General features: G+C 63.5%; 50 protein-coding genes (2 of these 50 running past the window's edge). 28 read left to right on the top strand and 22 right to left on the bottom strand.

Annotation, left to right across the window (positions count from 1 at the left end):
- A protein-coding gene (locus PA27867_RS10560) for a hypothetical protein (protein WP_066596176.1) crosses the window boundary here: on the top strand, positions 1-28 show its 3' portion. Its footprint begins 1,295 nt before the window's first position; 28 of the gene's 1,323 nt are visible here — the last part of the coding sequence; its start codon lies off the left edge, out of view; the stop codon is at positions 26-28.
- A gap of 237 nt (positions 29-265) precedes the next feature.
- On the top strand, positions 266-937 hold the full coding sequence (locus tag PA27867_RS10555; protein WP_066596174.1) for a hypothetical protein: 672 nt from the start codon (positions 266-268) through the stop codon (positions 935-937).
- Positions 938-1,121: 184 nt separating this feature from the next.
- Here PA27867_RS10555 and PA27867_RS10550 read toward each other — a convergent pair whose 3' ends face one another.
- Positions 1,122-3,299, bottom strand: coding sequence for a KAP family P-loop NTPase fold protein (locus PA27867_RS10550; protein WP_084020984.1), 2,178 nt, complete (start codon positions 3,297-3,299; stop codon positions 1,122-1,124).
- A gap of 398 nt (positions 3,300-3,697) precedes the next feature.
- Between PA27867_RS10550 and PA27867_RS20645 the strand changes: the two genes are divergently transcribed.
- Entirely contained in the window at positions 3,698-5,335 is a 1,638-nt protein-coding gene (locus PA27867_RS20645) for a hypothetical protein (RefSeq protein WP_157109192.1), read from the top strand.
- A gap of 1,090 nt (positions 5,336-6,425) precedes the next feature.
- Here the strand turns inward: PA27867_RS20645 and PA27867_RS10540 are convergent.
- On the bottom strand, positions 6,426-7,616 hold the full coding sequence (locus tag PA27867_RS10540; RefSeq protein WP_066596168.1) for a hypothetical protein: 1,191 nt from the start codon (positions 7,614-7,616) through the stop codon (positions 6,426-6,428).
- A 351-nt stretch (positions 7,617-7,967) separates the two neighbouring features.
- Here PA27867_RS10540 and PA27867_RS20640 point away from each other — a divergent pair, with 351 nt between their 5' ends.
- From PA27867_RS20640 to PA27867_RS10510, 6 genes are all read left to right on the top strand, one after another.
- Entirely contained in the window at positions 7,968-8,834 is an 867-nt protein-coding gene (locus tag PA27867_RS20640) for a hypothetical protein (protein WP_157109191.1), read from the top strand.
- A gap of 548 nt (positions 8,835-9,382) precedes the next feature.
- Complete coding sequence (locus PA27867_RS10530; RefSeq protein WP_066596164.1) at positions 9,383-10,060, top strand: peptidyl-tRNA hydrolase; 678 nt, start codon at positions 9,383-9,385, stop codon at positions 10,058-10,060.
- 1,036 nt (positions 10,061-11,096) lie between these two features.
- The gene (locus tag PA27867_RS10525; RefSeq protein WP_066596162.1) at positions 11,097-11,453 is read left to right on the top strand and encodes a helix-turn-helix domain-containing protein; all 357 of its coding nucleotides are present in this window, start codon (positions 11,097-11,099) and stop codon (positions 11,451-11,453) included.
- A gap of 7 nt (positions 11,454-11,460) precedes the next feature.
- Positions 11,461-13,029: a type II toxin-antitoxin system HipA family toxin gene (locus PA27867_RS10520; RefSeq protein ID WP_066596159.1), complete on the top strand. Its 1,569-nt coding sequence runs from the start codon at positions 11,461-11,463 to the stop codon at positions 13,027-13,029.
- A 350-nt stretch (positions 13,030-13,379) separates the two neighbouring features.
- A complete protein-coding gene (locus tag PA27867_RS10515; RefSeq protein WP_066596158.1) occupies positions 13,380-14,045 on the top strand; it encodes an HNH endonuclease in 666 nt (221 codons plus the stop codon).
- 48 nt (positions 14,046-14,093) lie between these two features.
- Positions 14,094-14,582, top strand: coding sequence for a hypothetical protein (locus tag PA27867_RS10510; RefSeq protein WP_157109190.1), 489 nt, complete (start codon positions 14,094-14,096; stop codon positions 14,580-14,582).
- A 245-nt stretch (positions 14,583-14,827) separates the two neighbouring features.
- On the opposite strand, the gene PA27867_RS10505 is transcribed toward PA27867_RS10510, so the two are convergent.
- Both PA27867_RS10505 and PA27867_RS10500 read right to left on the bottom strand, forming a co-directional pair.
- On the bottom strand, positions 14,828-15,223 hold the full coding sequence (locus PA27867_RS10505) for a hypothetical protein (protein ID WP_066596156.1): 396 nt from the start codon (positions 15,221-15,223) through the stop codon (positions 14,828-14,830).
- Positions 15,224-15,637: 414 nt separating this feature from the next.
- Positions 15,638-16,399: a hypothetical protein gene (locus PA27867_RS10500; RefSeq protein WP_157109189.1), complete on the bottom strand. Its 762-nt coding sequence runs from the start codon at positions 16,397-16,399 to the stop codon at positions 15,638-15,640.
- Between the two features lie 610 nt (positions 16,400-17,009).
- Here PA27867_RS10500 and PA27867_RS10490 point away from each other — a divergent pair.
- On the top strand, positions 17,010-17,618 hold the full coding sequence (locus PA27867_RS10490; RefSeq protein ID WP_157109188.1) for a hypothetical protein: 609 nt from the start codon (positions 17,010-17,012) through the stop codon (positions 17,616-17,618).
- Between the two features lie 330 nt (positions 17,619-17,948).
- Here the strand turns inward: PA27867_RS10490 and PA27867_RS10485 are convergent, their stop codons facing one another.
- The 5 genes from PA27867_RS10485 to PA27867_RS10470 form a co-directional block, all read right to left on the bottom strand.
- On the bottom strand, positions 17,949-18,179 hold the full coding sequence (locus PA27867_RS10485; RefSeq protein ID WP_066596148.1) for a hypothetical protein: 231 nt from the start codon (positions 18,177-18,179) through the stop codon (positions 17,949-17,951).
- 65 nt (positions 18,180-18,244) lie between these two features.
- Complete coding sequence (locus tag PA27867_RS10480; protein WP_157109187.1) at positions 18,245-18,685, bottom strand: hypothetical protein; 441 nt, start codon at positions 18,683-18,685, stop codon at positions 18,245-18,247.
- Between the two features lie 318 nt (positions 18,686-19,003).
- A complete protein-coding gene (locus tag PA27867_RS20635) occupies positions 19,004-19,258 on the bottom strand; it encodes a hypothetical protein (protein WP_157109186.1) in 255 nt (84 codons plus the stop codon).
- A gap of 904 nt (positions 19,259-20,162) precedes the next feature.
- Complete coding sequence (locus PA27867_RS10475; RefSeq protein WP_066596143.1) at positions 20,163-20,771, bottom strand: hypothetical protein; 609 nt, start codon at positions 20,769-20,771, stop codon at positions 20,163-20,165.
- A 121-nt stretch (positions 20,772-20,892) separates the two neighbouring features.
- A complete protein-coding gene (locus PA27867_RS10470) occupies positions 20,893-21,771 on the bottom strand; it encodes a hypothetical protein (protein WP_066596141.1) in 879 nt (292 codons plus the stop codon).
- A gap of 157 nt (positions 21,772-21,928) precedes the next feature.
- Here PA27867_RS10470 and PA27867_RS20630 point away from each other — a divergent pair, with 157 nt between their 5' ends.
- A complete protein-coding gene (locus tag PA27867_RS20630) occupies positions 21,929-23,770 on the top strand; it encodes a hypothetical protein (RefSeq protein WP_157109185.1) in 1,842 nt (613 codons plus the stop codon).
- 238 nt (positions 23,771-24,008) lie between these two features.
- Here the strand turns inward: PA27867_RS20630 and PA27867_RS20625 are convergent, their stop codons facing one another.
- A complete protein-coding gene (locus PA27867_RS20625; RefSeq protein WP_157109184.1) occupies positions 24,009-25,118 on the bottom strand; it encodes a DUF4190 domain-containing protein in 1,110 nt (369 codons plus the stop codon).
- 510 nt (positions 25,119-25,628) lie between these two features.
- On the opposite strand from PA27867_RS20625, the gene PA27867_RS20960 reads away from it, so the two are divergent.
- Positions 25,629-26,084 carry a DUF4145 domain-containing protein gene (locus tag PA27867_RS20960; RefSeq protein ID WP_167550837.1) on the top strand — a complete coding sequence of 152 codons (456 nt, stop codon included), beginning with the start codon at positions 25,629-25,631 and terminating at the stop codon, positions 26,082-26,084.
- Between the two features lie 19 nt (positions 26,085-26,103).
- Here the strand turns inward: PA27867_RS20960 and PA27867_RS10455 are convergent, their stop codons facing one another.
- The 4 genes from PA27867_RS10455 to PA27867_RS10445 all read right to left on the bottom strand — a co-directional run bounded on the left by PA27867_RS10455 (position 26,104) and on the right by PA27867_RS10445 (position 28,649).
- Complete coding sequence (locus PA27867_RS10455; protein WP_167550836.1) at positions 26,104-26,982, bottom strand: metallophosphoesterase family protein; 879 nt, start codon at positions 26,980-26,982, stop codon at positions 26,104-26,106.
- A 29-nt stretch (positions 26,983-27,011) separates the two neighbouring features.
- A complete protein-coding gene (locus tag PA27867_RS10450; protein ID WP_066596135.1) occupies positions 27,012-27,242 on the bottom strand; it encodes a hypothetical protein in 231 nt (76 codons plus the stop codon).
- A gap of 85 nt (positions 27,243-27,327) precedes the next feature.
- Positions 27,328-27,861, bottom strand: a complete 534-nt coding sequence (locus tag PA27867_RS20620) for a hypothetical protein (RefSeq protein ID WP_157109183.1) — start codon at positions 27,859-27,861, stop codon at positions 27,328-27,330.
- Positions 27,862-28,001: 140 nt separating this feature from the next.
- On the bottom strand, positions 28,002-28,649 hold the full coding sequence (locus PA27867_RS10445; protein WP_066596133.1) for a hypothetical protein: 648 nt from the start codon (positions 28,647-28,649) through the stop codon (positions 28,002-28,004).
- 1,850 nt (positions 28,650-30,499) lie between these two features.
- Between PA27867_RS10445 and PA27867_RS10440 the strand changes: the two genes are divergently transcribed.
- Positions 30,500-31,354 carry a hypothetical protein gene (locus PA27867_RS10440; protein ID WP_157109182.1) on the top strand — a complete coding sequence of 285 codons (855 nt, stop codon included), beginning with the start codon at positions 30,500-30,502 and terminating at the stop codon, positions 31,352-31,354.
- On the opposite strand, the gene PA27867_RS10435 is transcribed toward PA27867_RS10440, so the two are convergent.
- The 3 genes from PA27867_RS10435 to PA27867_RS10425 all read right to left on the bottom strand — a co-directional run bounded on the left by PA27867_RS10435 (position 31,345) and on the right by PA27867_RS10425 (position 34,830).
- Positions 31,345-31,623, bottom strand: coding sequence for a hypothetical protein (locus PA27867_RS10435; RefSeq protein WP_157109181.1), 279 nt, complete (start codon positions 31,621-31,623; stop codon positions 31,345-31,347). The genes PA27867_RS10440 and PA27867_RS10435 overlap by 10 nt on opposite strands.
- A 921-nt stretch (positions 31,624-32,544) precedes the next feature.
- Positions 32,545-32,874 (bottom strand): hypothetical protein, encoded by a 330-nt coding sequence (locus PA27867_RS10430; RefSeq protein ID WP_157109180.1) that lies wholly within the window; start codon positions 32,872-32,874, stop codon positions 32,545-32,547.
- A 456-nt stretch (positions 32,875-33,330) separates the two neighbouring features.
- Complete coding sequence (locus PA27867_RS10425) at positions 33,331-34,830, bottom strand: recombinase family protein (RefSeq protein WP_084020972.1); 1,500 nt, start codon at positions 34,828-34,830, stop codon at positions 33,331-33,333.
- A 138-nt stretch (positions 34,831-34,968) separates the two neighbouring features.
- Between PA27867_RS10425 and PA27867_RS20950 the strand changes: the two genes are divergently transcribed.
- The 3 genes from PA27867_RS20950 to PA27867_RS10410 all read left to right on the top strand — a co-directional run bounded on the left by PA27867_RS20950 (position 34,969) and on the right by PA27867_RS10410 (position 37,532).
- Positions 34,969-35,250, top strand: coding sequence for a hypothetical protein (locus PA27867_RS20950; protein ID WP_066596120.1), 282 nt, complete (start codon positions 34,969-34,971; stop codon positions 35,248-35,250).
- Positions 35,251-35,509: 259 nt separating this feature from the next.
- Positions 35,510-36,535 carry a phosphodiesterase gene (locus PA27867_RS10415; RefSeq protein WP_236900685.1) on the top strand — a complete coding sequence of 342 codons (1,026 nt, stop codon included), beginning with the start codon at positions 35,510-35,512 and terminating at the stop codon, positions 36,533-36,535.
- Positions 36,536-36,608: 73 nt separating this feature from the next.
- Positions 36,609-37,532 carry a tyrosine recombinase XerC gene (locus PA27867_RS10410; RefSeq protein WP_066596116.1) on the top strand — a complete coding sequence of 308 codons (924 nt, stop codon included), beginning with the start codon at positions 36,609-36,611 and terminating at the stop codon, positions 37,530-37,532.
- 20 nt (positions 37,533-37,552) lie between these two features.
- Here PA27867_RS10410 and PA27867_RS10405 read toward each other — a convergent pair whose 3' ends face one another.
- Positions 37,553-38,203: a M23 family metallopeptidase gene (locus PA27867_RS10405; protein ID WP_084020971.1), complete on the bottom strand. Its 651-nt coding sequence runs from the start codon at positions 38,201-38,203 to the stop codon at positions 37,553-37,555.
- A 311-nt stretch (positions 38,204-38,514) separates the two neighbouring features.
- On the opposite strand from PA27867_RS10405, the gene rpsB reads away from it, so the two are divergent.
- From rpsB to PA27867_RS10360, 9 genes are all read left to right on the top strand, one after another.
- Positions 38,515-39,453, top strand: a complete 939-nt coding sequence (rpsB, locus tag PA27867_RS10400; RefSeq protein ID WP_066596114.1) for a 30S ribosomal protein S2 — start codon at positions 38,515-38,517, stop codon at positions 39,451-39,453.
- 11 nt (positions 39,454-39,464) lie between these two features.
- Positions 39,465-40,292: a translation elongation factor Ts gene (gene tsf, locus PA27867_RS10395; RefSeq protein WP_066596112.1), complete on the top strand. Its 828-nt coding sequence runs from the start codon at positions 39,465-39,467 to the stop codon at positions 40,290-40,292.
- A gap of 166 nt (positions 40,293-40,458) precedes the next feature.
- Positions 40,459-41,175 carry a UMP kinase gene (gene pyrH / locus PA27867_RS10390; RefSeq protein ID WP_066596110.1) on the top strand — a complete coding sequence of 239 codons (717 nt, stop codon included), beginning with the start codon at positions 40,459-40,461 and terminating at the stop codon, positions 41,173-41,175.
- A gap of 31 nt (positions 41,176-41,206) precedes the next feature.
- Entirely contained in the window at positions 41,207-41,761 is a 555-nt protein-coding gene (gene frr / locus PA27867_RS10385; RefSeq protein WP_066596109.1) for a ribosome recycling factor, read from the top strand.
- Between the two features lie 14 nt (positions 41,762-41,775).
- Positions 41,776-42,756 carry a phosphatidate cytidylyltransferase gene (locus PA27867_RS10380; RefSeq protein ID WP_084021410.1) on the top strand — a complete coding sequence of 327 codons (981 nt, stop codon included), beginning with the start codon at positions 41,776-41,778 and terminating at the stop codon, positions 42,754-42,756.
- 46 nt (positions 42,757-42,802) lie between these two features.
- A complete protein-coding gene (locus tag PA27867_RS10375; RefSeq protein ID WP_066596105.1) occupies positions 42,803-43,351 on the top strand; it encodes a DivIVA domain-containing protein in 549 nt (182 codons plus the stop codon).
- A gap of 189 nt (positions 43,352-43,540) precedes the next feature.
- Positions 43,541-44,164, top strand: a complete 624-nt coding sequence (locus PA27867_RS21190; RefSeq protein ID WP_236900684.1) for a lytic transglycosylase domain-containing protein — start codon at positions 43,541-43,543, stop codon at positions 44,162-44,164.
- 55 nt (positions 44,165-44,219) lie between these two features.
- Entirely contained in the window at positions 44,220-44,516 is a 297-nt protein-coding gene (locus tag PA27867_RS10365) for a hypothetical protein (RefSeq protein ID WP_066596102.1), read from the top strand.
- Positions 44,517-44,618: 102 nt separating this feature from the next.
- Entirely contained in the window at positions 44,619-45,347 is a 729-nt protein-coding gene (locus tag PA27867_RS10360; protein WP_066596101.1) for an alpha/beta hydrolase, read from the top strand.
- Between the two features lie 27 nt (positions 45,348-45,374).
- Here PA27867_RS10360 and PA27867_RS10355 read toward each other — a convergent pair whose 3' ends face one another.
- Together PA27867_RS10355 and PA27867_RS10350 are read right to left on the bottom strand one after the other, a co-directional pair.
- The gene (locus PA27867_RS10355) at positions 45,375-46,424 is read right to left on the bottom strand and encodes an AI-2E family transporter (protein WP_066596100.1); all 1,050 of its coding nucleotides are present in this window, start codon (positions 46,422-46,424) and stop codon (positions 45,375-45,377) included.
- 67 nt (positions 46,425-46,491) lie between these two features.
- Positions 46,492-48,108: a hypothetical protein gene (locus tag PA27867_RS10350; RefSeq protein WP_066596098.1), complete on the bottom strand. Its 1,617-nt coding sequence runs from the start codon at positions 48,106-48,108 to the stop codon at positions 46,492-46,494.
- Positions 48,109-48,402: 294 nt separating this feature from the next.
- Here PA27867_RS10350 and PA27867_RS10345 point away from each other — a divergent pair, with 294 nt between their 5' ends.
- Both PA27867_RS10345 and PA27867_RS10340 read left to right on the top strand, forming a co-directional pair.
- Positions 48,403-50,220, top strand: coding sequence for a hypothetical protein (locus PA27867_RS10345; RefSeq protein ID WP_066596097.1), 1,818 nt, complete (start codon positions 48,403-48,405; stop codon positions 50,218-50,220).
- Complete coding sequence (locus PA27867_RS10340; protein WP_066596095.1) at positions 50,217-51,182, top strand: tetratricopeptide repeat protein; 966 nt, start codon at positions 50,217-50,219, stop codon at positions 51,180-51,182. Before PA27867_RS10345 ends, PA27867_RS10340 begins: the two co-directional genes overlap by 4 nt.
- 89 nt (positions 51,183-51,271) lie before the next feature.
- Here the strand turns inward: PA27867_RS10340 and glgB are convergent, their stop codons facing one another.
- Together glgB and PA27867_RS10330 are read right to left on the bottom strand one after the other, a co-directional pair.
- Positions 51,272-53,488: a 1,4-alpha-glucan branching protein GlgB gene (gene glgB / locus PA27867_RS10335; RefSeq protein ID WP_066596093.1), complete on the bottom strand. Its 2,217-nt coding sequence runs from the start codon at positions 53,486-53,488 to the stop codon at positions 51,272-51,274.
- A complete protein-coding gene (locus tag PA27867_RS10330) occupies positions 53,485-55,566 on the bottom strand; it encodes an alpha-1,4-glucan--maltose-1-phosphate maltosyltransferase (RefSeq protein WP_208857251.1) in 2,082 nt (693 codons plus the stop codon). Before PA27867_RS10330 ends, glgB begins: the two co-directional genes overlap by 4 nt.
- A gap of 94 nt (positions 55,567-55,660) precedes the next feature.
- On the opposite strand from PA27867_RS10330, the gene glgP reads away from it, so the two are divergent.
- Positions 55,661-57,671: the 5' portion of an alpha-glucan family phosphorylase gene (glgP, locus tag PA27867_RS10325; RefSeq protein ID WP_066599631.1), read on the top strand. It continues 590 nt past the right edge of the window; the window shows 2,011 of its 2,601 coding nt (coding positions 1-2,011); its start codon is at positions 55,661-55,663; the stop codon falls past the right edge of the window.

The following is a 57,671-nucleotide window of genomic DNA, read 5'->3' as shown; positions in this document are numbered from 1 at the left end:
ACGATTTCCAGGGCAAGAGCTTACTTAGCTTCTCGCCTCTATAGAAACGACGGGTGTATTGACCGGGTAAGTCACCGCGCATGGTGGCCCTCCATGCACGGGCGATGCACCGGCCGAGGTTCATCACCTTCGAACTCGGCGCCACCGCGATACCCCGGCCACACGGCATCGGGGTCGTGCCAGTGTACAGAGCACCTAGCATCTTGCATGCTTTGGGTCCCGTTTGCGGTACCTGCCTCGGAGCATATTGTGTGAGACTTCGACCGTGATCGCAGACTCAGTGCCGTGGCGTGAAGAGCTCTTGAAGATAGCTACCGCGTTGGAACGACGCGCTGAGGTGAAACGATGGTCGACCAGGACGGGATTCCTCGTCGAACGCGACCTCATGGTCGGCATGTTCACCATCCGCCGTCTGGTCGAATCCGCTAAGACATCGTCCCTGCTACCGCGCGAGCGAGTGTCGTTCGGCATGCACCCACTGACCAGTCGTGTTCCCGGTATCTATGACCGATGGGAGTATTGGGAGTACTACGACATGGATTCGAAGCGACAGACTGAGCTCACCGTTCGCGAGCTAGTCAACCTATTTGTCCACTCCTTCGTGCTTGAGTTCTATCCTCAATCGGAGGAGGGGCCGGCGAAGATTTGGGTCGTATCCGAGCGCGACCGACACAAGTGGCTTTACTCGATATCGTTCGCGCGCATCGCGGCGCTTTTTCGCCGGATCGGCCACGAGGATGTTGTTCATATGGAGGGCCCATGGGACCAAGCGGCGACACGGTTGTCGCAACACGACTACGTGGATGCCGGGCTGGCGCGTTACGCCCCATACCCGTTCGTTGAAACCCCCACCGCCTCGCGCGACCGGCTCGTTGCTGCATTCCCACAGTTGTTGACGGACCGGATCAGTAGCGAGCAAGTCGGTCCCAAGATGTGAAGCGTTCACACGGCAGGCAGCCCGGGACTCTGGACTGACTACATCCGCGAGGCGAGTGGTTCGCCCACTGGTCTGTGCCGTTGAAACAGGTGTCGAATCAAACGTTGTTGTCAACACCCGGCTATTTCATGCTCGAAGTGTGACAGAAACTATCCTGACCGACACGGCACCTGGGCGGGATTCGCTATTGCTGGACGCTTCCCCTTCTCTCCCGTAGCAATTGAAGGGCGTACTGCCGACGACTTTCCGGTGTGGCCTCCACGGAATGATCTCTCCATGGCGGAGCTGATGCGACCTCGATCTCTTGATCAAGTGCCGCGTAAAGAAAGTCCAGTCCGACAATGTTGTCCAAGGCCTCAAAATCAAGGCCGCTAAGCATCAGCGGCGCATCGGGAACACCGTCCGTGACGCCCGTTATGACGAGACGCGCCACGACGTCTAGGGGCAGCCATTCACCGGTTAGGAAGAGTGCCGCGATCCAGGTGCGGACGCCCTCAACGTCGATGCGATACCAATCCCCAATCAGATTCCAGATGTGCTCGTCAATATCGATGGGGGAAGTAGCTCGTTGTGATTCGAAAAGTGCTCGAACGTGCACCAAGAAGCGCAAGTCGGCTTCTGCAAAAGAGGTTTTTTGCTCGTCCGAAAGGCGATAGTGAGCCCTTGGGTCGTTGGCGTACTGGAGCCAGTCCGACAGTATTGGGAGCCCGCCGGATTTTGCCGCAACCGTCTCCACCGCCACATGAACGTCCGATAGCGGCAGTCCAAGGAACACGCGCGCACCAAAGACTCGTAGCCGCCGATGGTCGTTGAAGGTGTCGGTGCTTTCGGGCACAGCGAGATCCTGGTCGGCTAGCCAACCCACGAGTGCCAGGCTCCCGGAGGGATCGGCTTCGTTCGCGGTCTCGAGCTTGGGGATGATTAGGCCAGCTTTGGCCGGAAATTGGGAATGGACCAAGTCGAGTTCGTGACCGGGTGTTCCATTTGAGATTTGTGCATACGCCGCGAAAACGAGTCCGTCCGCTAGGTCGTCACTCGGGACGCCGAAATGAAAGTAGCGGTCGAAGTAGTCGGGATTCCCGACCCTCGGTGCAGGTGCGTCGCTGTTGCCGTAAGTCCGGCTGCTCTCGTTCCATTCTTGATTGAACTTCGGAAATAGAGCAGAAAGCACATCGGCCACATCATCATGATGCTCAACGGCAATGTGCGCTTCGTTCAGCCGACGAACCCACGGTTCTTTCGAAATTTTCGAGTCCATCGCCCTCAACATTGCGCCCATGGACGCCGAGCGACCGCCGATGAGCGAGGCGCGCTCCACCCGAAGCATGGCGTAAAGCAGCGGTTCCGCCGTTCGAATCCAAGTGAGGATCAGGTAATCTTCCAGGTCGAAGTCTCTTGCGTCCTTCGGAAGAAATGCTTCCGCCTGAGACACGAAGCGGCCGATGGACCTGGGTGTATCGAGGCGACGCCGCATTAGCGAGTAGTACGCCTGGCTGAATCTTCTCAACGGCTGGGCGACGGTGTCGAGGCCGACTCGGGCGGCCAACTGGTCGATTGCGACATTCAACCAAGTCTCGATTTGCCGGTCCCGGAGAGGCGGGAGATCAAGTCTGATTTGCACCATTTTTTCCAGGTAATCCACCGCGCGCCTGGGGTCATTCGTCCCTACGAGCCCCGTGCGCGTGAGCGCGTCGAGAAGGGTGTCCTCGTCATAGGAGATGAGGTAGTGAACGTTATGCAGGCGGCCCGTCAGCCGAAGCAACTTGAATACCAGGAGCAGTTCGTCAGGAGACAGCCGATCCAGATCGTCCAGGACCATGAGTACGGGCCTGTTCATCAGCCTGAGAGCGTCGTCGGTCGATCGTTGGATAGCGGAAAGAGACTGGTCTCCGCCGATCATCTTGGAGACCGCAGACAGTGCTTGGCTGGGATCAAGCCCCAGGCCGGCAAAGACACTCGCCAACGGGGCCGTTGCCTGACCGATGCTGGATATCTTGCTGCGGATGCTCTTCCACGATCTCTCGCTTGGCAAGGCCGCGGTGAGTTCACGGAAGAATCCAACCTGGAGAGAAGCCAGATCTGAGTAATACCAAGGATTGAAATCGACCACGATCCAGGCCGCCCGATCAACAGTGGAATGAGTATCGAGTCGAGAGCGGATCATGTTCAGCATGCTTGACTTTCCCGATCCCCAGGCGCCGATTAGTGCCACCACTGACGAATTGCCGCTGACTCTCACATTGTTGAGGAGTCTGGCAGCCGAATCGGCAAAGTCTGCGCGGCCGAGGCGATCAGGCGAGTCTTCGGTGTCGAGAATGGGGTCATCCCCGAGCCAAGTTGGGCTTTCGGGATTGCGTTCCATGAGTCACAGCATGGCAGACGCGGCGGGTGTCTGGCATCGAGGCGGTATGCGGGGAAACGCGAGCGAATTTGCCAATTTGCTTAGGTACGCCGTAACCGAAAAGCACCACTTGTCTTTGATCTCTTTGCGCGCTGCATCTGCAGATCAGGCTTATTCAGTTCAGCGTCGGCAGCGCAAGAAGTGCGAGATTCCTCGCCTGGTTCTATCGGCGGGATCCAACAACGCAACCTGCAGAGACCCAAACCTGCCTCGCAAAGTTCCGCGTCCGCCTTCACTGAAGAAGCTGGACGAACTTCGGGCGCCGGCCAGCGCAATACGATTCGCATATGCGTTCAGATGCCCTAGGTGGAGGAGATACCAACCCCGACAAAGACGACCGTGGGGAAGGTGTATCCGCAATGAATGAAGTTGAGCGGGAGACTTCAAGACAGAGCGCACTTGTTCCGGAGATTGGTGAGAGTTGGGCTCGTTGGTACGACTATCCGTACCGCGCCATCGAGGGGCTCTATCGGCTCTGGTCATGGGGCCACATGCCACGACCCGTAAGGCTCCTGCTCAGTCAGTTTCAGAGCTATTTGCGCTTGTTCAATTCGTACGACCGCGAGAAGATATCGCACCCGGACGATCCGCGGCACAACGTTGTGGTTCCAGACGGGGAGCAAGTGGACCTCCCGGTGCTATTTGTCGTCGAGTTCTATAGCCCCGCCTACTCCAGGGAACTAAGACGCTCGATAACTAGTAGATCTTGGCCGCGGGATCGTCACGGCAGCGTCCCAGGCGACGATCTTCGAGACCAACTCAGGCGCTTACGCGAATTGAATTCAGGGTTCAACAGTCAAGTCGGCAGCTTTCGTGACACGAAGTCGGAGGCATGGTGGATACCGAATGCCAAGGTGGAGCGGCTACCTGCCGGAATCGAGCACGTCGAGGTGCATCTAGAATCGCTCGGCCCGAGTCTGACGGCCCTAATTGCGGCCTTCCACCTGAATCCAGAACGAATGCTTGCTCTCGACCGCGCGGCAAAGGCGCCCCATCCGCCCAAACTGATTCGGGTGAACGGCAAGCTCCACCTGTACCAAAAAATCTTCCAGGGGATAAATGACGTTCAGGGAGAGCGTGCTCGACTGCACCAGGACGCCAGGGAGTGGCTAGCGAAAAAAGTGCCAGGTATTTTCGCGATGGAAAATGATCGTCAGCTTCCCGTCTTGGACGTCATCCTCACCCATTCGCACGATCCCTTGGGAACTGAGCGCCGCCTCGACAACAGGAATTTCCTGCGTGCCCTTGGGCTAGAAGGGCCATCCTGGAATCAGGTTGTGTCTCCTGATCTACCGGGATTCGAATTATTGGAGTACCGTCCTGAACGCCTCCGGAAAGATGATCGTGCGCAGTGGGCCCTCGTCGCAAAGCATGCATCGGCTTTTGACGACGATCGCTTCAAGTTCAATTTCAATAAATCACGTACCAGCCGGAACATTGCGCGTGCCGCCAACTCAGGTGCCATATTCCTCCTCACGCGTCTAGCGATCATGGAGTTACTGGATCTGAAAAGTAGACAGACAAGCCAATCCCGCGATATCGCCAATGAAGTGCATTCTGGCCATCGGCCCGCGAGGAGCATCAAGAAATTGCGTCGAGCTCTGCTGACCAACAGCATCGATCTCGACGCCATTGCGGGCGACCTGATACGCCTCACCGCAACGACCTGGAGATACGAATTCAACGTCCCAACTCTATGGTCGCAGACGGGGCCAGCGGGAAAGAGAGATTCAGGTAAGGGCCAAAGGAAAAAACGGAAGGACTCCACTAACAAGACTCTTCTGAAGGACTGGGCGGACGTCCAATCCCGCGACATTGCAGAACTACTCGAGGCGGACCGATCCCTGACCGCACTCCTCGGTGTCGTTGCGTCCCTGGCGAGCTCCTTATCAGCCATACGAGCTCAACGCTGGTCCATACTTGTCAGCATTGGCTCGTTTGTGGCTGCCGTGGCCGCAATTTGGTTGGCATGGCTAGCGTTGGGATCCAACCCATAGCGCCCGAATCCAGATGTTACTCGGTCCTAACCAAAGACTGCTCACCTGTTGGGCTGGCGGGCCTTACCGTCCTGCAGCTATTCGCTCACTGACGGACGTCAAATGAGGATGGAAAGCACAACTACTCCGACCATGGATACTGACTGGTCTTGAACTTCGCATCAGCCGTGCTGCGCGGGATCTCATCGCCGTGCCGCCAACTCCCTGAGTCAGCGGCAACTGCGTCCGCTTCCGGTACCTCTACGAGGGGGATTTTGAGTCCGAGTGCTACCGCGGCCGCAGCTCGATTGTGCCCATCGACGAGTTCTCTAACCCGTAGATCGCCCGATTTTCGTTTGTCGGTAGTCCAGCGCCATGGCAAGGGTCGAACCCAGCCTTTTTGCTCAAGCGACAGCTTGACTGCGTTGTACTGCTCATTACCGCGGACTGTGTCCAGCACGTGCCAGACTCCAGAGCAGGTGTGGTCAATAGATCCGCAGTCGTCGATGGATGAAACGCGGCTTTAAACTCCTGAGCGGTGTACCAGACGACTCCTGGTTCGCGGAACTCCATGCCTCACAACCTAGCCCACCCGGGCACGTGCATGCCTCAAAGGTCGCTCACACGGCATTCCTGGTCGCTCGAAGGTCGAAGACGGCCATGGCGGTCCTTGGATGGGTGGGGAGAACGACGACTAGAGTAACGATGGACCGGCAACCGCAGGGCTCTCTGCTGAGGTAACCGAGGAGCGTCTGCGTTGGGCTGTGCGGTATCAAGAGCAGGTAGATCTGTGGCCGGGAGTCGCCCATCTGTGGGAGCGACAAGCGCGAGATCGCAAAGCCAGCGAGCGTCGGCGCCGAGATCTGAGCCAATACGCTCGGCATATTCTCTCTGTCCGCTGAGGGAGGAGCCACCATGGGTCGTGCAGCAGCACCACCCGCATCATTACCAGCATCGACGCTGCAAAATCGTTGTGACACAGCGCTTCGAGATGATTGGTATGCCGCTGAATGCTCAAGGCTCGATCGGCCCGCCGGAGCCGGTTAATCGGGCCCAAGGTCGGCGCCGCCGGCCTGCGGGAAGGCTTGCCGTCGCCGGTGTCGCCCGCCCCCTAGGCGCGTCCCCGAGTAAGTCGCGCCGCCATTGCATGCACGAAGTAGGCTCGATTTGTCCTAGCCGCCTGTTTCGCGCGCACAGACGCCACGAGGGCTTCGAGCATTGGCGGTGCCAGCGCCGCCCCGGCGGTGAGGCTCGATATCCCAACCAGCCCGGCACCGGCGGCAATCCCAAGGGCGAATCCTACGGTTTGTAAAACCTCGGCCCTTGTGGCAAAAACATCGATTGCATTTCGCTTGAAACTCGCACTCCTGAGGACCGCTTCGAGTTCATCAACAGCCGGAGCTACTTGTCGTTCCCACGCGAGGAGTAACTGCCTGGAACGCTCCGCATCACTTGCATCGTCTTGGCCCACGCTCTCGGACACCTCGAGCATAAAAGCCCGAAAGGGCCCAAGGTACGGCGCGAGGTCAGATCGCACGCCTGGTATCTCGTCAAGCCTCATTGCAGACAATCCGTCCACCATGCGCATCAGCTCAACCGCGCCCCGAACCACGGTCGCTGAATCCAAACCAGCAGGTTCGCCGGTTAGACGCTTAACACCCCCGAATACCGTGTCGTCCATCATCACGCTCGTGCGTGAATTGACGACATCGTCGACGATCGTGAAGAACGCGCGATTAAATTCCATGTCATTGCCTGCGCTGATATCAGCGAGTTTCTGCGGTTGTGACTTCGGTGTCGGGTCCCACGGCAGCTCCTCGAGAAGGCCATCTAAGGCCCGAAGAGGTTCGCTTGTGAGCATGTCTCCGTGTAATCGGTAATGGGCAGCTAGCGCGACTCGGATCGATTCAACCCTCTTAATTGAGTCTGGAATGACGCGGGCATATTCGCCGGACTCTGGATCCAGCGCCGCCTCGATCGATGCAATCTCCGCGTTCGTCAAGAGGTCGCTCTCGGCGATTTTCAGTCTCGTGAGTTCGTCTGAGTCGCGCCGAGTTGACAGACCTATAGCCCGAGCCAGGAGCGGAACGGGCCAGCCCAGAGTGTTGTGGTCTCGCACCTCGTTGCTCAGAAGGTCAACCCGATGAGATCGAAGGGTCACCTTATCCGCGAGTAGAAGCGCAGGTTTTACGAACTCTTCGTCGTATTCTGCTGTTTTGTGAAGCTCCTCTACTGGGAGGAACCCACCCTCGCCCACCAGGGCGGTGACGGGGTTGCTAAAAACCGTGATCTCAAACAACATTCCCCTTAGCGTGCAGCCCGTTGGACTCCGTCGGTCGTCTCGATATGAGTCATCTTAGAGATAGGGAGCCCCCCCCCCCCAACGCTGGCCGCGTCTGCCCTTTGCCTGGTCACGGCGAGGCCAGACTCGCCATGTCATCTTCTCGGTCGCCATCGGCTGCCATGCCCGGACGCCAAATACACAGTCGTCTCGAGCACGCAGCGACCGATTAGGTGAGCCGCGACGCTATACATGGCATGCTCACGGGGGCGATCTCCACACGCTTCTCAACTGGGCCCCTTCTCGCTTCAAGGGAGGGGGGGCAACCTGCAATTCCTGGACGTATTCACTCCGCTTCACTAGGTTCAGTTCATGACAAACCGCAAGGCCACGCCGAGCGCCATTAATCGCATCGAAGTCGTGTTTAGAAGCAGTCGGCCTGACTGGGTTCCTATTGCAGCCCTCGGGCTGTCGCTTCTCGCCGTCTTTGTAACACTCTGGGTTGCAATCTTCCCATCGATCGAAACGGACAACATCCGCAACGACAACGCTCGAGACTATCTTGAACTTGTAATTTCGACGCAGGCGCACGTGCCTCTATCGGCAAGAACCTTTACCGTTGCGGATTCCGACGCGGATGACTTCGCCGTCGTCGTCAGTAACGTCTGGAATGCTCTCTCTTACGCGCAGGACGAACGAGAGAAGCTGATTGCAGGTTCTGTAGTCTCGCTGGGTGAAGGACGCTTTGAGGTTTGTTTTCCAGTGCTGGATGTGAAGATCTTCGGGGGTGAGTGCGTAGAAGCCGCCCGGTTTGAATTCACCGATCAGAACCTCATCCAACGCTTCACCGTTGACGGACTAATGGTTGACAGCGTCATGTCCCCAACGAGTGACGGGCACAACAAGCTCACACGCCGTGACGACGACCCAGTAGATATCTACGCCGCGGGAACGCTTCGATACGCGAAGACCGATGAGCAAGTATCCGTGTTCTACCTGGAGCGCCACCCCGCACCCGATCGGGACGAGTTCACAGCCACATTTGGGGCCGTCACTGCGCAGGATGAGAGCGAAGAAGACGCAGAAATCATGGAGAGCCGCTTCCCAGAAAGCCTTAGGCCACGAGAAACGTCTTACGCCGTGATCCGAACAACACAGCACGCTCGATATCTTGCTACTTGCTGGACAGGTATTCCTGACGTTGTTGAAAAGTGTGAATGGACCTACGGACTCCAGTGATGCGGTCGACATGCACAACACGCGGGGTCTGAATTGACCACGCAGAGATGGTCTCAGTCATGGGAATCCTCGCTCTCGGGCCGCGTCATTAAGTGGGTCTCCCAGTCTCTATCCCGGCGAACCGAGGGCGCCTTCGGCGGGCCGTCGAGCCACCGCCAATTCAACGTCGACAGCTCAAGGAGCGCGAGATTCCTCGCCTGACCGTCTCGCCCAGCGAAATGACCTGCTGGCCGGAGAGCAGGGTGGTCGCGTCGGCCGCGTGCAAGGGACCGTAAACGAGTATTTGCGGCTAGATTACCGACCACAATTTCTTGACGAGCCCACGTGACCGACTTGAGTAGCCGAGGGCGTCCGAGCTCCTCCACCACCCATCCCCTCACCTGCCAATGGCAGACGTAGGTACGGGTTACGTCACCATCCGGGTGGCGCGCCCAGCCCGAATCCCCCGGGGAGCATCTGCTCCTCGGGGGATTCTTCTCTTTGCCCGCCAATGAGCTCAAGAATGTGCTCCCGCGTACCCGCTCGACCAGACCGGAGGAGGTCCGACCATGAACGAATTCACTGCAGATCCGGTACAGACGATCGTCGTCAAGCCGTCCACCCATTTCGACACCATCACTGCAGCCGCGTTCGCGTCCGGCCTATCCCTGGCGCAGGCGGACCTCGACAGCGAGCCGTGGCGCACTTGGCTCGCTGGGAGCTTCACCAAGAGCGTCCGGCAGGCCAAACGGCCGGCGGACCTCGAGCGCCTCCGCACTCTCGACCTGCCACGCATCGAGATCGCCGTCGGTGACGCCGTAAATATTGCCTTCGTGCCGGCGCCATACGACCAGAGCCCTCGAGAGATCAGCCGACTGCAGGTTTCGGGGCTGGACCTCGAGCGTGAGGCCACCGCCGGGGGCAACTACGCCCGTGCCGGCGCTGTCACGCCGCACATCGAAATCAACCGGGAGGCAGCGATGAGCACGGGAAAGACAGCCGCTCAAGTCTCTCACGCGGTGTGTGCCTGGCTGCTCGCTCAGCCTCTGGGAACGCGCCGCGCCTGGGCCCAGCGGCCCGGGATCAGCCTGAGTGAGATCAGCTTCGTTGAGCAGGATGATGAGGTCGAGACGCAAGCGTCGCTGTCCACATCTGAGCGACGACTGATCGTCATCCGAGACAACGGCCTCACCGAGGTGACGCCAGGCACGACGACGGTGCGCGTCTTCGCTGAACGCTTCGCCTGAGAGTGCTGGGTGCTTGCCGCTTGCTCGCGGAAACGCGCGCCTACGGAGAAAGTACCGGCGATCAGAAGAGAAGTACGGTACCGCACATACAGGGCATATTGGACCAAAAGTCCAGGCCAGAGGCGATAACTGCTCAGCAGGTGCACAGATCGCAGAGAAGTGTACCGGCAATGGGACCGTCAATTCGGTGTCCTGATTTCCCTGCTCACCAGCATAATCGCCAAAATGTACCGTTTGTACCCCAACATTGAAGGTTGTCTCGTGCGTGCGCGTGTGCGTGCGCGCGTGTATGGGCTTTCTGTAAATCGGCGGTACAAACGGTACATTTCTCTTTCTCTCTTCTTAACTTTCGAGGTAAATCAAGAGAAAACATCCTCGATGCCTCCAAAACCACGTACCGTTTCTTCATTTCGGCCGAGCAATCGCCGGTACATCGAATTTCACTAAACAGCCACTGATCAGGGGATTTGCCCTCTGAGCATGTACCGTCTTTGATTCCCAACGCCGGTACATTTCGCCATTTTGGACGCGCCTGGCAGGGCTGGAGGCATCGAACGACCCACAAGCCCCCCACTGAGGGCTCATAGTGCGAGCCTTCTATCGAGCTTCACGAGCGGCATGTTTCACGAGCTACTGCTGCACGGCGACTGAAGGGTCCTTATGCCGCCGGCGCCCCTCCCGGGCGTGCCCTGACGGAGCGCTGTAGGGCAGCTGAACGCCTCGCTGTCCCGGGCGTGGCTCCGAGCACCTAGTCATGCCTCCGCGTGCTCACAGGGCCCTCTATGGCTCGATGGGCACTAGGCCCTCACGACGGTGGAATCTGCCCGGAAGTCGGCGCTGACATCGGATGGCTGAGTCCGACGGAGCTGAAGGACGGCACCACCGAGACGGTGTGCCCTGGTCGATGCGGCGCCTGGATCCTCGTGGACAACGTAACCGGCAAGATCATCGACCGACAGCGATAGCCAGTGGTAGACATACGCGTCACTTACTGGAAGTATTGACGGGTATAGCTGTCACCGAGTCAGGAGCGCTTATGGTCACCCGTCGTTCGCCGGCACGTTCGCGCATGCTGGTCGAGCTTGGCGCGAACATCGCACGCTGGCGGAAGCTTCAGGGTCTCAGTGCCTCCCAGCTCGCCGAGCGCGCTCATGTCACCAGGGACACCCTTCGGGGCATCGAGACCGGCACCGGTGCTCCCCGGATGGACTCACTGCTGGCCGTGCTCAACTCGCTGGGCCTGGCCAACACCGTCATCGCCAGCACGGATCCCTGGAACTCCACCGCCGGCCGGGCCCTCATGGACGAACAGATCGGCATCGCTGGCCAGGTTGGCCACACCCCCAACCCAGCCGCGCAGCCCAACCAGCCCAGCGCAGCAGACCGAAAGTGAGGACAGCATGAGCAACGAACAGGTGCGACTCATTGACGCGGTCGATGTGTATCTCGACGAGAGTCCAGAGCGCCCTGAGAGCCCTGAGAGCGCCGGTGCCCCCCTCTTGATCGGAGCGCTTCGAGCATCCTTCGGAGCCGGCCGCCAGCTCGGCGGCAGCAGCTTCGAGTACACCGCTGAGTATCTGGCGAGCCCGTCCCGGTACGCGATCTCCCCGGACCTGCCCCTGGTGGCCGGCAAGCAGTTCTCCGGAGAGGACGCTGCGCTGTTTGGCGCTTTCGCCGACGCGACACCAGACGACTGGGGCACCGGCCTCATCGACGCTGCATTCACGCGCGAGCGAGGCGCTGGGTGGCCGCTCGCACTCGGCGAGTTCGACCACCTCGTGCAGCAGAACGACCTCACCCGTATGGGTGCGCTGCGCTTCAGGGAACCCGGCACCTCAGGTACGAGTGCAGCTGGTGCGAGTACACCAGGCACGAGTACAGCAGCCCCTGAGTGGCTAACAGCTGCCCAGCACACCGCGGCAAACCCCAACGATGCGCAGCGCATCGCTGAAGCTGTGGCCAGATTCGAAGAGTACGAGGCCACTGACGAGGACATGGAGATCCTCGGCTACGCGGGCTCCAGTCTCGGCGGCGCCCGGCCCAAGGCCACCATCCAAGACGCCGACGGCGGCCTGTGGCTGCTGAAGCTGCCCTCGAACCGCGACCGGCGCATCGACACTGAAGCCTGGGAAGCAACCGCACTCGACCTCGCTGCCGCCGCTGGACTGCGTGTTCCCCGCCACCGCCTGATCCGCCTCGACGAGCACAAGTCGTCGCTGCTCATCGAGCGCTTCGATCGGCGCTTCGATCAGCGAAGCCAGTCCCGAGTCGGCTACATGTCGGCGATGACCGCAATGCAGCTTGGGCCGCAGCAGTCTGCGACGTACGAGGATCTCGCCGACACGATCGACCAGGTCACCCTCGAGTCTTCAGTCGAGGACCTGCGAGAGATGTTCGGCCGCGTGGCACTCACTGTGCTGGTGGGTAACGTCGACGATCACTGGAAGAACCATGGCTTCACCAGGGAGCGCACTGGAGTTGATGCTGGCGCTGCGACGTCCTGGCGCCTCAGTCCGGCCTTCGACGTGAACCCCACTCGACCAGGGAGCCGAGTGCGCTCGCGCAGGATCAACAGCCACGACGACCCGTCGAACCGCGACGTGCGTCTGCTCATTGAGGGCCGTGACGCCTACCGGCTAACGCAGCGTGATGCAGCTGAGGTGCTCGCGCGCGTGACTCGTGCTGTTGGTACCTGGCGCGAAACGGCCCGGAAGTACAACATCGGCCCCGGTGAGATTGAGTACATGGCGCCGGCGTTCAATGAAGCGCAGTTCGAGTACGCCGAACGCTTCGTTATTGAGCATCTGGCAGTAACTTCGCCGCGGGTGCCGCCGGCGGTGCCGCCGGTGCCTGCCATCCCCAGGGCTGGGCAGCCGCTGGCCGATCGCAAGCGGCGCTTCCCTGAGCTCTTCGCCGCTGGCGAGGGTGCCTCGAGCTCACCGGACGCGTCAACTGACCTTGAATACTGAGCCGGCGCACTCGAGGGGGCCCTTCATGACCAACCTCATCGCGCCGTCGTCGTCCCAGACCAGAACGCAACCCTGCCCCGCCTGTGGGACCTGGCTATGCGACGACTGCGGCGCCCGGCGCCCCTACGCCAGCCGGTTCTCCGAACACGTGCAGCACTGCGCGAGCTGCCACAGCCTGAACGGACAGATGGTGCCGAGCCGTCACCGAGCGGGGAGGGCAGACGATCATGCGGCTGCTTACCAGTCGATCATCGCGAGTGGTTCCATCGTGCGCTACCCGCTCGAGCCTTGCCAGAACCATGGTGGTGCAACAGCAGACCTGAAGGGTGAGCCTCCACTAGGTTCAGACCATGGCATCCCCTGACATTCAGATCAGCTTCGAGACAGCACCCGCGGCACCCACGCCAGCCGAGAAATTCGCAGCCAGGTATGGCCGTCCAATCCCAGCGACCGCCGAGTCGGACGCAGTTTGGGCAGCGCAGAAGCTGCCGACCTCCGCGCCGCTTCGCCGCCTGGCAGCCGAGTACCTGTGGGCTGGCGAGTGCGCGGGCATCTGCGCGGTCTGTGAGAGCCCGATCGACTTGCAGTTTCGAGGCAATCATCCGGGTGCCCCGACACTGGACCGCATCGTGCCGCGCGAGGATGGCGGCGACTACGTCTGGGGCAACCTCAGGGTGCTGCACCGCTCCTGCAACGAAGAGCTAGCCGAGGGGAACCTGCCTGTTTCCGTGGAGTGGGCCAGGGAGCTCCTGAGCGCCAAGATGCGCGGCGTTGCGGGCGAGTTGACCCGGTCGGACATCTTGAGGATTCAGATCACTCACGCCGCACGCAGGCTCGTCGAGGTGCGCGCAGAGCTGGCCGGCGCGGGACTCTCCGCCGATGCGACCGAAGAGCGGCTGCGCTGGCAGGCGCGATACCAAGAGCAGGTGGACAACTGGCCTGGGGTAGCTGACCTGTGGGAGCGACAAGCACGAGACCGCGAGGCTGGTGCGACCGACGCCGACGCCGAGGGCTGAGCCAATAGGCTCGGGTCAGCCCTTCTGCCCGCCGAATTTGGAGTCACCATGCGTCGAGCAGCAACTCTGCTCCTCCTACCCTTGCTTGCCTTGGGTGGCTGTGCAGCTGAGCCAGAGCTGACCGTGGCACCGACGGCAGCTGCGAGCACAACACCGTCCCCTGCCGCGAGGTCTGTATCGGGATTCGTCAACGTTGCGGCTACCAGCGAGCAGTTCGCGATGCTGAATGCCGCAACCGACCTCGACCCGGTGAACGCGTCTTACGACTGCGTGAGCGCTGAGGGATATGCAGATGTGGCCGAAGGCGCGCAGATCACTGCCACCAACGCGTCGGGTGACGTCGTCGCAATCGGCACGCTCGGAGCTGGCCAGTACGAATTCGAGTCGGACAAGATGTTCTGCCAGTTCCCATTCACCATCGCCGACATCGTTCTCGACGAGAAGCTCTACGGACTCAGCGTCGGAAACGTGTTCCGCGGCGATGTGCAGTTCTCCGAAAAGGACATGAGGGTCGGTCCGCGCTTGTATCTGGGGTAGCGCCTGGAGCGAGAGCTCTGGTGACGTTGCTGTGGTCGAGCCCGCTGCAGGGCGGCCCCACTAAAGGCAGACGTTGTCGCCATGAATGGCCACCTGGGCAGTCGCCTGCTTAACCGCGTCTTCGACTCTGACGGGGCCGGCTTGGGCAACTTGCGCCGTGCGTCCCACTTCGTCTGCATCCTCAGGCGAACCACTGACGGCATAGGTACTGGCGGCGCCAGCGAACCTGACCGTGCACATCGCACCTAGTAGCCGAAGAGTTCGGCATAGTACAGGTCACCGTGGATGTTGCTGACGCCGACGAAGATCATCGCTGCCACCAACACCACTGATACGCCCCCTGCCCAAATCGCGGGCGCTACTCGTGCTCCCGCTCGCGGCGCCAGGAAGAATGAGAGACCGGACAGCACCAACGAGGCAGCAGGCAGCAGGAGTGCGAAGAGCATGTCTCGTTGGTGTTTGGTTGCCATGGCAAGGTAATACTCACCCGAGTAGTCGTCAGGATCAAAATAGAAGCTTGACATGAGGAGGCCGAGCAACGAGACGAACGAGACGGCAATCACGAGCCACGCGAGAACCAGAGTACTGATCGTGGGCCAAGGGCTCAGAGTCGGACGATTTTGCGGCTTGAGCGAGTCCATATCGGAAGTCTCCCAGCCCCGTCACGCACGCGCGTCATCACAGGGATTGACATTCGATGGCTAGCTACGCCACCGGAGCCCCGCGACTCCGCTGCTCGGACGACGGCAAGTTCCTCTCACGCCTCAGCGGCCAGAGCTGACTTCACGGTTGGCAATCCCAAAGCAGACTCGAATCACCGCTGTCATGGCTCTACGTCGTGTGGAGCACCCAGAAACACAACGTATGCAATAGTTTTTGCCGCCAGCTCCTGCCTGATACTTTCCTGAAGCCCTGATTCATTTGTCAGTCACGAGCAACACGGCGGTATCAGGTTCACAGCTGGCGGCACGCCAACGCCCAAGCGTCAGCACATAGAACGACCTGATGCGAAGCGCGAGATCGCGAGGCAAGTGCAAGCCCGCAGGGCTGACCCGCTAGGCCATCACGAGCCTGACATGATCGGCAAAATCACCTGCGGTTTGTATGTTGTGCGCCGTGCACTCTCGGCCGACCAGTCCGTCGACGATCAACTGCAGGGGATCGGTTTCCGCCTTGCGGCCAGACTTCAGGGACCCATGCTCATCGACGATGACGTAGCCGAGCTCAAAGAGGTGATCACATCCGAGTGAGCAGGCGAGCATTGCGATCGACGCGAAGTCTCTGCGGTGCTCCTCGCTGGACACAGCTCGAGGCTTGATATGCGCTGCAATCAAGAGTGACGCAGGCAGTTCGCGACCGCAGAGGTCGCAATCCGCCACGTCGCGACCGGCAAGTAGGTATTCCCGAAGCCGACCTTGCTCTCGTCGGCGCCGAGCTATCACCCGTGCGTCTGTCTCACCGAGTTCCCAAATCTGCTCCACCAACGACGGCTCAAGCACACTCGTCGAGGTGTGGTCCACGGACACTTTCAGCCGCTCCAGAAGGCGCTGCCCCTCTGCATCAGTGATGACGCTGAGGTACTTCTCCTGGGGAACGGCGTTGCGATCCATCGGACCAGGCGCACCAACCGCAATAAGTTCCGGCAGCTCGTGCCAGTCGAGCGCGAGGCCCGTCGCGATCGGCACAACTCGCACGAGCCACCCTGCGTCGAGGTCAGCCGGTGTGCGCTTTGGATACCCCGTCGGTCGCGGCGCCGGCACCCATTCAGCAACCACCTGACTGACCGCTCGGACGAGTCCGTGTGCGTAGTGGAACACGAGGTCCCCGTTGCGGATTTGCTTGATGCGAACTCGGTCCTGTCGAAGGGTCCCGTCGGGCCATGGTGAGCTCCACAGGGTGCCTTGCACGATAGCCGTGTCGTAGTTCCGGCCCTGGCTTGCCCACCAATATGTCATGAGATCCTTCACGTCGTTTCGCCGAGATCAATGCCCGTATCCGCCAATGCAGTCCTGGCATGAGACCCGCCACGGGGTCTGAGCGAGAGCTTAGGGCTATCGAAGGCGGTACCTCGCAGCGCCTAGACCTCAGCAGGCAGACCGACACGTACTCGGACGGCTGCGTCACGAGCCATCGCCGCCGGGGTGTCGACGATGGATCGAACCCGCACCCCCTCGCAGGGCTCGAGAGCCCCCGTCTGGTGTTCCGTCTCGACGGTGACTAGTAGCAAGGCATACAACGCGTCCTGCCCGAGGGAATCGCTATACTTCCTGACAGGCGGTACCCACGCCTGCAGCGACGTACCAGGAAAGCCTCGCGCCACACCTCGTACATCTGAGCCAAGGTCCAACGGATCGGGATCCATCTCCATCACCACTCCAGGGCGATGCAGTGGGCGCGAGACACGGCATGCCCGAAACGGGAGACACGATGACGTCCAATGCTGCTTTCAAGAAGCGGGTCCGAGAACTCTCGGCACAACAAGATATTCCCTACGCAGAAGCCCGATCTCGGCTCCTCAGCGCGAAGACTTCGACAAGCGACGCCGCGCGCACGCACGGGAAGAACCGCGCAGCTGACGCGGCCATGACCATGTACGCGCAGCTCATCGGCACCGCTCTGATCGGGCGCGCACGTGAGATGCAAAGAGCCGATGACGCACTCGAGCGTGCTGAGCGCGCCTGGGTGGAGACCCAAGAGAGGAAGGGGCTGCGCGTCGTGTCAGGCGGCCAGACCGGGACATATGACGAGGACGGAAAGGCTCCGTGGACGGTCAGAGACTGGCGTACTCACGAGACGCTGGCAACCGGCGTCTCCAGCTATGACGACGTGACCTGGGCTGACAACTGGATCGACATCAGCGCCGCCGATGTCGCTCTGAACGGGGTCGACCTTGATCCCGCAACGAAGGTCGTTGACGAACTTCCAGCGGACACGCCTCCTCAGGTGCGCTCATTCATCGGAGGACTCGTTGCCGCCATGGAATACGAGGACTGGTCGCTCGAGTTCGCGGAATGGGTAGGCGAAAACCGGGGCTAGGAGCGATCCCCGCGTGGCGCGGTGATGCAGCTCGCATTACCGCGCCATCTCGCGCAGGCAGTCGCGGCTCACCGAAGGGCCTCCGGATGACGATTCGATGCTCAAAGAGCATGCGCCGCTTCTGTTGCATGTGCGGCGCCAGCTCGCGGGGCCCCCTCGCTGGGGTCAGGGTCACAACGATCTTCTGCTGCGCTGCGCGCTGCTCCGGGGTGAGGGCTATGGTTCCAAACGAGGGGACGTTTGGGTGCGGCTGGTGCGGTCAGCCCCGTCTCTTCGCCCGATTGGGAACCTCCACGCCGGCCGCCTACCAGCAGGCACTGATGGTGGCTGCTACCTCTTGCGCTTCCTCTCTTCGCGGGCGGCATCTCTACGCATCCTGTCGCCGTAGGTCTCTTTGCTCGGTCGCACTTTCGACATCATCGGAACGAAGATGATAGGGCCGATGAAGGCAGCGGCTCCGAAGATGAAAGCCCAGGTGGAGTTGCCGTCTCCGTTGTTCCAGGTGACGTAGTAGAGCCCCCAAGCCAGGGCCTCCCATCCAACTATGGCGAGTGCAATCATGCGCTGATTCTAGGGGCTTCCGAGGTTGTCACGCCGGCCAATGCCCGACGCTCATGGCGAAGCAACTACCAGAGGGATTCAGGGATCCCCGCGGTTTCGAGTGAGCAGTATGAAACTGCCTCAGTGATCGCCACACCACGGGACGAGATCGAGTCTGGGATGCACCTCATCACGACCATCGAGTCTGGTTCTGGGTACCCCTTCTCCGTTAGGCCCTCTTTCACATTGAGGATGGAGTCCCAGACACTTCGTCGGGCCGATTCGGTCAAGCTCTCGCCGCCAGCCATGAGCGCAATATCCGTGGCGTCCTTCAGATCGTCGTAGGTGTAATCGCCGCCCAAGATGACCCATGCCTGATGGATGGCGCCCTCGGTCTCGTCTGCCTCGGCCGAACTCGATACTTCTGAGTTGTCGACGGACTCTGACTCATCGGCGGTATTCGCTGTCCCCGAGGTGCATCCTGTCAGGACGAGCCCCACTGCCAACAACCCCGATGCGAACGCCATTGAGCGCATTCCCCCACCTCTCATTAGGAATGCCCAGTTTGGCAGGTGCTTGCCTGCTGTTTCGTGAAGCAGAGCAGCAAAGTCTCGCCAGCACCGTCGCACCCTTGCCGCCGGCGGGCGACATGTTGTGTGAGCCAGCGACACCTTGCGTGACGCGATGCGACACGCTCTTAGGCCTATTTTTCGACTCCGCCACATCTCACTTCAAGGGGCTGGTTTTTTGCCCACGATAATCACACTTATCACTACAATGTGGCGTCAGGCCGTCGGCTCCAACCTGTTCAAGTTGCGGTGTAACTAGGCCTCGAGAGGCTCCCTCTACAGATTGATCTGGTCTGCTTCGTCGTCGGCAAACGCGAGCTCATCCAATACCGCACGCCATGGATATGCAGCGATAGCTTCCTCGAAACTTGGAGCTGTGTTTCGCTCGCCTAGAACTTTCTTTACGGCCAAGTCGAAAAGCTGGAGGGCGCACATATTGCGCGCGGGATCGGTGGATAAGTCGAGACGCAGTCCTTTGGCGTCGATAGTCCCAAATACCATTACCGCGAATGGCCCACCGGGCTGGGTCATTGAGGTGACAAACTCTGCACCGCATGGCGACAAGTGCGCGTTGATTAGCCCGACTAGGCGCGGTGCGTCTCGGACAGTGATGCTGTGTGCTGGTGGCTGCGGTAAGGGACGGACCGTTGTGCTCAATCTGCGTTGAGTGCGCTCAACTGCTGAGGCCCACACCCAAACGCGGTGTGTGCCGTGACTTTCCCATTGGACGTATACGGCGCGGGGTGTCCATGCGAGCGCCAAGCCCTGGATGTGCTCAGCGGTGGCGGGGTATCTGATCCACGCGCGCACAGAGGGAGGGGCGCTACTCACAGTGGCTAAGAGGTCGCCCAACTCGCGCGGTGTGAGACTGAAAGGGCGGGGCGCAAAACGACCGGCAGAGTCCGGCTCAACCTGGTTGAGCGTGTCAGCGTGCACGTGTTGTGCGTGCCACTCGCGGGATTGACTGGTATCCGACTCCATCTTTCAATTAGAACATAGGTTCGAATTGGCGATCATGCTCAATCATTGAGTTGCATCGACCATGGCGAATCTCGCCATAAGAACCTCTCGGCGTGGTCGTCAGGATGCAGGTACGCGGCTGTGTGCGTCAATCTGCCGGTCGCGTGCCTGACGGGGGAGGACTCGACTCAGTCGAAGGCCATTGTGCCGCGTTCGGGTTGAATTACCTGCGGCGCCACGCAGCGAGGGTCGACTGCTAAACCAGGCTCACCAACTCACACGACGGGCACCGCCAAAACGGACTTTCGGGCGGGCCCTCGGCTCTCATCGGCAGTAAGCAGAGCTCGCAGTTTGGGGGCGCGATACCCAGATCTGGGTCCATGTCGGCACCATACCCCCTCCCACCGAGCCCCGCTCTCCGGGAAGCCCACCAAGATCGCGGGGTGGGCTTCGGTGGTGCTGAGGCGAGCGTAGTTCAGCCGACGCAGACCACGGCATAGGTCGCAGCGTCGTCTCTGCCAGCGAGCCATGCTTCGATGGCTGCCTGGGCTTCTGCCTGGGAGAAGTAGTGGGCGGTCTTGTCTTCGCCGACCGTCACAATCCAGTAATCCGTGGTGTTCTCCGCCATGACATTCTCAAAGGCGGTGATCTTCCACGCGACTGCCACTCGTTTGCCCGTGTTCTTGGCCACGTAGGCCTGAGCCTGGCCGAGAGCCGATTCAGCAGCTCCGAAGTCTTCGGAGTAGTTCGTAGCCGGAGCGAGAATTGCAGCAGCCTTCACATCAGCATCGGCTTGTACTGCGGCGGGCAGCGGCTCGTTCTTATTCACCACGACGAACGTGCCGTCATCCAGCGGGTAGCCGCGCTGGCCCAGCGCTGCGTCTTTCAGCTCGGCCGCGGTCGCAGCGTCTACGATGTCGCCGGTGGCCGGTGCCTTGACGGGCTCAGCCATCGGGGGAGTCGCCGAGGTGGACTCGACGGTCGGCGTGAGGCTGTTGGTAGAGCCTGCAGCGCAGCCAGTGAGCAGGAGCGCAGCAACGGCGGCGAGGCCGAGGAGGGTGGGGCGGGTGGCGCTCTTCTTCATGGTGTGCCTTCGGTCTTCGCTGTCCGACGGGCACAGCGTTCTACGACAACTTAGCGTCAGGGCGGAGTGGCCGTTTGGGGGTGAGACGCGGAGCATTGCCTGTTAGGCGGCCTTGCAGGGGTTAGGCGAGCGCGTATCCGATGACGTCGTGGGATACCGCGCTTACGACGTCGCCGGGAACATCGGCGTAAGCAAATCGATAAACCGTGTTCAGACGGGGATTGAAGATCCCAAGGTGAGTGAGCGACCCGTACTGATCCTGACCCGAGTGCCGACCCATGATGAGGTACATGAGTAGTTGCAACGTGTGTTTATTCGTCGGCGGGCTCACTGACACCTTGAAATCCCACAGAGTATCCGCGGTGAGAAAGTCCCCGTCACCTGAGTCCACCACCTCCGTCATTGACTGCCTGTTGACTGGCCTGAAGCCGTCTTCGGTGATCGGGCCATGGCTGGTGAAGAACGCCACGGCCCTCTCAACCATGGTGCGGATATGGGCGATGGTGGCGGCATCTGGAATCGAGCGCTGATCCACATAGAAATCGGGCCCCACTCGGAAAGCGATGTCGTAGCCAACCAGATGCACCGCTGCGCGAATCGCGTCATCATCCGGAATGAGGCCCGGTCGCAATGCCTCCAGGTTCAGAAGCGCATCGGCGATGTACTCCATCTCCCGGGCCTCCGGCTCGCTGCGCAGATAGTCCACATCCACAACCGGAGTTAGACGACCTAGGTCAAGTGTTGTGATGACTTCTCTGGCATGAAGTCGGACAGCGCCCCTAATCGAAATCTGGAATGCGTCCCCCGGCTCAGCGCCATTTGCGAGGCGCGACAGGTAGTCAACGGCCATGCCCATCGTGGTGGCATGAATGTTCTCGGCCTTGTGGTCGAGAACCTGAGTGTGACCGTCTCCAAGCTGGATCGTCTCCATCGTGCGCGGGTTGACGTATCCGCCACGCGGCTGGGTGATCTGGCTAATTCGCCTTACTACGGAAGTCATAGTCTCACGCTAAGTAGCGTCTCGCTCCTGCACGACCCCCCTTTCGTCCTCAAGAATGAGGATGTTCTCCTACACGCGGGGCGTCCGTGATCACCCATGGATGGGATCGGTTGGCCGCTTCACCTTTGCGGAGTGAGCGGGCTTGTAGCCTGACTGCATGGGGAACAACGACGAGTATTTCAATGCGTTGCGTGACTTTGACGCGGCTATGACCGCGAGGCACTACCAGCGCGCGGGGGTCGTCCAGGTCGGGGGCATGGCGAGCGTCCTCGACGCGATCGAACGGTTCAGTAGCTCCACGTTCGGTTTGCCACCATCGATGCCACTTATCGACTCGACGGGTCGGGCCATCTACGCCATGTACCCCGATGATCGGACGCTGGCCTACGTGGAAACTCTCGGAGCGGATGCTCGAATGACCGCTCGTATCCGAGTGTCCGCGTGGATCTCAGAACGTGAAGCAGTTGCCGATGCTCGCGCTTTGCTCGAAAAGACCCAATGGTCTGCCACTCGGGAGGATGTGTTGCGGGCGATGTGCACTTCCGCTCGAATCGATCGGCGTCGTGCGGCCACGCTTTTCTCCTACATGTTGAAGAACGGGGAAACGGTGGAGCGAGTTGGTCAACAAAGCCAGCCAGATGAAGGTGCCCTCGCTCGTGCCCAGATGCAAACACCGCCGGCAGGATTTCGTATGGGGCGTTTGGCTGTACAACCCGTCGTGGTCAACATCTCGGCGCTTCAAAGCTCCCCAGTAGTTGGAACTAACGGTGCCGAGCGCAATGTGGAAAGGCTGGCGCGTAGTCACGAGCTCAGCCGTCGCGCGGTCCTCGAGCGCGGGTCTGCCCCAACATATCTCGGGCGGCCTGACGCTCCATTCCAGGGAGTTACAGTTCCCGCCTCAGAACGTATTCCGGTGAAAGCGACGACAGTCCGACTCAGATCTCTGACGTGGCTACTGTGGCAGCGACGCGAGTCTGCCGCAAGCCCTAATCGCGCGCGAGCGCACGTTGTTGGCCTCGACGGAGAGCTGACCAAGATCATCAGTCTCCATCACGATGTAGTCCGACACTTCGCAATGCCCCATCGTGACTCTGTAGCGATCTTGGACTCGGACCTCGTTCTGCACGTATATGACCAGTCCGGCCGCGTCCTCTTCGAGACGGCCCTAGCAGGCACCCCCGAGGTGACTGCAGCGTTTGGAGCTTGGAACCAAGATTCACATCCGCTCAAGATCCAGGCGGCCCTTCGGGGTATCGATTTCGACCCTGATCGCCGAATCCTGCTAATAACGCTACTCGAGTTCGTGTGGGTCTTCTCGGCGGACGGTACGGTCCTCTTCGCGAAACGAGTACAGGCCGCGGCGAGTCGTTCGCTTCAACTCGGCACCCTTGATGAGCGAATGGCTGCTGCAGTTGCCGTCCTTGGACTGCCGCCGGACTCATCACACGACGATATTGCGGAGTCCATAGAAATGGCAGGCCATAGGTTGACCACGGACGACATCTCCCTAACCGCCATCATCGAACCAATCGAAGACCGTCTTACCAACGCCCTCGAAACTATGGCCAGCGCTAGGCAGGACGACGCCCGCGACTGGATATACGGGGCATGGCTAACACCGGATGGAGGCTGCATCGTCTCTGCGTACTCTGGTAAAACCCTTGAGCTCGATGCATGCGGTGTCGAACTCAGAGCATGGTACGCGCGGGGTCCGCAGCTGGAAGCAGTCCGCCTCACCGACTGCTGGTTTACGGCATCGTTTGGCGTTCCCTCCATCCTCATGGAAGCCGGCGTAGCGCAAACGCTTAGCGCCGAGGACCGAACCAAATGGCATGCCACCCGCACCCCTGAGGTATTGAGCGTGCACAAAGCGAACATGCTCCCGCCGCTGCAGGTCGTCTTGCCAGCGACATTCGTTGCATTTTATCCGGCAGGGGAAGGTCTGGTCATTGAAACAAAGACCAAACGCTTTCGAATCGAACTCGCCCAGAATGGCTAACCGCGTCGATAACAACAGACTTGCGAGAACGTTCCAGGTGAGTTCTGCCCGGAGGAGTCGTTCCACATCAATTGGCAATCCCTCGCCCGTCATCTGATCGGGGCAGGAACAGCTGACAATACGGAAATTGCCCAGAGAATTCTTTTCCATGGGACAACATAGCCAGTTCAACTGCTACCTGCTGGGCCAAATCCGTCGTTTGACCGCTGTCGCCTCTCCGGGGCGCAGCCAGCGCTACTCAAGAGTTATTGAGGAGGGCTCCGGAGATGGCGGCCAACATCAGTAGCGATGTGAGCGATATGGCCACGATTCCGATAGTGACCCCGGCAATGGTGAGTCCTCGGCCCGGCGCTCCGGGTGGAATCCTATTCCGGGCTCGCACAGATTGGACGAGGCCGGTGATCGAAAGAGGGAGGCAGATGAGCGGCACGGTAACGAAGAAGATCCCGAGGATCGTAAGGATGAAGCCGCCTACCCGGCCGGGCGTCCTCGAGAAATCGAGCTGCGGAGCCGGGAGAGCCCAGGTCGATTGCGGGGTGTACGGCGAACCAGCCCGGGGCGATGGACGAGGTTCCCTTGCTGTGGCTGGCCTGGGTTCTGACAGCCACTTGACGTAATAGGCATGGAGATTCGCCTCAGATGCCAGAAACCAGTTCGCCTCTGCTTGATTCATCGCATAGCCGAGTGCTTCCCTAGAGCTCGTCGAGCCGAAGGAAACCTTGAATTGTTCGAAGGTCATTTCTCCTTGGGGCACGAGGCTCGTCGGTGATTTGGTAACGCTGCTGAGGGCGGACCTGTTGTCCGGCGCTCCGTCGGCACTTGCATGCGGAACGCGGTCGCTCTGGACGATACGGGCTTCATTCGCCCATGCATCAAGCCAGCGCATGAATGGGTCGAAGTGCTTCCGGACCTCGCCGACGCCGTACGCCGAGATTCCAGATGCATATGGCCCCGTCAATTGTTGGGGGACCGTTGCGGTTAGAAACGCGACGCAAGCCTGCACGTAGGCCATCGCTGGCGTCTCAGCCGACGCGTGAGCTGCCAACTTGAACTGGCCCTGGGCAGTGACCAATATCTCGGCAACGATAGCCACGCCTAGGTATTGAATCGGATCACTAGCCTTGACTGGTGTCACGTTTGGGAGCGAGAAATCATTGGATTCGCTGGTCGGATCGGACACCCACAATCGCGATTCTGTGGCCCAATCGCGGGAGTAACCAATGGCTGGCACGGAAATACGCAGGGCACTGACTCGTGCGCCATTTCGGTCGACCTTCAAGTCCTCCACGTCTATCGGGAATGCGATTCGCGAGAAAAAGCCGTCAAGCTGATGTTTGGCGACGCTCACGGTGAACCTTTCGATAATGACTGGAACAAGACTTTCAGCATTCTGATCTGCGCGGATACCCCCGTTCGGGGACCGGCGGCTCTGCTTGGGCGGCAGGTGGCGCAGTCAAGGTGCCAGCCCAGGGCACTCGATCGCCGATCCCCATCCCCAAGCGCGCTGCAGACCGCGGTTCTCTCACTCGATCTACACGGCGCGCGGGGTCCAGGCCAGAGCGCGGGCTGTACATATATAGGCAATCCGGGAAGGCTCACCCAGGCAGCCGAGAGGCCGTGGAGTGTGTGGGACACTCTGAGAATGACATCCAAGAATTGCGCATACTGCAGTGTTGTCTCCGAGATGGCGCCAGTGTTTGCGTACAGCCAGACCGATTCTCTGCGCACCTCTACGGACGGTCACGGATACAAGTCATCCGTGACCAGCAAACGGGCTCACGTTGCCGCCCGTTGTGGGAACTGCGGGGCGCTGAATGTTGCAATAGTCACGGGGCCGAACACTGACATTGGATCGTCTGTGCTCAACAACGCAAGCAACATTCTTATGGACACCGCGAACATCGTCGTGTGGCACCCGACTTTTGTGTCGTCGCGTGAATTCCCGGACGTTCCGATACATGTCGCAAGGTGTGCATCCGAGGCCTTCCAGGCGGCTGGAATCGGCGCCTTCATTGCAGCGATACTTATGGCACGAACGACGATTGAAGCAACCGCGAAAAGCCAAGCGATCACCAAAGGCAACCTGATCGCAAAGATAGACGCTATGGCATCCGCTCAGCTGATTCGCCCGGCGCTTCGAGAGGCCGCGCACGCGATCCGGCATCTCGGCAATGACATGGCTCACGGGGATATTGAAGACCCCCCGGCGCAGGTGGACGCCGAAGACGTTCTCAAGCTAATGGCAATGATCCTCACCGAGGTGTTCGAAGCGGCGGCGCTCACCAAAGCGATCATGGAGAGACGCGCACAGTAAGAGAACCAACTGATGCGGCTCAGTCAGCGGTATTCTCGCAGTCAGGCCGTGTCATGTACTGGGTCACCCAGTCTCGCGTCCGTCGAACCCGCGGCGCCTTGCGTGGGCCCTCGAGCCACTGCCAATGCAGGGTCGATAACTCGAGGAGAGCGAGATTCTTCGCCTGGCCATCACGGCCTAGGGAAATGACTTGCTGCCCGGAAGGCAGGGTGATCTCGTCGGCCGCGTGCATGTGACCGTGAAACAGCACCTTCGGCGCGATACCTTCCCAGACCTGCGTGACGAGCTCGCGCGACCGGCTCGAATAGGCCAGGGCTTCGGGGCTCCAGCCCATTGGATTGCGGTTGAGCACGGATTCCGTAGCGGCAGTGCCACCGTCAACGGTTTCGTGCGTGAGAAGGATGTCCGCGTAGCCACCAGCGACGGCATGCGCAACGTCGTGTTCCGTGGGTAGTTCACCGGGGAACCAGCCGATGCCCGCTGTACGCTGCTCAAAGTCAACGGAGGCGGCACCGCCGAAGGACGCGAAGGTCTTGTTGGCGATCGTGAATCGATAGCCGCGGGGGAGTACCTCGACAGCGGAACTCAGCTTTACTGGTTGCCCGGGCTGCGAGTCGAATTCACTCTTGAGCCATTTCCAGTCCTCGTGGTTTCCAGGTGTGACGAGCACTCTAGAGATGCCGGCCTTCCCGCACCAGAAATCGACGGCATCGAGGTACTTGCGGCCACGCACGCCCGCCCAAATCCCAAAGTCTCCGAGGTGGAGGATCGTTCTGACCCCAATGGTGTCGCGGGCAATAGATGGAATGGCCCTGCCGACCCAGTCGATATTTCCGTGCCAGTCGCCGGCCACCACAACATGCGTCTCGGCTTCCGGGACTAGCGGGGTCTTGATCAACGGAGTTTCGGCTAATTCTGCCTCGCAGCTCACAACGGTAATCCCCGTTCCATCAGATTATGCATGGCCTGATCTTGAGCGAGGAAGATGCCAGCGATGTTGTCCGTCAAATCGCGCTGTCCCAGAGCGGTCAGCTCTTCCCAGCGTGGCCGCTCGCCGCCTGTGGCAGCAGACTGCTGGTCCGCCAAGCACCTCGCGGTCTCCTCAACGAGTGCGACCCGGAACGGCGGCCACAGATCGCGCCAGGATCTTTCGTTCATTGCTTTCCTTCTGGGTGTTCTTGATTCGATGAAGACGAAGGCGGATGCCCGCGCCGACTAAAAGCCCTACGACAACGAACGGCTGCTATTCTGGCTTCCCTTTCTGGTGCCGGCGGGAATGGAAAGACGCTGGGCCCTCAGACAACGAGCGGGTGCGTTTGGTGAACCTGATCCACTGATTGCGGCGCCAGTGGACAGCCACGCTGAGTCGAAACTGGTGGCGGACTGATGCTGGTATCCGTCCCGCCCAGATTTCCTGGTCGGACAAAAGAGCGTCGAATAGCTCGGAGAACGTCGGGCCGGCCTTGGTGCTCCGGCGGATGTGGCGAACGTATTGACCTGCTTGTTTGCCCCATCCGTCGGAGGTCTCATCTCCCGTGAGCACCATGAACAGAGGAAGGAGTCCATTGTTGATGATGGGTGAATGGCCCGGAGCGCTGTTCTTGGCTTCACCTTTCGCATCCGGCTGCACCTCTGCCGCCAGCGCTGTCGCGTCGAATTCATTTGCACGAATCGGGCGGCATTCACTACCTAGGTTTGGCTCGCACATCGGTTTCCTCTTGCCCTGGTCGGCGTGGACGGTGGCGGCATCAGTTCCGCGATGCCCGACTCTACTCACCGGTGCATTCGATTAGTACTCCACTCATATCCGAGCAGAATTGGCACGGCTTAGCGTGGGGCGCCAGCCCGACTTTGGCCATGGACTGAGCAAATGGTTGCCCAACGTCGGGGCAGTAGAAGGTGCTGGTGGGCAGTCGCTCATCGCCAATCAGAAGCCTTGACGAGATTGATTACGTTCTTCACTTCACGTCCGTCGCGGAGCCACTGAACAGGAGTCATACGAGATTCGCCGACGAGTTCGCTCTGTTCGGACAACATGAATCCAGCGGTGCTTTGCCAGTGCCATCGCGGTGTGACGGAAGCGATGATTTCAGGCAGCCCGGGAAGTAGCCCCGAGGGAGCATTGAACTGCCATCTGGGGAAGCGGAGGCGACCCGACACCTCGATGCCGTACAGCTGCCCGTTGGCCACTGCCGCACGAACGCGGTCATCGCTCCAATCGAGGAAATCTGCTGTGTCTTCTAGTGACGTCGTCGCTAGAAAATCGAGCAACCATTCCTCGGCGGTGCTGACCTGCAGACCCCCTCGGTCCACCGATGCGGATGTTGCTGCCCATTCTGCAGCGGTAAATGAGCCTGATTCGATAAGGAACTGCACCTGGTCTTCTGTCAGCCCGCGCGCGATCGGCTTCATCGCCAGTAGGAAGTCAGTGAGAGCCTTAACGAAGTACTCGCGATCGTTGCCCAATTGGGCTATGGCGTCTGCAAGACCCTGGACCGCGATGTCCGAGACCTGTGGGCCGAGCAGCCCGTCATCGTCGCTGGGTGTTCGTGCGGACCTGGTCATGGAGGGAAGACTAGAGGTACTCGCCCGATATCGCCACCGCTGTAATGTCAGCGTCGCCGCGTATGAACGCGGGGTTGCTCGTATACGAACGGATCCGTGAACAGGCCTTTCGGACACTGGCAGAAAACGCTCAGCTTTGCAGGCATTCGCCAGCGTCGGCGTCGAGATTCCTGGTAGCCATGCCCTCAGGCAGTGCTTGCTATCAATCAGCTCTAGCTCGACGGCAACTAGAGCAACCTGCATCGAAGGATTGGGGCTCTATTCGTACTTATGTTCGCTGTCGTGGCCGCCTAGTGGCCACCCAATGGTCACAAGCGGGCCGCACACACAACGCATTTCCTGCGGACTCATTGGCGGTCCTGCTTCGGCCGGTTTTCGGCCGCCAATGGGCCGGACATCGGTCACTCCGCGCCCTCCAAAAGTGGTGTCGAATCCAGTGGCCATCAAGTGGTCAGACCCTGTCCATTGCGTGGTCACGGGTTGCCCTCAAGAGGGAGCGCGACATTCGTATGCATGTTCCCTTTCGCCACGACGGCATAACAGCCACCCAGGCGGATCCGGGCAGGACGCCGTGGCTTGCCCAGGTGCATGTGGCGTATTGCGCCACGACGTCGGAAAGCGTTCTAGAGCGTCGCCGTGGGCGGCTTACCTATCGCCGCTGCGTGCGGTCGAGACTCCGTTGTGCCGCCAACCAGGCGACTTCTTTTGTATCGACTCTGTGCCCAATGGCCTGAGGTGAAACGCAGAAGCGGGCGCCGTTGCACGGCTGTCACGAGCCCCGATTCGTCCTCCTCCGTCGGTCGAAGCGGATAGTCAGCGCAGCCTCTTCGAGACGGCTCTGACACTGATGAAGTCGCATCAGGAGGTGCTCAGCAGAGCTGAGCACCGCGCTGATGATGAGGCACAAGCAGCCGCGTGCCCGCGGCTGCGGCGGGGTGAAACGAGCATTGAGTCAGAGGTGGAAGTGCGCTCTGCGTCGCTGCGCTCAATGGCTGTCAACACGGTGCCAAGGCACCTCGAAAGCCGTTGACAGCCAAACCCCGCCTTTCCAACGGAAATGGATGCCACTGTTAACAACCCCCAGTGCTGTTGACTGCGTCAACGGGGTTGTTAACAGAGGTGTTGAATCATCCATTTCCGCTGATACACCAGCAAAAAGCGACACGATTCTCCGCTGAAGCTCCGAATACGTGAGGAGAAAGAAAAGGGCATAAGGGGGGATGGCACCAAGCGTCGTTTTCATTTCGCTTCGCTGCATGAAATCTAGCTTGGTGGTCGGCGCAGCCGACATCCCTTCGGGAGCACTTTCGACTGTCGCTTCGCTCGATCTCTGTGTCTCCCTCTCCCGCCTCGCTAGGCTCACCGGGCCCTTACTTCGTCGCTACGCTCCTCGCCCTCCCAACCCCCTGCTGGGTGGTTGTCGGGTGCCATACTGCCAACGCCGCTCCTCTGCTTCGCTCCCCACGGCGCAGTCAGGATCACACCGGTTTCCAACCGGCAAGCGTGAGCGATGAGGCTGCTTCGCGAGCCGAACGAGTGCACCGTGCGCGCAGCATATGAGCGTGAGCGCTTCAGTGGCGGCGTGCTGCGATCGCAAAAAGGCGGTATCGAGCGGCAGGAGCCTTCGAATCCGGCAGGAGGCCAAGGGCGCACCCTCTACATCGTGTGTGAGGCCGTCGACCTCGACGGCATATTCGCGGTACCTTCCAAAGGAATCGAGAGGGTAGCAATTGCAGCCCGGATTGGGCACTATGAAACCAGGCGACCGGGGGGAGATGCTGAGTAGCTCTTCTAAGACGACGAGGAGCGGTCGGTTGCGTTCTGTCTAGCAAGAATATGGGGGGAATTCGATGAAACGATTTTCAAAGCGGATGGTCGCGACAAGTGCTGGAGTGATGGCAATTGCGTTCGTGGCGTTCGGAGGGAGCACTTCTGCGTCCGCGGATGAGTCCGCGGTCTGCACCCCTGACATGTTCAAAGACGCCGAGTGCATCACATTCGTGGCCAGCGAAAGCGAAGATCCTCTCACCGAGGGCATACGAGCCTTGGCGCTCAATGGTGACGACGAACGTGCTGGGGAATTCCTGGAAAACCTGTCTGGCAGTGTCAGTACCGAAACGACCCAGTCATTGCAAGAAGTGCTTGACGCGCCTGATTCTGGGACGGCTGGCGCGGCAGCCGAAAAGATGAGCAGCGACGGGGTCATGCGGCCGCTGGGCACGAAATACTCTGACGGTCAGCTCTCAGGAGACGTGAACTGGGAGTTGTACGTGGACGTCGCTTATGGCTATTGCACGAGCGTTTCGAACTGCACCGCGATCGGTCGCACTAACTTCAATCTGTGGCAGGAGCTCTTTTACTATTCCACCGACGGGGTGAGTCTTGCCGGAAGCGTGTACACGTATCAAGGATCGGCGGTCTCGTTCCAGGAGAGCAAGTGCACGACGTACTACGAGATAGCGCCTTTCGATCAGCCTTTGTACGATTGGGCTAACTGCAGCCTCGGGTCGTACCCGGGAACAGCGAAGCAAATCAACTTTGCAAACTTCCAGCAGGGGAGCGCAGTGGGCACCCAGTACCACCTCGAATGGCGTGTTGCCTTTACCGTCCAGGGAGATCCGGTCGGCGCACAGTTCTCACGGCTGTGGAACAGCTACAGCTACAAGATCTTTGCAAGCCCCACACACGCCCGGTATCAGTCCTGAGCGTGGTCGAGGGCCACCACCAACTCGTTCGCTTCGATGCTTAGCAAATCGACTGGATGCATCTGATACACCCGGATCGGAGTGTTGAAGACAACCCGCGCCGCCGTGTCAGTGGTTTCGAGTAACTCAGCGATGCCCGTCACGGCGGCTTCGGCGGTGTCAGAGTCCATGACAATTGCCATGGTGGCCCCGATCTTCGTTCGAGCCGCGAGGAGCGCCCGCACAACCGTCAGGCGTTCAAGAAGCACTTCCCGAGTTGTCTTTTCCACGCTAGGAGGCTAGCAGGGGTGCCTCTACGTCTTGTCATGTAGCGACATCGATAGGCATCTTGAGACTACGCGGGAATTGGGAGCCATGATTCGGGAAAGAGCGGTGTCCGCTGGTACGCAGGTCAACGTGGACAATGAGGATTGGAACGAGGTGAGGCTTTCGCCGACGCACGAAGCTGTTGTCGCGAGCGGACTACCGCTCCTTTGGCTCAACCCATATACCCAGCAGCTCGGGACCGCAGTCTCGAGAGGGCATGGTGCTGAAGGCGACACAGCTCGCGCCACAGTAGACATTCCGGGCTCCGGCTGACTCGCTCTGAACTTCAATGGGGCACTTTCGCCTGGCGGGATCAGGCCTGACGAGCGATCTACTCGAAGAGTTTCAGACGAATAATCTGGCCGAAGTTAAACGCAGGAATGAGTGGGTACACCAAGACGCTCTGCGCCAGAGAACCTTACTGATGGAACGCACAGCGCGGGACGAGAGCCCCACGATACACCGGACGTCGAACCCATCGTGCAGGGTTTGCAACCGGCCGTTGTACGACGGTTTCCTCAAACGGGGCGGCCACGCCCTCTGCGCGCGGCCGAACGTAGGAACTCGCTCTGGTAAGCGGGAAAGCGTTTGAGATCCTGGTTCAGAGCAGGTCCCAGATGCGTCCCACGTCCTAGTACTTCACCGGTTGAGAGAGGAAGACCTCAAACACCCCGGTGTCAATGCAGTTCATCACCACCAGCGAGCAACGCCGCGGGCCGAAGGCTTGCGGACATTCATGCGCGCCATAGGCCCGCCAGACGTCCAGCGAACGCCTTGCGCCCACTGCGGAGATCATCGAAGGCCACCAATCAGGTCCTCGGGGAGCCGCGCATCCATGCAGGTGATCCTGCGGCCGATATGGCGGAGCTCACTCTTCTCGGTCATCACGCGGCCCCCTTAAGACGTGCAGCGATGCGGTCGCACTGCTCGTCGGAGAGCGGGCCGCTGAACGCAAGCACACGATTGGCTGCGATCTCCAACTCAGCGATTGCGGCTGTGGCCCGGTCGGTGGAGACATTCATGCACTCCAGCGCTTCGAGTGCGGACAGGCGCACGTAGTACTTGATTCCGACGCGCTCGTAGGGGAGCGTGCCGTCCTTCACCCGTCGTCGGATGGTGTACATCGATCCGAACCGGCGTTCGCCGCGTTCGTTGCGCATCTCGGAAGCCTCTGCAAGGTCGAGACGAATGTCGGTGTACACGGCGGGCCGCATGTTGGTGATTGTGGGGGGCATAGTCAACCTCAAAAGTTTGGTTACTTTCAAGGGACCGAGTCGCCGAACCTATTAGCGGTTGCTTGGCGGTCGTGCACCGACGGTGCTCGTCCACTCGTAAATCGAACGTCGAGGTGATGATTTCTAGTGCACTTCGAGGGTGTTCTCTGCCCTTATGTTATTCGGGCCATCTCGAACATACTTACGCATGCCTAGGATGTCAAATGCTGATATACCAGCATATTTTGAAGGTCTGTGCTGCTGAATGATGAACGTGTCGGCCGGCGGCTTCACGGACACGGCGAGAATTACTGATGGCATGCATCGGCCCCCGGCAACGAGTGCGCGCGCCCCATCACTGCCGCGTTGCAGGCGTTCTGTCTGCGACGTCAGCGATCGAAGTGCTTTGGTGCCTTGCGAGTGAGCGCAAGAAGCCATCGTCGTTTGGCTCGAGGCTCAATCCTCAGGAATGACCCATTGGATACGCCGTAACGCCCATGCGCGCTCGGTGTACTTAGTGTCAGTGTCTGGATCGATGCCGCGTGCACCTTTGGCGGCCGGATTGATGGTCAATCGCAGTCCTAGGTCTGCGATAATCCTGCGCCTTTCCAACACCTCCAGTGCATCCCAACGTTCCGGAATGGACTCAGCAAGCCGGATGTCGCTCAGGGGCGACTCCGCCCTGATTGCGGCGAGGCGCGCCTGGGTTCGCCCGATTTTCTCGGTCAGGTCCGCGAGCTTTTCCCGTGCCTTCGCTTTGTCCATAATCCCCTCGCCGACAAGGTCAGTGACATCGTCACGACGCCGCTGCAGATCGGCGACCTCGTCCTGCAACGGGGTGGCCTCATCGTTGGGCCGCAAAGCCATCGTGACTCGTTCGTCTGCCAGCTTCTTCAAGACGACCGCTCTCACGAGGGCATCGACGTACTCACCCCGAATGGACGCGCAATGCTTGTCGACGCAGACGTAGGTGGTCCTTTTCAGCCGCGTACCGTCCTCGCGAAGGGCCGGCACCCGGACGGGGTTCCCTCTCGCGTTCAGGGTATTGTTTCGAGTCGTCACGTCCTGGGCATGGCTAAACATCTGGCCGCCGCAGACACCGCATGTCAGCATCCCACTCATGAGGTGCTTGGGTGTCACCGCCCACGAGCGCTTCCGCTTGCGATTCATCTTCAGCTCACGAAAGTCCTTCCACTGTCTCGGGGTAAGGATTGGCGTCCATTGAATGGCCTTACCCTCGTCCAGGTCGACCTCTTGACCCTTGTAGGTAGGGACGCCGCCATAGTGCGAGTTCTCGAGTAGACGCTGGACGCGGGAGCCTTGCCACTGCTGACCGAGCAGGGGTTTGATGCCACGGCTATTCCAGTCAACTGCGAGCTGACGGTAGCTCGCACCCTTGAGTACTCTTTCGTACCCCTCCTGGATGACCGCGGCCTCCGCCGGCACCTGCACGATCTTTCCGCCAGTCCTCTCGTAGCCAAAGGGCCGGAGACTGAACTGCCAGTGACCATGGCCGGCGAGCTGCACGTTCTTGGACAGTTGGCGCAGGCGCTTCTGCTCACCTTCATACTGGGCCCAGGCAGCGAGGGTGCGGGCAACCGCTCGGCCAGCTGGCGACAATAGGTCAAGACCGTTCTCGGCCGAGGTGACAAAGTAGACCTTGCTGCCCACGTCCATGACTCGCTCAAGGTCTTTCGTGAGTCGCAGCAGTCGGTCTTGATGCCAGGCAATAATTACCCTCGGTTTTGCCGCCAGCATTGCCTCGAACTCTGGGCGCCGCTTGCCGTTGGTCGCACTCTGGTCGTTGTCGCTATAGACGTGATCGACCGTCAAGTTGAGCTTCTTCGCGAGTTGCTGGCAATCTTTTTCGTGCCGCTCGACACCCAATTCTTCGCCGCTACGATCCTGCGACATTCGAACGTAGATGACGCAGCTTGCTTGACCAGTTGTTGCCATGGCTAGAGGCTATCCCTAAACAGCCTGGCGGGGCACGCGGCCGCCCTCGGGCGCCCGCTGGGAGCCGTCCCCGGACCCGTCACCTCGCCCACCTCGGCCGGCTGTCACCGGCTGCTGCGCGACTACGACGCCATCTGCGTGACCACGGCCGCCGAGATGGCCGAGCTGATCGGAGTGGGGGTCGACCCCGAGCTCGACCTGCCCGGCGCGGGCGGAGCTGTGGGCGGTGCCGGGCCGCGGGAGCGCACGAGCGATCAGATCCGGGTCTTCGACGCCCTGAGCGTGCGGGCGCCACGCGTGCCGGCCGAGGTCGCCCGGCGGTCCGGGCTCTCGACGGCCGCGGTGCTCGGCGCCCTCGGCACCCTCGATCTGGAGGGATCCGTGCGGGAGCGCGCTACCGGCTGGGTGCGGGTCACCTGAGCGGGCTTGCGTTCCCGGCCCCTGCGTCACCTCCCCGCAGCGCCCCGTCTGCCAACTGCTCCCCATCCGGACAGGTGGCGCCGTCGCACCGGGACCGGATGTCCGCACCGGGACCAGTTGCGGGACCAGTTGCGGGTGCGGCGGCGGGCGCGGCTGCGCGTGCGGCTGCCGGGGGAGGTCGGTGGGGGCGTTTAGGGTGATGGGGAGAGACCGTGGCGCACCACGCGCCGGGTCAGCCGAGAGGGCGAGGGGCCAGCCGATGACGGACACCACACCGACGAACGCGCAGATGTCAGCGCCGGCACCAGCGCAGCCCGGGCCGAGTCCTGCCGGGCGTTCGTCTGCTCGCGCCACCGAGCGCGACGAGAGTCCCGCCGTGCAGCTGGGGCAGTACCCGGCCGCCACCCACCTCATCGCCCACCTCAGCGACACCCACTTCCTCGGCACCGCGTCCGACGGCTCCGGACGCCTGCTCTACGACGCCGTCGACACCGACAGCACGGTGCACCGGGCGATGGCACAGCTGGAGGCGTCCGGCCTTCCGATCGACGCACTGGTCTTCACGGGGGACATCGCCGACCGCGGCGAACCGGATGCCTACCGCCGCGTGCGCGACATCGTCGAGGCGTCAACCGAGAGGATGGGCGCCGAACTGATCTGGGTGATGGGCAACCACGACGAGCGCCAGGCATTCCGCACCGAGCTACTGCGCGTCGAGGCCCACGACGCTCCCATTGACGCCGTGGCCGACCTCAACGGCCTGAGACTCATCACGCTGGACACGACGGTGCCCGGGTACCACCACGGCGAGATCACCGCCGGGCAGCTCGCCTGGCTGACGGAGGTGCTGAGCGAGCCCGCCGAATTCGGCTCCCTGCTCGCGCTGCACCACCCGCCGGTGCCCACGGCGTTGCCCCTGATGACGATCCTGGAGCTCCGCGAGCAGGCCGCCCTCGCCGAGGTCCTGGCGGGCAGCGACGTGCGCGCGATCCTCGGCGGGCACCTGCACTACGCCACCACCGGGCTGTTCGCCGGGATCCCGGTCTCGGTCGCGGCAGCCACCTGTTACACGATCGACGTGGCCGCCCCGCCCCGCCAGCTCACCGGCGTGGACGGCGGACAGTCGATCAATCTCGTGCACGTCTATGCCGACCAGGTGGTGCACTCGACGGTTCCTCTGGGCGCGTTCGACGTGGTCACCCGCTTCGATCCCGCCTACCTGGCACGGATGGAGGCGCTCAGCGCACCCGACCGCCTCGAGGCGTTCTCCCGGCACACGATCTGACCCCGAACGGATGCCCGCCGTGGATACCCGCGTCGCTGCCGCGATCCAGGTCCGGGCAGGGGATGCTGGAAGCATGAACCTGGACCGGGCGATCGATGCCTTCGCTCGCTACCTCACGACGGAGCGGGGGTTCTCCGCCAATACCGTGCGCGCCTATGGCGCGGACCTGGCCGGGCTGGCGACCTTCGCCGAGGAACGCGGGGCGACCGAGGTCCACGAACTCGGCCTCGAGCTACTGCGCGACTGGCTGTGGACCGGAACCGAGGCAGGCCTGGCCCGCGCCACGATCGCCCGCCGCTCCGCGTCCGCTCGGGGATTCACCGCCTGGCTGACCCGAGAGGGCACCCTGGCCAGCGACCCCGCGGTGCGGCTGCGCTCACCGAAGCCCGGCCGCACCCTGCCTCGGGTGATCAACCGCACCCAGATGCAGGAACTCCTTGACCGGCTCCAGCTCGCCGCTGACACGGGTGACCCTGCCGCGATCCGGGACCTGGCCGTCATCGAGTTGCTGTACGCCTCGGCGTTGCGCGTGTCCGAACTGGTCGGGTTGGACATTGCAGACGTGGATCCGTCCCGTCTGACCGTGCGCGTGACGGGTAAGGGAAGCAAGGAGCGCGTCGTGCCGTTCGGGGTGCCGGCGCAGAAGGCGCTGCTGCGCTATCTGGACACCGCGCGGCCGGCCCTCGCCGCTGCCACTGCTCCGGCCGGAACCGGGCCCACCACGGCGCTGTTCCTCGGCCGGCACCAGCAGCGCCTGGGAGTGCGCGCGGTGTACCGGACCGTCGCCGCGCTGCTCGAGTCGATGCCCGGTACCGGACCGGCCGGCCCGCACGCCCTGCGGCACACAGCGGCCACCCACCTGCTCGACGGTGGCGCCGACCTGCGCGCCGTGCAGGAGATGCTCGGTCACGCGAGCCTCGGCACCACCCAGATCTACACCCACGTCTCGGCGGAGCGCCTCCAGCAGAGCTACCGCCTGGCCCACCCCCGGGCCTGACCCGCAGAGGCGGTGGCAGGTCAGCGGGGCGGCTGGGGGACAGGGCCGGTCGGCGGCAGGGGAAGCAGGACGGCCCGCGCGATTCCGCCGAGAAACAGCACGGGCGAGATGTACTGACCGTGCCGGCGCACCCCGAAGTGCACGCAGCGATCCGAGCAGTGCGCCCCCGACGCCACAATCCCCACCACCTGCCCTGCCCTCACCCGCTCGCCCGTGGCCACGGTGGCCGCGACCGGTTCGAAACTCGAGATCAGGTCGTCGCCGTGCTGGATCGACAGCACCGGCCGGTCGACCACGGTGCCGGCGAAGGAGACGACGCCGTCGGCGGGGGCGCGCACCGGCGACCCGGCCTGGGCCACCAGATCGATGCCGCGGTGCCCGGCGGCAAAGCGGCTGCTCGGAGCTTCGAAGGGGCGGAGCTGATCGTGCGGCGGTCCGACCGGCCAGGTCCACACCACGAGGGATGCGGTAGCCGTTGCAGCTGCGGAAGCGGGATTAGCTTCGGGCGCGCGGGCGGCTGACCGTGGCGCGGCTGCGGCTGCGGCTGCGGCTGCGGCTGCGGCTGCGGGTGCCGGTTCCGGCACGGATGGGCTGAGCAACAGGGTCAGAGCGGCCGCGACTGTCAGCCCCATGCGGCGGATGAGCGGGAGGGTCAGCGTGGAGGATGTCATACACCGAGACTGGACGCGGCGGGGCGACGGCAGGTCACCAAAGCTGAACCTGTGCACACGGCGGTGGCGAACTCGACTGTGGAGGGGCCGAGCCGTCCACGGACGGGGCCGGGCTGGTGCTAGAGTTCTCTGAGCAGCGCTTTGTGCGCTGACTACGCGTGCCCATTCGGCCAACACACCCATTCGGTCCTGACTTCGCAAGAAGACGGGCGGGTCGTGCGCCGGGCACCAGGAGTAGTGGTCATCCGATCACGACACAAACCGATGGGCGTTTTCTGCTGCGCAGATTCGTCAGATAAGGAGTACGGCTCATGGCCGTCGTAACCATTCGCCAGCTGCTCGACAGCGGCGTGCACTTCGGGCACCAGACCCGCCGTTGGAACCCGAAGATGAAGCGATTCATCTTCACCGAGCGTTCCGGCATCTACATCATCGACCTGCAGCAGTCGCTCGGGTTCGTTGACAAGGCCTATGACTTCGTCAAGGAGACCGTCGCCCACGGCGGCACCATCCTCTTCGTCGGCACCAAGAAGCAGGCGCAGGAATCGATCTCGGAGCAGGCGACGCGTGTCGGCCAGCCCTACGTCAACCAGCGCTGGCTCGGTGGCCTCCTCACCAACTTCCAGACCGTTTCCAAGCGTCTGGCTCGCATGAAGGAGCTCGAAGAGCTCGACTTCGAGGACACCGCCAAGAGCGGTTTCACGAAGAAGGAAATGCTCATCAAGAAGCGCGAGCTCGTCAAGCTGCACAAGAGCCTCGGCGGAATCCGCAACCTGACCAAGACGCCGTCCGCGCTCTGGGTTGTCGACACCAACAAGGAGCACCTCGCCATCGACGAGGCGCGCAAGCTCGGCATCCCCGTCATCGCGATCCTCGACACCAACTGCGACCCCGACGACGTGCAGTACCCGATCCCGGGTAACGACGACGCCATCCGTTCCGTGGGCCTCTTGACCCGCATCATCGCGGACGCCGCTGCCGAGGGCCTCATCCAGCGTCACCAGAAGCCGGAAGAGGGCGCCGAAGTCGAGCCCCTCGCCGCCTGGGAAGCCGAGCTGCTCGCAGCTCCGGCCGAGACCACGCCCGAGCAGTCCTCCGCTGACACCGAGAAGGTTGCCGACGAAACCGTCGCCACCGAGCAGGTTGCAGAAGAGGCGCCCGTCGCTGAGACCGAAGCAGCAGAGCCCGCAGCGGCCGAAGCCGCAACCGAAGAGGTTGCAGCCGACGCTCCCGTAGCCGACACCAAGTAAGGACAACAGGTATGGCAAACTTCAACCTCGAATCCGTCAAGATCCTGCGCGAGCGCCTCGGCACCGGCATGGTCGACACCAAGAACGCACTCGTCGAAGCCGATGGCGACATCGAGCGCGCGGTCGAGATCCTGCGTCTCAAGGGTGCAAAGGGCAACGCCAAGCGCGCTGACCGCTCCACCTCTGAGGGCCTCGTCGCCGCCAAGGTGATCGGCAACACCGCGTACCTGCTGGAGCTCGCCTGCGAGACCGACTTCGTCGCCAAGGGCGAGAAGTTCGGCGCTCTCTCCGAGAAGGTCCTGGATGCGGTTTCCGCAGCCGGCGCCACGAACGTCACCGAGGCGCTTGCCGCTCCGGCCGACGGGCAGACCGTCGGAGACCTCATCAACGGCGAAGCCGCGATCATCGGCGAGAAGTTCGAACTTCGCCGCGTCGCAGCCGTCACCGGTGAGAACTTCGAGATCTACCTGCACAAGACCAGCAAGGACCTGCCCCCGCAGGTCGGCGTGGTCCTGGGCTACGCCGGTGAGGATGCCGCGACCGCTCGCAGCATCGCCCAGCACATCTCGTTCGCGAACCCGGAGTACCTGGCTCGCGAAGACGTTCCCGCAGAAGCCGTCGAGGCCGAGCGTCGCATCGTCACCGAGATCAGCGAGAACGAGGGCAAGCCGGCCGCCGCGCTGCCCAAGATCGTCGAAGGTCGCATCAACGCCTACTTCAAGCAGGTCGCCCTGCTCGAGCAGGACTACGCCAAGGACAACAAGCTGTCCGTGGCCAAGGTCGTCGCTGACGCGGGACTGACCATCTCGGGCTTCGCCCGTTTCAAGGTCGGCGCGTAACCAGCACACGCACCACGTAGCACCACGAGGAGGAGATCGGGTCGCCCAGGCAATCCGGTCTCCTTTTCTGTGCCTACAGCACACCCCGCTCCGGCGGCGTGTGCCCCCGACCGGGCTGGTACCGGTAGTTTTAGAAGCAGGTCACAACGGAAGGACGCTCACGGGCATGTCAGACACGGGTAAGAAGCGCAGGGTCCTCCTCAAGCTATCGGGCGAAGCATTCGGGGCCGGGAGCCTCGGCGTCAACCCCGACGTCATCAGCGGCCTGGCCCGCGAGATCGCCGAGGCGGCACAGACCGTCGAGATCGCGATCGTGGTCGGAGGCGGCAACTTCTTCCGTGGCGCCGAACTCTCTCAGCGCGGCATGGACCGCGGCCGCGCCGACTACATGGGCATGCTCGGCACCGTCATGAACGCCCTGGCCCTGCAGGACTTCCTCGAGCAGGCCGGCGCTGAGACCCGCGTCCAGTCCGCCATCGCCATGACCCAGGTCGCCGAGCCGTACATCCCGCGCCGCGCGGAGCGTCACCTCGAGAAGGGCCGCGTCGTCATCTTCGGCGCCGGCGCCGGACTGCCCTACTTCTCCACCGACACCGTGGCCGCCCAGCGTGCCCTGGAGATCGGCGCCGAGGTCGTGCTGGTCGCCAAGAACGGTGTCGACGGGGTCTACTCCGACGACCCTCGCACCAACCCCGACGCGCACAAGATCCACAGCATCACCTACCAGGATGCGCTCCAGCGCGGACTCAAGGTCGTCGACTCGACGGCCTTCAGCCTCTGCATGGACAACAGCATGCCCATGCGGGTGTTCGGAATGGCGCCGCACGGTAACGTGACCGCCGCCATCCTGGGCGCCGAACTGGGAACCCTCGTCTCCAACTAGGATTATTGAAGCCACCGAAGAAGGAGTCACCGTGATTACGGATGTCCTGTCCGACACCACTCAGCGCATGAACAAGGCCGTCGAGTCCGCGAAAGAGGACTTCGCCACCGTACGTACGGGCCGCGCTAACCCCCAAATGTTCCAGAAGATCCTGGTCGACTACTACGGCACCCCGACCCCGCTGGGTCAGCTCGCGTCGCTGCAGAACCAGGAAGCTCGCACGCTCCTGATCACCCCGTACGACAAGAGCGCCCTGCGCGACATCGAGAACGCCATCCGGGACACCCCGAACCTCGGCGCCAACCTCGGCAACGACGGAATCGTCATCCGGGCCTCGCTGCCCGAGCTGACGAACGACCGCCGCAAGGAGTACGTCAAGATCGTCAAGACCAAGGGCGAGGACGCCAAGGTGTCCGTGCGCAACCTGCGCCGCAAGGCCAAGGACGACCTTGACGCTCTCAAGAGCGAGGTCGGTGACGACGACGTGGCCCGCGCCGAGAAGGAACTCGAGCAGATCACCAAGACGCACATCGACCAGATCGACGACGCGCTCAAGCGCAAGGAAGCCGAGCTCCTCGCCATCTAGGGGAGGGCAGCGTGATGACGGACGATCCAGGGCCCACCAAGCCACCTCACCGGGGACGCGGCGCATCCCGGGCCGAGTTCCGTGCGCAGGTGCAGTCCACCAAGGCCGACATCGAGCGGCAGGTGCAGGCGACCAAGGCCCAGCTCGACGCAACGAATGAGCGCATTGAGGCCCGCACCGGGCGCAACCTGATCCTCGCGACCCTGATCGGGCTCGTGCTGGGCGGGTCGATGCTGGTGAGCCTGATCTTCATCAAAGAACTCTTCATGATCGTCGCCTTCGTCATCGTGGGCTTCACCTCGTTCGAGCTCGCCCAGGCCCTGCGGCACGGCGGCCGGAACGTCCCGCGCATCCCGGTGCTCATCTCGGCGGTCGCCGTGGTGCCCGCCGCGTTCTACGGGGATGCCGCCGGGCAATGGCTGGCGACCCTGGGCGGCATCGCGTTCATCGCGCTGTGGCGGGTGGCCATGCTCGTGCTACCGGCGCACCGGGCGCCCGCCAAGATCGTGCTCGGCGATATCGGCGGCGGATTCCTGATCCAGGTCTACGTCGTTTTCCTGGCCAGCTTCGCGGTGCTCCTGGTCACCCAGGAGGGCGGCCAGTGGTGGACCCTCGCGTTCCTGCTCCTGGTCATCTCGGCCGACACCGCCGCGTACGCCGCCGGCCTGTCCTTCGGCAAGCACCGCATGGTGCCCACCATCAGCCCGAAGAAGACGTGGGAAGGCTTCGCTGGCGCGGCCATCGTCTGCATGGTCGTGGGTATCCTCCTGGCCATCTTCATGCTCGACGAGCCCTGGTGGTTCGGCCCGATCTTCGGCACCGTCATCCTGATCACCGCGACCTTCGGCGACCTCGCCGAATCGCTCATCAAACGGGACCTGGGCATCAAGGACATGAGCTCGTGGCTGCCCGGACACGGCGGTTTCCTCGACCGCCTCGACTCGATCCTGCCATCCGCGGCCGCGGCCTACGCCCTGTACCTGATTTTCGCGTGACCGGGTCGCTTTCGACAGTCGGCCCCTCGTGAGGCAGAATGAGGCGGTGAGCACAACGTTTCCGCGATCCAGCAAGAAGGCCCCCGGCTACAACCTCAAGCAGGTTGAAGAGTTCCTCGAGTCGACCCGCCAGGCGTACGACGGCGCGGACGGTCCGGACCAGCTGACCAGCGCCGACATCCGCCACACCGCGTTCAGCATGCAGAAGGGCGGATACTCGCCCGAACACGTGGACGCCGCGCTCGAGCGCCTCGAAGACGCATTCGCGCTGCGGGAACGCGAACGCGCCACCAGCGAGGCCGGGTCACAGGCCTGGCTCGAGGAGGCGCGCAGCACGGCGCAGGTTCTCATCAACCGGCTCGGCCGGCCGGACGGTCACCGGTTCTCACGAACGAGCATCTTCAGCTCGGGCTACAACCGAGCGGATGTCGACAGCCTGTCGGCCAAGCTCGTCAGCTACTTCCAGGACGGGACCACCGTCACCGTCGACGACGTGCGCACGGCAGTGTTCCGGCCCCAGCGTGCAGGCTACCGCGAGGCTCAGGTGGACCTGGTTCTGGACAGCGTCGTCGACGTCATGCTCGCCGTTCGGTGACCCGCAGCGTGTCGTTACCTGGCTGTTACACAAGAAGTGGGCTAGGGTCGAATAATCGTGGGTAGACATCTCAGTATTTCCGCGCCCGAATCGGGCGTTTCTCCGGTGAGCACACCGGCCGTCAGTGCACGCCGTGCGCCCTATGTTCCGGCGCCGTTGCGCGCGTCGACCAGGCCGCCGCAGCGCGCAGTGGTCCGCCCGCGGTCCCGCGGCCACGCCGCCCTGTCTCTGTTCGCGTTCTCCGCGGCTGCCGCGTTCGTCCTGGTGACCGTCGTCGACCCCTACTCCGGCGCCACCGCGTCGCCGTACTTCCAGGTGCCCGGCGCAACGTCGGACCGGTACCAGGGTGCGGCCGCCCAGTCGCTGCTCGTGGCGAGCAGCGTGGAGAACACGGTCATCGTGGACGGGTACACCGTCACCGAACCCGAGCCCGAGCCGGCTCCCGTCGTGATCGCACCGGCGTCCTCGTCCTCGTCCTCCTCGTACAGCGCCGCCGCTGCTGCGGTGCCCGACCCCGGATCTGCCCAGGCCTACGCGTACGGAGCAGTCGCCGCCCGTGGCTGGGGAGAAGACCAGTACAGCTGCCTCGTCTCGCTCTGGAACAAGGAATCCGGCTGGCGCGTGAATGCCGCCAACCCGAGCGGCGCCTACGGCATCCCGCAGGCCCTGCCCGGGTCGAAGATGTCCAGCGCCGGCTCCGACTGGGAGACCAGCGCCGCCACCCAGATCGAATGGGGCCTGGGCTACATCAGTGGGCGCTACGGCACCCCCTGCGGCGCCTGGGGCCACTCGGTCGACGTCGGCTGGTACTAGAGCAGATCGCCGGTCCGTCCGGATCGGCAGAATCAGCCCCGGGTAGACTTTCCTCATGCCGCGCAGTAACCGTCCCCACGGCCGCAAGAGCGGCGCCGGCGGCGACGACGACGGATTCGCCCGCCTGCAGGCAGGGTGGCGCCGCACCGAATCGAAGCGAGACGGTCTCTGGAACGTCCAGCCGATCAGCGCTGTAGCGGCCGCGAAGACCTACCTGTGTCCCGGCTGCCGGCTGGAGATCGCGCCGGGGGTGGCGCATGTCGTCACTTGGCGCGGCGACGGGGTGATGGGCGACGCCGCCGATCTCGCCGCCCGTCGGCACTGGCACCTGCACTGCTGGAAGCTCAAGTAGCGACAGCCCTGTCCGGCGCAGTGCCTTCCAGTGGCCGGCGGGGTGTGAAGACCCCTGCACCACCCGCGGCAGCCGTGCCGTCAACCCGATGAGGAGAATGTTATGGCCGGACCGGTCGAGATCCGCGGCGGTATCGAACTGCCCGCCGTGCGGGAACACATCGAGTTGCACACCGGTGACGGGTTGACCCTGGTGGGGGAGCTCGCGACCCCGCTGCACCGTCCGGCCGTGGCGACCCTCGTGACGCTGCATCCGCTGCCCACCAGCGGTGGATTCATGGACTCGCACATCCTGCGGAAGGCCGCCAGCCGGTTGCCCGCCCTGGCCGACCTGGCAGTGCTCAGGTTCAACACCCGCGGCACCACGTCCCCCCGCGGAACCAGCCAGGGCAGTTTCGGGCACGGGCAGACCGAACGTGACGATGTGGCCGCCGCCATGGCCTTCGTGGCGGAGCGGGGCCTGCCCAATCCGTGGTTGGTCGGCTGGTCGTTCGGCACCGAGTTAGCCCTCAAGTATGGCCTCGAGCACCCCATTGCGGGCGCGATCCTTCTGTCGCCGCCCCTGCACCGGGCGACGGATGCGGAGGTGGCGGCCTGGGCGGGAAACCCGCGGAAGCTCGTCGTCCTGGTTCCAGAACTCGACGACTACCTGCGCCCGGACGAGGCGCGGGCTCGCTTCGCGAGCGTGCCGGACGCGCGGTTGATCGCCGTGGACGGCGGCAAGCACCTGTGGGTCGGGGAGAACCAGACCCGACGGGTGCTCAATGAGATCGTGTCCGTGGTCAACCCGGCCAAGGCGCCGCTGCCCGACGAGTGGGCCGGGGAGCTCTAGCCCCTGCGGCCCGGGCCGCAACCGGGCCTAGAGCTCGTTCTGGCGGGGGATGACGACCTGCTTGATGATCATGATGACCGACGCGGCCACCGGGATGGCGATGAGCGCGCCCAGGATGCCGAGCAGTGAACCGCCGGCGAGGGCGGCGACGACCACGACGGCGCCGGGAACGGCGACCGCGCGGTTCATGATGTTGGGGCTGAGCACGTACGCCTCCACCTGCATGTAGACCAGGTAGTAGATGCCGGCCACGAGCACGGTGAGCCAGGAGCTGCCGATGCCGGGGATCATGCAGGTCGCCACGATCAGCACGGAGCCCGTGATGGTGCCCACCAGCGGGATCAGCGAGAACAGGAAGGCGATCACCGCGAGCAGTGCCGGGAAGGGCGCGCCGATGATGGAGAGGAAGATGAAGCTGAGCACGCCGTTGCAGGCGGCCAAAGCCCCTTGCCCCACGATGAAGCGCCCGACGGCCGTGGTGATCTGCTCGCTGAGGTCGGCGAACCGCTCGCGCTTGGAGGCGGGAACCAGCTGGTAGGTGGCGCGCTTGATGCTGTTCAGTGACGCCGTGAAGTACAGCGTGAGGATCAGGATGATCAGTCCACCGAACAGGCCGGTCACGATGGCAACACCCGAAGCGACGATAGCGCCCGTGATGGTGGTGAGGTTGCCGCCGAGGTAGTCGGTGACCGATCCCACCAGCTTCTGCACGTCCAGGGCGGGGAACTGCTTCTGCACGTCATCGAGGAAGGTCGAGGTGTTCACCGAGGTGATCAGGTCCGGGATTCGCTCGGAGAGCTTGGCAACCTGATCGACGATGATCGGCACGATCGCGAAGATCACGCCGGTGAGAACGCCCAGCACGGCCACCAGGACCGTGAGGATGGCCGCCCAACGCGGGAACTTCTTCTTCTCCAACCACGACACGGCCGGGTCGAGGCCCAGCGCGAGGAACAGTGCGGCGCCCACGTAGGTGATGATCGTGGACAGCGACACGACGGAGCTGAGGATCAGCACGCCGACTCCGACACCCAGGGTGCCGACCAGGCCCAGACGGAAGGCGTTTTGGATCTTCACAGTTGTCTCCACTTTTCCGGTGCGGGCCGAGCCAGCCGCGCGAGACGAACCGGAGAAGCCGGGGGTGTTACTGGTCCTGGTCGGAGTTCACTTTCTCCGCCTGGGTCAGGACGCTGCGCAGGCTTTCGAAATAACCTGCGACCGAGTCGCGCTCAATCCTAATCTGCGCCAGGCGGTCTTCCGCGTCGGTGACGAGGTCACGCGTGCGTGTCTCCGCATCACTGATGAGCGCCGCGGCCCGGTCCTCTGCGCCCTGCACGATGCGCTCGGCGGCGTCATCGGCCTTCGCCTTCTGCGCCTTGGCCTCTGCGCGTGCGCCGGCGTCCAGCTGCTCATTGAGCGTGCGCAGTTCGAGGGTCCTGGCGTTCGTCCCGGCCAGCTGGGCAGCGGAGTCGTCGAGGTACTTCTGAGTCTGCGCCACGGCGGCCTGGTGCCGGGCCAGGTGATCCTGCTCGGCCTCGTCCCGGCGGGCCTTCAGCTCCACCTCGAGGTCCGCGCGGATCTGGTCGATCTCCCGGCGGAGCTTGGCCGCCTCGTGCTCGCCGCGCTTGCGGGTGGCCGTGAGGTGGTTGTCCAGGTCGATGCGGGCCTGCTCGCTGTCGGCGTCGAAATCGGCCTTGGTCTGTTCCAGTTCGCGCGCCAGATCGGCCCTGGCCTGCTCCACCTCGGCGGCGAGGTCGGCGTGCGCCTTGTCCAGGTCCCGCACCACGGCGGCGCGGTCCCGGTCCAGTTCGCGGTCGAGGTCGGTGTGCGCCTGCTCGCCCTCGATCGCCAGAGCGGTGCGCGCCTGCTCGATCTCCCTGGCCAGGTCGGTGCGCGCCTGTTCGATCTCCACGGAGAGGTCGGCGCGGGCCTGCTCGGTCTCGTGGGCGAGGTCGATGCGGGCCTGCTCGGTCTCCCGGGCCAGGTCGATACGGTCCTGTTCGGTTTCGGCAGCAAGGTCGATGCGGGCCTGCTCGGTTTCCCGGGCCAGGTCGGCGCGCTGCTGGTCGAGCTCGTGGGCGACCTCGGCGCGGGTGAGTTCGGTCTCGCGGGTCAACCCGGCGGCGATCTCGCGGGCCTCGGTCGCCTCACGCTGCGCGACGACACGCACCTCGGCGGCTTCCCGCTCGGCTTCGGAGCGGATGGCGGCGACCTCGCGCTTGACCGTGGCGCGGAGCTCCGCGGCCTCGGTCGCCACGGCGCCGCGGATGGCGGCGGCCTCCTGCAGGGCGTCCTGGGTGACCTGGTCCGCGGTCTCCGCGGCCCGGCTGAGCAGGTCGTCGGCCTCGGTCTGGGCATCGGTCAGCAGGCGACCGGCCTTCACCGTGGCATCCGACACCGAGCGTTCGGCGTGTTCGGCGGCCTGGCGCTTCATGGCGTCGACCTCGGCGGATGCTGACGCGCGCAGCTTCTCGGCGTCGATGTCGGCCTGGGCGATGACCCGGGTGGACTGTTCCTCGGCCACCCGGAGGGTGTTCTCGAGCTTGGTGCCGAGGCCGGAGAAGGTGGGACTGCCGACCTCTTCGATCTCGGCGTTGAGATCGTCGATACGCTGGGAGAGCCGCTTGACCTCCTTGGCCGACTCCGTGCTCTGCGCGTTCGCCTGGATCAGGTCGCGTCGCAGGCCCTGGATCGCCTTGTCGACCTCGTCCTTGTCGTACCCCCGGAACACCTGGGTGAAGTCAGCCTCTTCGGTCGCCACGATCTCTCCTCGTTAGTGGGCGCTCACCCCGTCTGTGCACTGGCGGAGCGGCCCGTCTGATTTTAGTGCCTCCGGCGGCGACCGCACCGACCCATCGGTCACCAGGATTGCCCCTGTTCAGGGGCCGATTCCGGCTGCTGGAGGTCTCGAAGAGGCCGGGACAAAGCGCTATTAGGCACCTCTCAGGAGCGTCCACTATCGTAGAACGTCCGTGTCTGTTGCTTTCCGGCCCCGGCACACGGTGGCGCACGCTCCAAGGTGCAGCCATCGGCAGGCAACACAGGAGGGTTTTACGTGCGTTTCGTCTTCGCCATTCTGGCATTCGTTCTCGCTGCGTTGATGATCGCATTCGGCATCGCGCAGCGGACTATTTTTCTCGAACCGGCTTCTCAGAGCCTCAGCGCCACCATCGGCGACGGTTCCCCCTACGCCGTGATCGAGGGCAGCGCCCTCACCGCATTCCCCGGCAGTCAGACCATCACCGTGGGCGGCGCCGACAGCGTCTTCGTAGCTTACGGCCGCACCAGCGACGTCACCTCGTGGATCGGGTCCGACGACTACGCCGACGTGGCCTTCGATGCCGAGTCCAACACCCTCGGCGTGACCACCGTGGACCCAGCAGCAACGGAGCCGTCCGCCGACAGCGCCGAGGCCGAGGCCCCGGCCCTGCCGACGAACCCGGCCGGATCGGATCTCTGGCTGCAGGAGTTCTCCGCCGAGGGGTCGCTGACGACCACGCTCACCGTTCCGGAGGGCATCTCGGTCATCATCGCTTCCGACGGCACGGCGCCGGCGCCCACCGACATCACCGTCGCCTGGCCGTTGGACAACTCCACACCATGGGCTGGACCGCTGATCGTCGGGGGAGCGCTGATGGCCCTGATCGGCTTCGTGGTCTACCTGCTCGGCCTGCTGCACTTCCGTCGTTCCCGTCGTCCGCGCCGCAACGTTCCGCGCGGCCCGCGCATGCCCAAGCTGCCCCGGGTGCCGCGGCCCAAGACGATCAAGGCCAGTGAGATCACCGGCCCGCGTCGCTCGATCGGGCGCTCCATGATCGCCGTGCCGCTGGTCCTGGTCTCCGGGCTCGTGCTCAGCGGATGCTCGCCGGAGTTCTGGCCGTCGTCTGCGCCGGAGCCGTCCGGAACCGCCACCGCCACACCGTCCGCCACCGCGGAGGGCACGGAAGCGCCCGCACCTGCCGAGGTGAAGGCCCCGGCCGTCACCACGCCGCAGCTCGAACGCATCGTCGGTGACATCGTCACGCTGACCGCGGCCGCAGACGAGAGCCTGGACGCCGACAGCATTGCGACCCGGTTCACCGGGCCTGCCCTCGAACAGCGCCTGGCCAACTACAAGATCCGCACCGCGGACTCGTCCTTCGCCCCCACGACGGCGCTGCCGGATTCCCCGATGACCCTCACCTTGCCGCAGCAGACGGACACCTGGCCGCGCGTGGTCATGACCGTCCTGCAGTCGGACGATGAGTCGACGGTGCCCACCATGGCGCTGATCCTCAAGCAGGAATCACCGCGGGAGAACTACCTCGTGGAGTACGCCATCCAGCTCGAGGCCTCCGCCAAGGTGCCCGGTGTCGCGCCGGCCACCATCGGGGCTTCCCTGGTGCCGCCGGACAGCAAGCTGATCTCCATGGCCCCCGAGGCCGTGGGACCGGCGTACGCCGACATCCTCCTGAACGGCGAGGCGAGCGCGTCCTTCCCGCAGTTCCAGGCCGAGGGCGACTCCGCCCGCACCCTGCTCGGCGTCGACAGCAAGCAGAAGCAGAAGGACGCCCTGGAGGACACCGCCGCGATGGAATTCACCAACGCAGCGGGCAGCGGCGACGTTGTGGCCCTGTCCACCAACGATTCCGGCAGTATTGTGGCCGTCAGCGTCAACGAGATCACCACGGTGACCTCGGTGAACGGCAAGGCGACGATCGAACCGACGTCCGGTCCGAGCAAGGCCCTGTCCGGGATCACCAAGACCACCAAGGGCATCCAGAACACCTACAGCGAGCAGTTGCTCTTCCATGTGCCCGCTGCCGGGTCGACCGACAAAATCGTTCTCCTTGGCTTCAGCCAAGGACTGATCTCATCCGTGGAGCTTCCATGACCGTCATCCCCCCAGCCGGCTCAAACCTGCGCGGCGCCGTCGACCTGTCCTCGCTCGTGAACCGTCCGCCGGCGCCTGCCGCCGGGGCGGCCGGTGCCCCCGGTGCGCCGGCCGGCCAGGCCGGTCCGGTGCCCGTTCCGAGCCTCGTGCTCGAGGGAACCGACACCAACTTCGCCGAGCTGCTCGAGCTGTCCAAATTCGTTCCGGTGATCGTGGACCTGTGGGCACAGTGGAGCGAACCGGCGACGTCGCTGACTCCCGTGATGGAGAACCTGATCCGGGAGTACAACGGCCGGTTCGTGCTTGCCACCGTCGACATCGACGCCAACCCGCAGCTCGCGCAGGCGTTCCAGGCCACCTCGGTGCCCACGCTGGCGGCCGTGATCAACGGTCAGCCTGTGCAGCTGTTCGACGGGGTCCTCCCGGTGGTGCAGATCCGCGAGGTCCTCGAACGTGTGCTCGAGCTCGCGGCCCAGCACGGGGTGACCGGTGTCGCCGACGCCGCAGAGGCCCCGGCCGGGGAGCCGGCCGCGCCGGTGGAACCCGAACTGCCGCCGCACCACCGCGAGGCCTACGATGCCATCGAGCGCGGCGACTACGCGGCCGCGATCGACATCTACAAGCTCTCCCTGGCCCGCGACCCCCGCGACGCCATGGCCACGGCAGGGCTCGCCCAGGTGAGCCTGCTCGGCCGCCTGCAGGGCAAGACCATCGCGGAGGTGCGTTCAGCCGCCGCCGACAACCCCGCTGACCTCGACGCGCAGTTGCTCGTGGCCGACCTCAACCTCTCCGGCGGTCACATCGAGGACGCCTTCGACCGGCTGCTCGGACTATTCCCCTCCCAGGACGCGGCGGGCAAGAACCTGGTGCGCCAGCGCCTGCTCGAACTGTTCGAGGTCGTCGGCACCGACGACCCCCGCGTGCCGCCGGCCCGCAAACGCCTGACCGCGCTGCTCTACTAAGGCCAGGGCGCAACAAGCGAAAGCGCCCGTGTGGTCACGTCAGCCCAGCTGAGATGACCGCACGGGCGCTTTCGCGTGCCCCGGTGCTGCTAGCGGCGCAGGCGCAGCCAGAGGGCGCCGAGGGGCGGCAGGGTGAGGGTGGCGGATGCCGGGCGTCCGGCCCAGGGTTCGGCGAACGCGTGCACCTCGCCGAGGTTGCCCACGCCGGAGCCGCCGAAGTTCTCGGCATCCGTGTTCAGGATCTCCTCCCACACGCCGGCCTGCGGCAGGCCGACCCGGTACCCGGTGTGCGGGGATCCGGAGAAGTTGAACAGACAGGCGACCGGGGTGCCGTCGTTGTCCCAGCGCACGAAGGTGATCACGTTCTCGGCCGCGGCCCCGCCGTCGAGCAGCTCGAAGCCGCCCGGATCGTTGTCCCTGGCCCAGAGGCTCGGCGTGGCCCGGTAGACCCGGTTCAGCTGCCCGACGAGGTTGAACAGGCCGCGGTGGCCGGGCTGGTCGAGCATCCACCAGTCCAGGCCGCGTTCCTCGCTCCACTCGGAGCGCTGGCCGAATTCCTGGCCCATGAACAGCAGCTGCTTCCCCGGGTGCGCCCACATGAAGGCCAGGTAGACCCGGACGTTGGCAAGCTGCTGCCACGAGTCGCCCGGCATCTTCGCGATGAGCGAGCCCTTGCCGTGCACGACCTCGTCATGGCTGATCGGCAGGAGGAAGTTCTCGCTGAAGGCATAGACGAACGAGAAGGTCATCTCGTTGTGGTGGTAGGCCCGGTACATCGGGTCCTCGCTCATGTACTCGAGCGAGTCGTGCATCCAGCCCATGTTCCACTTGAGGCCGAAGCCCAGGCCACCGCCGGAGGTGGGCGCTGTGACTCCGCCCCAGTTGGTGGACTCCTCGGCGATCATGATGGTGCCGGGATTGCGCTTGTACGCCGTCGCGGTGACCTCCTGCAGCAGGCTGATCGCCTCCAGGTTCTCCCGGCCACCGAACTTGTTGGGCTCCCACTCGCCGTCTTTCCGCGAGTAGTCCAGGTACAGCATCGACGCCACGGCGTCGACCCGGAGCGCGTCGATGTGGAACTCCTCGAGCCAGTAGAGGGCATTCGCGACGAGGAAGTTGCGCACCTGCTTCTGGCCGAAGTCGAAGACGTAGGTGCCCCAGTCCATCTGCTCCCCACGGCGCGGGTCGGGGTGCTCGTAGAGCGCCTGGCCGTCGAAACGCGCGAGGGCGAAGTCGTCCTTGGGGAAGTGCCCTGGCACCCAGTCCATGATTACGCCGATGCCGGCCTGGTGCAGCCGGTCGATGAGGTAACGCAGGTCGTCGGGGTGGCCGAAACGGCTGGTCGGGGCGAAGTAGCCGGTGACCTGGTAGCCCCAGGAACCGCCGAAGGGATGCTCGGACAGCGGCATGAACTCGACGTGCGTGTACGCGAGTTCACCGAGGTAGTCGATCAGCTCGTCGGCCAGGGCGCGGTAGCCCAGTCCAGGGCGCCACGAGGCCACGTGCATCTCGTACACGCTCATCGGGCGGTCGTGCGGGTCGGTGGCGCTGCGTTCTGTCAGCCAGTCGGCATCCTGCCAGACGTAGTCGGTTTCGCCGATCACCGACGCCGTGAGCGGCGGCACCTCGGTGTACCTGGCCATCGGGTCGGCCTTCTGCACCCACGCGCCGGCCTGGGTGAGGATCTCGAACTTGTAGTTGGAGCCGGCGGCGAGTCCGGGCACGAACAGCTCCCAGACGCCCGTGCTGCCCATGTTGCGCATGGCGTGCAGGGTGCCTGACCAGCTGTTGAAGTCACCGATCACGCGCACGGCGCGGGCATGCGGGGCCCAGACCGAGAAGGAGGTGCCGTCGACCGCGGTGAGCACCCCTGTGCACCTGCGCACGTGTGCGCCGAGGACGTCCCAGAGCTGTTCGTGCCGGCCCTCGCCGATGAGGTGCAGGTCGAGTTCGCCCAGGGTGGGCAGGTAGCGGTACGGGTCGTCGGAGAGCCAGGCCGGACCGCCGTCGTAGTGCGCCTCGACCTGGTAGTCCTGCGGTCCGATGGTGCTCACGCCCTGCCAGATGCCGAAGCCCAGGTGGGCCAGCTCGATACGGGCGCCGGTGGCGAGCACCGCGACGACCTCGGTGGCCAGGGGGCGGAGCGTGCGGATGACCGTGAGCGGGTCCGTGATGCCGGGCAGGTCGAGCAGGTGCTGGCCGAGCACCTCGTGCGGGTTGTAGTACGAGCCGACCGAGACGGTCTCCAGGATGTGGGCGGAGATCTCGGGGAGTTCGTCGGCGGGGCTGCCGATGGCGTGTTTCATTCGGAGCGTCCGTTCTGGGTCTGCAGGGTGGCCGGAACCCGCACGTGCAGGATGTGCACGGGCTCGGTGAAGGCGTCGAGGCGCACGAAGTTGTCGGCCGACCAGGTCCACACCGAACCGGTCACGAGGTCCTCGACCTCGAAGTGGGAGCCGAGCGGCAGGCCGAAGCGCGTCACGTCCAGGTGCACCACGGTCTCGTGCACGGAATGCGGGTCGACGTTCGCGACGACGATGAGCGCATCCGCCCGGCCGTCGTCGGTGAACTCGCCGGCCAGGTACTTGCTGTAGACCAGGATCGAGTCGTCGTCGCTCGAGTGGATGTCGAGGTTGCGTAGCTGACGGAGCGCCGGGTGCGCGGCGCGGATGCGGCCGAGCAGGCCGAGGAACGGCGACAGCGACCGGCCGAGGGCCTCGGCCTTGGCGAAGTCACGCGGCCGGTACTCGTACTTCTCGTTGTCGATGTTCTCCTCGGCACCTGGACGAGCCACGCTCTCGTAGAGCTCGAAGCCCGCGTACACGCCCCAGGTGGGCGCGGCCGTCGCGGCGAGGGCCGCGCGGATCTTGAACGCGGCCGGGCCGCCGAACTGCAGGTACTCGGTGAGGATGTCCGGGGTGTTGACGAACAGGTTGGGGCGCAGGAAATCCGCGGTGTCGTGGGCCAGGCCGTCGAAGAACTCCTCGAGCTCCTCCTTGGTGTTGCGCCAGGTGAAGTACGTGTACGACTGCTGGAAGCCGACCTTCGCCAGGCCCTGCAGCAGCGCCGGCCGGGTGAACGCCTCGGCCAGGAAGACCACGTCGGGCGATTCCCGGTTGATCTCGCCGATCAGCCACTCCCAGAAGTCCAGCGGCTTGGTGTGCGGGTTGTCCACGCGGAAGATGTTGACGCCCACGCCGATCCAGTAGCGCACCAGGCGCAGCACCTCGGCGCGGATGCCCGCCGGGTCGTTGTCGAAGTTGATCGGGTAGATGTCCTGGTACTTCTTGGGCGGGTTCTCGGCGTACGCGATCGTGCCGTCCGGCAGGGTGGTGAACCACTCGGGGTGTTCTTTCACCCAGGGGTGGTCGGGAGAGGCCTGCAGCGCCAGGTCGATGGCCACTTCGACACCCTCGGCCCGGGCGGCGTCCAGGAAGAACCGGAAGTCGTCGATGGTGCCCAGCTCGGGGTGGATGGCGTCATGCCCGCCCGCTGCCGACCCGATCGCCCACGGCGACCCCGGGTCGTTCTCGCCCGCGTCGAGGGTGTTGTTGGGTCCCTTGCGGAACGCACGGCCGATGGGGTGGATGGGCGGCAGGTAGAGCACGTCGAACCCCATCGCGGCGACGGCGGGGAGCCGGTCGGCGGCGGTGCGGAACGTGCCGCTCTGCCAGCTGCCGTCCTCACGTCGGACGGCGCCCTCCGAACGGGGGAAGAATTCGTACCACGAGCCGACGCCGGCTCGGGTGCGTTCGACCCGCACGGTACGTTCGGCCGAGAAGGAGTCCAGGCTCGCGAGGGGCCGCAGGGCCGCCGCTTCGGCAAGGGCGGGGTCGGTGACGACCGCGAGTCGGGTCTCGAGGGGGAGTTTGGTGTTGGCCAGCGTCTTGGCGGCCGCCGCGAACAGGCGGCGTTCGGCGACGGGACGAGCGAGGTCCTTGCCGGCCGGCGCGAGCAGGGTCGCCCCGATCAGGAACATCAGCTCCACATCGATGCCGGCCGGGATCTTGATGGCGGCATTGTGCACCCAGGTCGCGAAGTCGTCGGCGTAGGCGCGCACGCGGTAGCTGTAGAAGCCCTGCAGGTCCAGGCGCACCTGGGTCTCGTACCGGTCGGTGCCGGGCACGGTCAGGTGCATCGGATGCCGGGTGAGGGTGCCGTCCGGCGCGGTGAGGTGCAGCATCACGCCGATGGCGTCGTGCCCCTCCCGGAAGGCCGTCGCGCGGAACGGGACGACCTCGCCGGCGAACGCTTTCGCCGGCCAGAGATTGTCGTTCAGCTGCGGGGCAAGGTCGAGGACCGGGATTCGGCCGACTTTCGTCGGGGCGTCCGTCGTGCTCGGCGTTGAAGGGGCGGTACCGGTTCGTTTTGCTGTCTTAGCCACATAACGACCGTAGCGCGAACGGGGGCCGAATCGGTGGTGGCACACGCGCGCGATCGTTACCTGTTGGACACCTCGCGCCCGTAAAGTGAGGTTCGTGAAGGCGATCCGTAAATTTACCGTCCGTGCCGTCCTGCCCGAGTCGCTGGCCGCGCTCGACGAGCTGGCGGGGAACCTGCGTTGGTCGTGGCATGAACCCACCCGGCAGCTGTTCGAGCACATCGCCCCGGAGCTGTGGCGCCGCATCGGCGGCGACCCCGTCGCACTGCTGGGCGCGGTGGACCCGGCCCGGCTACAGGAGCTCGCGCACGACCACGACTACGTGTCCGGGGTCAACCTGGTGCGCGACGACCTGCGGAACTACCTGGAACAGCCCCGTTGGTATCAGGAGCTCGAGGGGGCCAAGCCCGCGTCGATCGCCTACTTCTCGCCCGAGTTCGGTATCGCTGCCGCGTTGCCGCAGTACTCGGGCGGCCTGGGCATCTTGGCCGGCGACCACCTCAAGAGTGCCTCCGACCTGGGAGTGCCCCTTGTGGGCGTCGGCCTGTTCTACAAGGCCGGCTACTTCAGCCAGGCCATCTCCTCCGACGGCTGGCAGTTGGAGAGCTACCCGCTGCTGGACCCGGACGGCCTGCCCCTGTCGGTGCTTCGCCGCGCCGACGGCTCGCCCGTTCAGGTGTCGCTCGCGCTGCCGGACGACCGCACCCTGCACGCACGGGTCTGGGAGGCCCGGGTTGGCCGCATCCGCCTCCTGATGCTCGACACCGACATCCCGGAGAACACCGACGACCTGCGCCAGGTCACCGACCGTCTCTACGGCGGCGGCGGCGAGCACCGGTTGCTGCAGGAGCTGCTGCTGGGCATCGGCGGCGCCCGAGCCGTGCGGCTGTGGAGCACGCTCAACGACCGGCCGGAGCCCGAGGTGTTCCACACCAACGAGGGACACGCCGGGTTCCTCGGCCTCGAACGCATCTCCAGCCTGATCGGCGAGGGCCTCAGCTTCTCCGAGGCGCTGCAGGTGGCCCGCGCGGGCACCGTCTTCACGACCCACACCCCGGTGGCCGCGGGAATCGACCGGTTCGACAGCTCGCTGGTGCGCCGGTACTTCGAAACCGACCTGCTGCCCGGGGTCGCGGTCGACGACCTGCTCGGCCTCGGCGCGGAGAGCTACCCCGGTGGCTCGCCCGACGTCTTCAACATGGCCATCATGGGCCTGCGGCTGGGCCAGCACGCCAACGGCGTCTCCAAGCTGCACGGCGAGGTGAGCCGACGGATGTTCAGCGGCCTCTGGCCCGGGTTCGACGCCAGCGAGGTGCCGATCACGTCGATCACCAACGGGGTGCACGCGCCGACCTGGACCGACCCGGCGCTCAAGGCCCTGGCCGCGAACCGGCTGGGCACCGCCGACACCTCCACCGCGGACTGGGCCTCGCCCGTGGTGAGCGACCAGGACCTCTGGGACGTGCGCGGCGACATGCGCCGCCAGTTCGTCGAGGACGCCCGCCGCCGCATCGGTGCGGCCTGGCTCGTGCAGAACCCGGGCGGCCTGATTCCGGCGTGGATCAACCAGGTCTTCGACCCCGACGTGCTCACCATCGGGTTCGCCCGCCGGGTGCCCACCTACAAGCGGCTCACCCTGATGCTGCACGACCCCGAGCGGCTCCGCGCCCTGCTGCTGCACCCGGAGCACCCCGTGCAGATCGTCATCGCCGGCAAGTCGCACCCGGCCGATGAGGAGGGCAAGCGGCTGATCCAGAAGATCGTGCAGTTCGCCGCAGACCCCGAGCTGCGCACGCGCATCGCGTTCCTGCCCGATTACAACATCGGCATGGCCCAGCTGATGTACCCGGGCACCGATGTGTGGCTGAACAACCCGCTCCGCCCGCTGGAGGCCTGTGGGACATCGGGCATGAAGGCCGCCCTCAACGGCGCGCTCAACCTGTCCATCCTGGACGGCTGGTGGCCGGAGTACTTCGACGGGCAGAACGGCTGGGCGATCCCGTCCGCGGACGCGGCCACCAACTCCGCCGAACGCGACCGGATCGAGGCCGAGGCGCTGTACGAACTCATCGAACACCAGGTGGCGCCGCCCTTCTACGAGCGCAACG

Source organism: Cryobacterium arcticum (genome assembly GCF_001679725.1).
Taxonomy (GTDB): domain Bacteria; phylum Actinomycetota; class Actinomycetes; order Actinomycetales; family Microbacteriaceae; genus Cryobacterium; species Cryobacterium arcticum_A.
The sequence above is the reverse complement of the archived record's forward strand: the minus strand, read 5'-3'. Positions and strand labels throughout refer to the sequence as shown.

Excerpts from the sequence above, each read along its gene's own strand:
- PA27867_RS10550 (WP_084020984.1), bottom strand. The coding sequence starts at position 3,299 with ATGGAACGCAATCCCGAAAGCCCAACTTGGCTCGGGGATGACCCCATT.
- PA27867_RS20645 (WP_157109192.1), top strand. The coding sequence starts at position 3,698 with ATGAATGAAGTTGAGCGGGAGACTTCAAGACAGAGCGCACTTGTTCCG.
- PA27867_RS10540 (WP_066596168.1), bottom strand. The coding sequence starts at position 7,616 with ATGTTGTTTGAGATCACGGTTTTTAGCAACCCCGTCACCGCCCTGGTG.
- PA27867_RS20640 (WP_157109191.1), top strand. The coding sequence starts at position 7,968 with ATGACAAACCGCAAGGCCACGCCGAGCGCCATTAATCGCATCGAAGTC.
- PA27867_RS10530 (WP_066596164.1), top strand. The coding sequence starts at position 9,383 with ATGAACGAATTCACTGCAGATCCGGTACAGACGATCGTCGTCAAGCCG.
- PA27867_RS10525 (WP_066596162.1), top strand. The coding sequence starts at position 11,097 with ATGGTCACCCGTCGTTCGCCGGCACGTTCGCGCATGCTGGTCGAGCTT.
- PA27867_RS10520 (WP_066596159.1), top strand. The coding sequence starts at position 11,461 with ATGAGCAACGAACAGGTGCGACTCATTGACGCGGTCGATGTGTATCTC.
- PA27867_RS10515 (WP_066596158.1), top strand. The coding sequence starts at position 13,380 with ATGGCATCCCCTGACATTCAGATCAGCTTCGAGACAGCACCCGCGGCA.
- PA27867_RS10510 (WP_157109190.1), top strand. The coding sequence starts at position 14,094 with ATGCGTCGAGCAGCAACTCTGCTCCTCCTACCCTTGCTTGCCTTGGGT.
- PA27867_RS10505 (WP_066596156.1), bottom strand. The coding sequence starts at position 15,223 with ATGGACTCGCTCAAGCCGCAAAATCGTCCGACTCTGAGCCCTTGGCCC.
- PA27867_RS10490 (WP_157109188.1), top strand. The coding sequence starts at position 17,010 with ATGACGTCCAATGCTGCTTTCAAGAAGCGGGTCCGAGAACTCTCGGCA.
- PA27867_RS10485 (WP_066596148.1), bottom strand. The coding sequence starts at position 18,179 with ATGATTGCACTCGCCATAGTTGGATGGGAGGCCCTGGCTTGGGGGCTC.
- PA27867_RS10480 (WP_157109187.1), bottom strand. The coding sequence starts at position 18,685 with ATGGCGTTCGCATCGGGGTTGTTGGCAGTGGGGCTCGTCCTGACAGGA.
- PA27867_RS20635 (WP_157109186.1), bottom strand. The coding sequence starts at position 19,258 with ATGACCCAGCCCGGTGGGCCATTCGCGGTAATGGTATTTGGGACTATC.
- PA27867_RS10475 (WP_066596143.1), bottom strand. The coding sequence starts at position 20,771 with ATGAAGAAGAGCGCCACCCGCCCCACCCTCCTCGGCCTCGCCGCCGTT.
- PA27867_RS10470 (WP_066596141.1), bottom strand. The coding sequence starts at position 21,771 with ATGACTTCCGTAGTAAGGCGAATTAGCCAGATCACCCAGCCGCGTGGC.
- PA27867_RS20630 (WP_157109185.1), top strand. The coding sequence starts at position 21,929 with ATGGGGAACAACGACGAGTATTTCAATGCGTTGCGTGACTTTGACGCG.
- PA27867_RS10450 (WP_066596135.1), bottom strand. The coding sequence starts at position 27,242 with ATGAACGAAAGATCCTGGCGCGATCTGTGGCCGCCGTTCCGGGTCGCA.
- PA27867_RS10445 (WP_066596133.1), bottom strand. The coding sequence starts at position 28,649 with ATGACCAGGTCCGCACGAACACCCAGCGACGATGACGGGCTGCTCGGC.
- PA27867_RS10440 (WP_157109182.1), top strand. The coding sequence starts at position 30,500 with ATGAAACGATTTTCAAAGCGGATGGTCGCGACAAGTGCTGGAGTGATG.
- PA27867_RS10430 (WP_157109180.1), bottom strand. The coding sequence starts at position 32,874 with ATGCGGCCCGCCGTGTACACCGACATTCGTCTCGACCTTGCAGAGGCT.
- PA27867_RS10425 (WP_084020972.1), bottom strand. The coding sequence starts at position 34,830 with ATGGCAACAACTGGTCAAGCAAGCTGCGTCATCTACGTTCGAATGTCG.
- PA27867_RS10415 (WP_236900685.1), top strand. The coding sequence starts at position 35,510 with ATGACGGACACCACACCGACGAACGCGCAGATGTCAGCGCCGGCACCA.
- PA27867_RS10410 (WP_066596116.1), top strand. The coding sequence starts at position 36,609 with ATGAACCTGGACCGGGCGATCGATGCCTTCGCTCGCTACCTCACGACG.
- PA27867_RS10405 (WP_084020971.1), bottom strand. The coding sequence starts at position 38,203 with ATGACATCCTCCACGCTGACCCTCCCGCTCATCCGCCGCATGGGGCTG.
- rpsB (WP_066596114.1), top strand. The coding sequence starts at position 38,515 with ATGGCCGTCGTAACCATTCGCCAGCTGCTCGACAGCGGCGTGCACTTC.
- tsf (WP_066596112.1), top strand. The coding sequence starts at position 39,465 with ATGGCAAACTTCAACCTCGAATCCGTCAAGATCCTGCGCGAGCGCCTC.
- pyrH (WP_066596110.1), top strand. The coding sequence starts at position 40,459 with ATGTCAGACACGGGTAAGAAGCGCAGGGTCCTCCTCAAGCTATCGGGC.
- PA27867_RS10380 (WP_084021410.1), top strand. The coding sequence starts at position 41,776 with ATGACGGACGATCCAGGGCCCACCAAGCCACCTCACCGGGGACGCGGC.
- PA27867_RS10365 (WP_066596102.1), top strand. The coding sequence starts at position 44,220 with ATGCCGCGCAGTAACCGTCCCCACGGCCGCAAGAGCGGCGCCGGCGGC.
- PA27867_RS10360 (WP_066596101.1), top strand. The coding sequence starts at position 44,619 with ATGGCCGGACCGGTCGAGATCCGCGGCGGTATCGAACTGCCCGCCGTG.
- PA27867_RS10340 (WP_066596095.1), top strand. The coding sequence starts at position 50,217 with ATGACCGTCATCCCCCCAGCCGGCTCAAACCTGCGCGGCGCCGTCGAC.
- glgB (WP_066596093.1), bottom strand. The coding sequence starts at position 53,488 with ATGAAACACGCCATCGGCAGCCCCGCCGACGAACTCCCCGAGATCTCC.